Source organism: Mycobacterium heidelbergense, from assembly GCF_050205645.1.
GTDB lineage: Bacteria > Actinomycetota > Actinomycetes > Mycobacteriales > Mycobacteriaceae > Mycobacterium > Mycobacterium heidelbergense_A.
In genome coordinates, this window is record NZ_JBNMQT010000031.1 from 1 (window position 1) to 51,850 (window position 51,850).

30 protein-coding genes and 3 pseudogenes are annotated in these 51,850 nt (G+C 62.7%); 20 read left to right on the top strand and 13 right to left on the bottom strand.

Going from position 1 to position 51,850, the window contains the following annotated elements:
• On the top strand, positions 1-1,807 hold a 1,807-nt coding region (locus ACQI5H_RS22865; RefSeq protein WP_427081574.1), incomplete at its 5' end, for a LuxR C-terminal-related transcriptional regulator.
• A gap of 97 nt (positions 1,808-1,904) precedes the next feature.
• Here ACQI5H_RS22865 and ACQI5H_RS22870 read toward each other — a convergent pair.
• On the bottom strand, positions 1,905-2,402 hold the full coding sequence (locus ACQI5H_RS22870; protein ID WP_427081575.1) for a hypothetical protein: 498 nt from the start codon (positions 2,400-2,402) through the stop codon (positions 1,905-1,907).
• A 1,039-nt stretch (positions 2,403-3,441) separates the two neighbouring features.
• Between ACQI5H_RS22870 and ACQI5H_RS22875 the strand changes: the two are divergent.
• Positions 3,442-4,869 (top strand): annotated as a pseudogene (locus ACQI5H_RS22875) (MinD/ParA family ATP-binding protein); the annotation flags it as partial.
• A gap of 25 nt (positions 4,870-4,894) precedes the next feature.
• Here ACQI5H_RS22875 and ACQI5H_RS22880 read toward each other — a convergent pair.
• The 4 genes from ACQI5H_RS22880 to ACQI5H_RS22895 all read right to left on the bottom strand — a co-directional run bounded on the left by ACQI5H_RS22880 (position 4,895) and on the right by ACQI5H_RS22895 (position 9,103).
• Positions 4,895-6,400, bottom strand: a complete 1,506-nt coding sequence (locus ACQI5H_RS22880; RefSeq protein ID WP_427081576.1) for a hypothetical protein — start codon at positions 6,398-6,400, stop codon at positions 4,895-4,897.
• Between the two features lie 80 nt (positions 6,401-6,480).
• Entirely contained in the window at positions 6,481-7,128 is a 648-nt protein-coding gene (locus tag ACQI5H_RS22885) for a TetR/AcrR family transcriptional regulator (protein ID WP_427081577.1), read from the bottom strand.
• Between the two features lie 304 nt (positions 7,129-7,432).
• Positions 7,433-7,822 carry a hypothetical protein gene (locus ACQI5H_RS22890; RefSeq protein ID WP_427081578.1) on the bottom strand — a complete coding sequence of 130 codons (390 nt, stop codon included), beginning with the start codon at positions 7,820-7,822 and terminating at the stop codon, positions 7,433-7,435.
• Positions 7,823-8,449: 627 nt separating this feature from the next.
• On the bottom strand, positions 8,450-9,103 hold the full coding sequence (locus tag ACQI5H_RS22895) for a TetR/AcrR family transcriptional regulator (protein ID WP_427081579.1): 654 nt from the start codon (positions 9,101-9,103) through the stop codon (positions 8,450-8,452).
• A gap of 565 nt (positions 9,104-9,668) precedes the next feature.
• Here ACQI5H_RS22895 and ACQI5H_RS22900 point away from each other — a divergent pair.
• From ACQI5H_RS22900 to ACQI5H_RS22935, 8 genes and pseudogenes are all read left to right on the top strand, one after another.
• On the top strand, positions 9,669-10,652 hold the full coding sequence (locus tag ACQI5H_RS22900; RefSeq protein ID WP_427081580.1) for a hypothetical protein: 984 nt from the start codon (positions 9,669-9,671) through the stop codon (positions 10,650-10,652).
• Complete coding sequence (locus ACQI5H_RS22905) at positions 10,649-18,202, top strand: SDR family NAD(P)-dependent oxidoreductase (RefSeq protein ID WP_427081581.1); 7,554 nt, start codon at positions 10,649-10,651, stop codon at positions 18,200-18,202. Before ACQI5H_RS22900 ends, ACQI5H_RS22905 begins: the two co-directional genes overlap by 4 nt.
• 9 nt (positions 18,203-18,211) lie before the next feature.
• On the top strand, positions 18,212-19,048 hold the full coding sequence (locus tag ACQI5H_RS22910; RefSeq protein WP_427081582.1) for an alpha/beta fold hydrolase: 837 nt from the start codon (positions 18,212-18,214) through the stop codon (positions 19,046-19,048).
• A 346-nt stretch (positions 19,049-19,394) separates the two neighbouring features.
• Positions 19,395-20,516: an amidohydrolase family protein gene (locus ACQI5H_RS22915; RefSeq protein ID WP_427081583.1), complete on the top strand. Its 1,122-nt coding sequence runs from the start codon at positions 19,395-19,397 to the stop codon at positions 20,514-20,516.
• Between the two features lie 77 nt (positions 20,517-20,593).
• Complete coding sequence (locus ACQI5H_RS22920) at positions 20,594-21,361, top strand: class II aldolase/adducin family protein (RefSeq protein WP_427081584.1); 768 nt, start codon at positions 20,594-20,596, stop codon at positions 21,359-21,361.
• Positions 21,362-21,564: 203 nt separating this feature from the next.
• Positions 21,565-22,569: a geranylgeranyl diphosphate synthase IdsB gene (gene idsB, locus ACQI5H_RS22925; protein WP_427081603.1), complete on the top strand. Its 1,005-nt coding sequence runs from the start codon at positions 21,565-21,567 to the stop codon at positions 22,567-22,569.
• Between the two features lie 33 nt (positions 22,570-22,602).
• Positions 22,603-23,577: pseudogene (gene ispH, locus ACQI5H_RS22930) on the top strand (4-hydroxy-3-methylbut-2-enyl diphosphate reductase); the annotation flags it as partial.
• A 427-nt stretch (positions 23,578-24,004) separates the two neighbouring features.
• Positions 24,005-25,459, top strand: a complete 1,455-nt coding sequence (locus tag ACQI5H_RS22935; RefSeq protein ID WP_427081585.1) for an aminotransferase class V-fold PLP-dependent enzyme — start codon at positions 24,005-24,007, stop codon at positions 25,457-25,459.
• Here the strand turns inward: ACQI5H_RS22935 and ACQI5H_RS22940 are convergent.
• The gene (locus tag ACQI5H_RS22940; protein ID WP_427081586.1) at positions 25,439-27,022 is read right to left on the bottom strand and encodes an ATP-binding cassette domain-containing protein; all 1,584 of its coding nucleotides are present in this window, start codon (positions 27,020-27,022) and stop codon (positions 25,439-25,441) included. The two genes, ACQI5H_RS22935 and ACQI5H_RS22940, sit on opposite strands and share 21 nt — an antisense overlap.
• Positions 27,023-27,766: 744 nt before the next feature.
• Between ACQI5H_RS22940 and ACQI5H_RS22945 the strand changes: the two genes are divergently transcribed.
• From ACQI5H_RS22945 to ACQI5H_RS22955, 3 genes and pseudogenes are all read left to right on the top strand, one after another.
• Positions 27,767-30,406: a helix-turn-helix transcriptional regulator gene (locus ACQI5H_RS22945; RefSeq protein ID WP_427081587.1), complete on the top strand. Its 2,640-nt coding sequence runs from the start codon at positions 27,767-27,769 to the stop codon at positions 30,404-30,406.
• Between the two features lie 300 nt (positions 30,407-30,706).
• A complete protein-coding gene (locus tag ACQI5H_RS22950; RefSeq protein WP_427081588.1) occupies positions 30,707-30,832 on the top strand; it encodes a hypothetical protein in 126 nt (41 codons plus the stop codon).
• 240 nt (positions 30,833-31,072) lie between these two features.
• Positions 31,073-31,240, top strand: a pseudogene (locus ACQI5H_RS22955) (ATP-binding protein); the annotation flags it as partial.
• Between the two features lie 55 nt (positions 31,241-31,295).
• Here ACQI5H_RS22955 and ACQI5H_RS22960 read toward each other — a convergent pair.
• Positions 31,296-32,189 carry an alpha/beta fold hydrolase gene (locus ACQI5H_RS22960; protein WP_427081589.1) on the bottom strand — a complete coding sequence of 298 codons (894 nt, stop codon included), beginning with the start codon at positions 32,187-32,189 and terminating at the stop codon, positions 31,296-31,298.
• Positions 32,190-32,921: 732 nt separating this feature from the next.
• Between ACQI5H_RS22960 and ACQI5H_RS22965 the strand changes: the two genes are divergently transcribed.
• The 3 genes from ACQI5H_RS22965 to ACQI5H_RS22975 all read left to right on the top strand — a co-directional run bounded on the left by ACQI5H_RS22965 (position 32,922) and on the right by ACQI5H_RS22975 (position 36,725).
• Positions 32,922-33,974 carry a terpene synthase family protein gene (locus ACQI5H_RS22965; protein WP_427081590.1) on the top strand — a complete coding sequence of 351 codons (1,053 nt, stop codon included), beginning with the start codon at positions 32,922-32,924 and terminating at the stop codon, positions 33,972-33,974.
• Positions 33,975-33,984: 10 nt separating this feature from the next.
• Positions 33,985-35,361, top strand: a complete 1,377-nt coding sequence (locus tag ACQI5H_RS22970; protein ID WP_427081591.1) for a cytochrome P450 — start codon at positions 33,985-33,987, stop codon at positions 35,359-35,361.
• A 71-nt stretch (positions 35,362-35,432) separates the two neighbouring features.
• A complete protein-coding gene (locus tag ACQI5H_RS22975) occupies positions 35,433-36,725 on the top strand; it encodes a phthiocerol/phthiodiolone dimycocerosyl transferase family protein (RefSeq protein WP_427081592.1) in 1,293 nt (430 codons plus the stop codon).
• A gap of 170 nt (positions 36,726-36,895) precedes the next feature.
• Here the strand turns inward: ACQI5H_RS22975 and ACQI5H_RS22980 are convergent, their stop codons facing one another.
• Together ACQI5H_RS22980 and ACQI5H_RS22985 are read right to left on the bottom strand one after the other, a co-directional pair.
• Entirely contained in the window at positions 36,896-37,747 is an 852-nt protein-coding gene (locus tag ACQI5H_RS22980) for a bifunctional 5,10-methylenetetrahydrofolate dehydrogenase/5,10-methenyltetrahydrofolate cyclohydrolase (protein ID WP_427081593.1), read from the bottom strand.
• A gap of 278 nt (positions 37,748-38,025) precedes the next feature.
• A complete protein-coding gene (locus ACQI5H_RS22985) occupies positions 38,026-39,087 on the bottom strand; it encodes a type III polyketide synthase (protein ID WP_427081594.1) in 1,062 nt (353 codons plus the stop codon).
• 828 nt (positions 39,088-39,915) lie between these two features.
• Between ACQI5H_RS22985 and ACQI5H_RS22990 the strand changes: the two genes are divergently transcribed.
• The 3 genes from ACQI5H_RS22990 to ACQI5H_RS23000 are packed head-to-tail and all read left to right on the top strand — an operon-like array spanning position 39,916 to position 43,428.
• Positions 39,916-41,169, top strand: a complete 1,254-nt coding sequence (locus tag ACQI5H_RS22990) for a YcaO-like family protein (protein WP_427081595.1) — start codon at positions 39,916-39,918, stop codon at positions 41,167-41,169.
• Positions 41,166-42,557, top strand: a complete 1,392-nt coding sequence (locus ACQI5H_RS22995; protein WP_427081596.1) for a TfuA-like protein — start codon at positions 41,166-41,168, stop codon at positions 42,555-42,557. The genes ACQI5H_RS22990 and ACQI5H_RS22995 overlap by 4 nt, the downstream gene beginning before the upstream one ends.
• Positions 42,558-42,573: 16 nt before the next feature.
• Positions 42,574-43,428 (top strand): glutaminyl-peptide cyclotransferase, encoded by an 855-nt coding sequence (locus tag ACQI5H_RS23000; protein ID WP_427081597.1) that lies wholly within the window; start codon positions 42,574-42,576, stop codon positions 43,426-43,428.
• An 81-nt stretch (positions 43,429-43,509) separates the two neighbouring features.
• Here ACQI5H_RS23000 and ACQI5H_RS23005 read toward each other — a convergent pair whose 3' ends face one another.
• Positions 43,510-43,758, bottom strand: a complete 249-nt coding sequence (locus ACQI5H_RS23005; protein ID WP_427081598.1) for a VOC family protein — start codon at positions 43,756-43,758, stop codon at positions 43,510-43,512.
• Between the two features lie 50 nt (positions 43,759-43,808).
• The gene (locus tag ACQI5H_RS23010) at positions 43,809-44,315 is read right to left on the bottom strand and encodes a MerR family transcriptional regulator (protein WP_427081599.1); all 507 of its coding nucleotides are present in this window, start codon (positions 44,313-44,315) and stop codon (positions 43,809-43,811) included.
• Between the two features lie 366 nt (positions 44,316-44,681).
• Between ACQI5H_RS23010 and ACQI5H_RS23015 the strand changes: the two genes are divergently transcribed.
• The gene (locus ACQI5H_RS23015) at positions 44,682-46,157 is read left to right on the top strand and encodes a WS/DGAT/MGAT family O-acyltransferase (protein WP_427081600.1); all 1,476 of its coding nucleotides are present in this window, start codon (positions 44,682-44,684) and stop codon (positions 46,155-46,157) included.
• 124 nt (positions 46,158-46,281) lie between these two features.
• Here the strand turns inward: ACQI5H_RS23015 and ACQI5H_RS23020 are convergent, their stop codons facing one another.
• On the bottom strand, positions 46,282-48,903 hold the full coding sequence (locus ACQI5H_RS23020; protein ID WP_427081601.1) for a helix-turn-helix transcriptional regulator: 2,622 nt from the start codon (positions 48,901-48,903) through the stop codon (positions 46,282-46,284).
• A gap of 1,164 nt (positions 48,904-50,067) precedes the next feature.
• A partial coding sequence (locus ACQI5H_RS23025; protein ID WP_427081602.1) for a LuxR C-terminal-related transcriptional regulator occupies positions 50,068-51,850 on the bottom strand: 1,783 nt, incomplete at its 5' end.

The window sequence follows — 51,850 nt, forward strand, 5'->3', positions numbered from 1 at the left end:
CCGGTTGTCGGCGTTTGCCCCCGGCTATGACGTCAACCCCGAGGACCTCGGCACCACGACAGTCGATGTGGGCGCGGAGTTGGAGGCCATCAAGATGGTCTGCGCCGACGACATGCCGATCCAAGGTTGCGACGATACGCCCAGCATTGCAGGTGCCGATCACGGTCGCGAAGCGGTTCATCTTGCCCGCACAGAAATCGGTGAGCTGCTCGCCCGATTGGTCGAACAGTCGCTGGTATCGGTCCATATCAGCGCTGACGGGGCGCGCTACTCGTTGCTGGAAAGCCTTCGTCTGTTCGCTGAGGATCGACTGGCCAAGCGGTCCACCGCAGACGTTGATGAGCCGGCTCGGCTGGCGCGGCGGCACCGCCACTACTACCGCGACAAGGTCCTGCGCGCGCAACTCGAATGGTTTAGTCCCGCTGAACAGGATCTGTTGACCTGGGCGATAGGAGCGTGGTCAAACATCCGGCGCGCGATCGACACCAGCATGCCAGCCAGTGATCCAATCGTGGGCCTGCAGATCTGTGTCGGCATGCTTGCGCTTCGCGCACCGTTCTACATCGGTTCGCTGACGGAGATCCGAAACCGCATCGAGCAGACCCTGGCGGCCAGCCTTGCATCGGGGACCCAGCAGACCGAGCTGCAGCGTGCCGCGCTTGCCCTGACCGCTTGGTTGGCCCTGATTCAGGGGTGTCCTCAAGACGGCGAAGAGCTTTTGGAACGCTGTGTTGTTGAGTGCAATGCAGGTGCAGCCCGCGGCGGGCGCTGGCATGACCAGCCAGAAACCGATGTCGGGTTGCCCGCTGTGGTCGACTACGCCTGGGGTGCTGAGCTGTTGCTGGCGCGCCGGGATCCGCGGGCAATCGCTGTGTTTGCTCGTGCCCGCGAGAAGTTTCATGCCGCCGCAGACCGTGGGGGCGAAGCGATGAGCGAGATGTTCGAGGCCATGGCAGCCGGTTTCTACGGATCGGCTCAACAGGCGATGAGCATCGGTCACCGTCACCTCGAGCGGACCACCGGCGCCGGTGCAAAGTGGGCGAGGGCTTGGGCCCAGATGATGTTGGCAATCGCGCTGACCAAACATGGCGATGCCGAAGAGGCATTGAAGCTGGGTCGCGCCGCGCTTACCTACCAGGTACCCCTAGGAGATCAGCGGGGCACGACTTGGGCGGTCCACATTCGCGTATGGTCATTGGCACGACTGATCACCGATCGGCCTGCGGGCGCAGACGCCAAGCGCAGCACCTCGGTGAAGCTGGCGAGTGAGATCGCTTACCTTGCCGGAGGCCTGAAGACACAGCGAGCCCGCCTGGGCATGGGAATTGAGAACATGGGCCCATTCGCCGATGAAATGAGCGCTGCTGAAAACGTCGCGCGCGAGGTACTTGGACCAGACGCCTACGCCGACCTCGAAACACGGGGATCGCGGTTGTCCCCTGAGCATTTCGAGTTGCAGCGAGTCGCGCTGGGCGCTTTGCCGATAGACGTTCTGTCTCGCAACAATCCCGCCACAAAGGTCGCCTCGAATTGGCATGACTTGTCGAAGGCCGAGCAGGAAGTGGCGATCCTCGCCGCAGCGGGCTGGCCCAATAGCGCCATCGGAGTGCGCCGAGGGACCTCGACCAAGACCACCGATGCGCACATGTCGTCGATACTTCAGAAGCTAGTGATCAAGTCACGCGAGGATATAGTTCGTTTCGTTCCACAGGATCTCCGCCACCGCATTTCGCAGGAACGCTCCCACATTCTGCGGAACAGCCCAGAGAAACCACGATCTTCCGTCCAACGCCGGCCCCGTGGCTGAACGGGGCCGGCGTTCATTGCAAAGCAATCGGGCGCCGGCCCCGTCCAGGTACCCCAGTAGCCCAAAATAGGCGTCCACGGTTAAAACAATGGCCCGGCTAGAAACAATCTCTTCCGCAATGAATGTGTTGGAAAACCCACCTGCCACAGAGGAGCCGTAGGGTGGATGAAACGAGTATTTGTTGTGTGTATGTCGTCCGATCAGGATAGGTGAAGGTGAAATCGCCTTCGGCCACGACCACAACGGTGGTGTCTAGATGCGCGACGCACGACAGCTCTAAATCCATGGTAACGATCGCTTTGCTATTGCGGACATAGTCGGCGCGCGCTTCCGATGTCTCAGCCAGCACAGATCGTCCGCCGAGCATGCCTCCCGAAACGATGGTGATATCGGGAGCCATAAAGTGCCCAACATCGCTCTCGAAATCGAATGTGTGAGCGTTCCACGCGTCTTCATAGATACGCATGACGTCTTTGTGCATCGCAATAGCGGCATCAACACCACGGTCGGTTAGGAGCCCTACTCTACGTCGCATCGTGTCATGCTCCGACGAATCAAACTGCCGAGACAATGTAGTTGGGTTGATAATCGTCATGAGTCACTGATCCTTGTGCCTTGGACTGCGTCAAGTTTGAGCAGAAAATCGAATGTTGGTTCCGGGAGCAATCTGCTGCCGCAGCCGAATTGACTCCCAGCATCGCCGGAGGACAGACACCGCACGTGGATCGCGGTCTCGGCCGGTTTCGCCTCCCGCGGGCGCGGGGCAACCGAACCATCTCGGTCACGCCTGAGCGCCATGCCGCTTGCGGACCGCACGCCGGTCCGGGTTCGGCAGCTCATCTACTAAGGTCATGTGGACTCCCCTCATCCTCACCCCACCACCTTCGGCCAATCGGCCGTAAGCTGCGCCATCGCGCGTTTCATCGACGGCGCGCCGTGTGCAGCTGGCGCCGCCCAACCCGAGGTGAACTCCTTGGATAAACACAAGGCCATTGTCGGTCCAATGAGATACCGGCGACATCGGTAGGCGATAAGTGTCATACCTACCTACCCCGCAAAATCGTGCGGCGAGGTCCATTGCGTGCGTCGCTGACCGTCGCTGAAGGTACGGCGTTGTCTCGTTGTACTTTGGAATCAACCTGCTGGTCAGGTAAGGTGATGGCGATCATCGCCGGTTGGTGCGCACCTCCCTAAGGAACGATGGCGCAGCAACGAGGGCTTCATTTCACATATCGTGCGCTTACCATGGTCGAGGGTTGACCAATTCGGCTGTACTGGGAGTCCAATTGCCAAGACACGAGCCACCTGACGACGATCGTCGGGGACTGCAGCGCCCGCCTTGGCTCTCAGCCCAGGACGCGTATCGCGGTGAGGAGGTATGGCCGCCGCAACGTCACGGCGACAGCTTGGACGATCACGGTTCTTCCTGGGACGGCACGCCCCTGGATGGCGAGGCGGCACTGGCCGACAAGATGATCGGGGATCCGTTCGTCCCCGAGCCACCCGACCCGTGGGAGCAGCGATCTAGCGGGCACGCAGCTTCGGATGAGAATGAGCATCCGGTGCAGGGCTCCGAACCTGGTTATGGCGACGGCAATTTCACGCGTCAAAGCCTGGCGACAGGCGATCTGGGCGCGCACGATGTCGGCCGAGCAGATGGTGGTTACCGCGCCGAAGAAAGCAACTCGGCTCCCGAACAGCTTCACACGCAGCCTGTTTCAGGTGGCAATGACAGATCCCTCGAGCAGTCTGCCCACCCAATGTCGCTGCCCCCAAGGGAAGTTCATGCATCCATGATTCCTGAGAACCAGGATCACATGGCCTTCGATGTAGATGAACCGGGCATGGGACGCCCTGTCAAAGAACCCCCTTCGGCCGCGACGCAAGAGCCGCAACCAGGTCTGCAAGGATCGGGCTTCCCGCCACCGGGAGCGCCGCTACCGCCGCCCCCTCCAGGCTGGCCGCCCGGTGCCCCGGCGCCGCCCTCCTGGTGGGTTCCACCCGGGACTCCGGCGTGGCCGCCATTTCAACCTGGCGCACTGCCGCCGCCGGCCTGGGAACAACGCGTGCAAGCCCCGCCCGCCCAGTCACCTGCGGCCAGATCACCAGAAGCTCGCCCGGTACAGACGTTTCGGATGCCGCCGTCGCTCGACGAGGCGAAGGTCGTCAACCCCCGCAAGTTCGCGCCGCGATCAGGTTGGCGTCGCGCGGTTCACCGAGCCACGCGGGGACACATCAATCCTGGTGATTCGCGCAAAGACCGGGCGCAGGATGATCTGCTCTCCCAGATCCGCCAGCCCATCGCCGGCGACTTCAGGATCGCGGTGCTCTCAATCAAGGGTGGAGTCGGAAAGACCACGACGACATTGGGTTTGGGTTCAGCACTGGCGATGGCCCGCCACGACCGTGTTATCGCGCTGGATGCCAATCCGGACCGTGGAACGCTGGGCGAGCGTGTCCGCGATGTTTCCACCGATTCGACGGTGCGCGATCTGCTGATGGACCCAAATATCAAGCGCTACGCCGATGTTCGGGCCCACACGCGGATGGCCGTCAGCCGGCTAGAGGTTTTGGCAAGCGAGCAGGATCCCGCCGCGGCTGACGTTTTTGACGAGGCGGATTATCGGCGCGTGGTCGGCATTCTCGGCCACTACTACAACGTGATCCTGACAGATTGCGGCACTGGCATCATGCATTCGGCAATGGGCGGTGTCCTCGACTTGGCGCATGCGATCGTACTAGTCAGCCAACCGGCGATGGACGCGGTCCGAAGCGCATCGGCGACGCTGGATTGGCTTATGCAGCATGGGCATTCGAGGCTGGTGCGGCAAGGCCATGTGGTGCTCAGTGCGGCACGACCGGGTTCGGCCGCGCTGAAACTGGACAAAGTCCGCGAATTTTTCGAGGCACGTTGCCGGTCGATCCATGTCATCCCGTTCGATCCACACCTGGCGGAGGGCGCCGACGTCGACTTCGGAATGTTGAAACCAGCGACTCGACAGGCCTACCTCGAGTTGGCAGGCGCCGTTGCGGAGAACTTCCCCCTGCTACAGGCCCGCTAGCCTGGCCACGGCCGCCGGGGCTGGCTCATGGCGCCAGTAGTCCCGCCAGACTGAGCTGGTTGACCGCGGCGTCGACGTCGGCGCCGGGATGGTTGGTGAATATCGCGGCGACGTCGTCGTTGGTTGCGGCGTGACCGCTGGCCGCGGTGAGCAGGCTGTGACACTGGTCCTCGGTGTTGGGACCTGTTTGGCTCATCATCGCTTGGAGGGTTTTCTCGGCGGACCAGACCGGTGGGAGGGGCTCGTCGAGTTCCCCGGCGGTGCCGGTGGCCCCGCGATACCAGTGACAGTCGTCCCACCAGAAGCAGAAGCTGAGCAGACCGTTGCGGTAGCGGGTGTTAAGCACTGTGTTGTTGACCCACACGGGCGCCCCGGTGTAGAGGTCGGGGAGGGGTTGGCCGCCGTTATAGGCGGCTTCGAGTAGCGGAGAGTTCCATTTCCCGCCGGAGAGGATGGCGCGCCGTCCAGGCAGCAGGTAGAGGGTCGATCCGCTGCGGTGGTCGCTTTCATACCAGGCGTAGCCGGGGAAAATCCGTGGCCCCCAATGAGATTCGGCGCCGACGTAGGTTGCCGAGAGCACCGCCCAGCGTGCCAATAGGTCGGGCAGTGCCGGAAAATCTGGGGCGGGGGTGGCGGCGGTTCCGGCGGCGCGGTCGGCGGCTACCTCGATGGCGGCCCGCTTGGGTTCGCGACCCTGTACGGGTCCCGCGACATAGCCGGCCAGCCATATCGGTACGCGAGGACGGCGATAGGCGTCGAGATCGTTGCGATAGTGCTCGGCGGTCAGCAACTGGTCGTCAGGAAATGGTTCGTCGCCGTAGTCATAGTCGACGGTCATCGCGCCGCAGTTAGTGACCGTCAACAGCAGCCGCCACCACGGTCCCGCCGGCATGGCCGCGGTGACTTCTCGTTGCTGCCGAACCAGCTGCGCGATCGACTCCGGGACTGGCACCAGTCCCGGCTGGTCATCGGGCCAGAACCGTAGCTGTGCAACTTCGGCGGAGACCGTAAACGCGAACACCGCCGAAAACCGCTCCCAGCCCCGCGGGCCACGTTGCGCTAGCTGTTGGACGATGGGGTCGAGCAACCGCGACGCTTCGGCGGCGATCCGTGCCTGTACCCCGGCATCTTCCTCGGGCCGGGCGTCGACGCTCAAATCGCTGACCCTCGACGGGCCGTCGGCGCTGAGCCGGCTGGGCTGCCGCGTGACCCCGGCCATGAATTCTGAGTCATCCGACGCGCTTTGGGCGCGCTCGACGGCAACTTCCTGCGCTGTGAAGCGTTCGTGAGCTTGACGAGGCGGAATCGACGTCGACGTTTGGTGCACGCGCCCGGAGTCGCCAACCAAGAACACCGCTTGGTCCACAGGCATGTCCAGAAATGCAATGGGATCGCTTTTGTCGATACCTACCGGTGCATATACCCGCCAGCCCGCCTCGAAGCGAACCGCCTCCAACCCCTCGCTGGGATAATCCAAGCCGTTAGCCCGGACGAAATCCGACACCAGTGAAATCGCCTGTGCGGCCTCCACGCGCGACTCCTTCCCCAGTGTCGGGTTTCACTTTAGGCGACCATTCGTATTTCCCCGCGGTTCAGGGCTCTCGGCGCTAGCTAGCGGGCCGCTGGAGACCGCGTTAGCGACGAGGCGGGGTCGACATGTACGCCGATTTTGCGCAAGTGGTGGTCGAGAATCAGCCAAGCCTGGATGGTAAGTCGGTCAACGAGTTGGTCACGGGTGCCAACCCGGCGGCTAAGCCACCGAAGGACGGATGCGTCGAAAAGTCCGATCAGCCCGACGAGCGTGGCCTCGACAGCGTCGGGGTCGTCGCTGAGGCGCGGGAAGTAGCGAGCTGCGGCAGCGGTGATTTCGGTGGCGAGGTAGCTTCGCTCGACCGTTCGTGGCTGGGACTTGCGATGATATCCGCGGCTCACCAGGAATCGGTACAGGTTTGGATGCCTGTCTGCCCAGCTGACCTGGGCAGCGGTTAGTTCCCGGATCACATCAAGGGGGGTACCAGGCAAGTCCAAGCATGCCTGGATTTCGGAGCGCAGCTCGTGATAAACGCTGCGGGCCAGCGCTCGGTCGAGGTCGTCCTTGCTGGCAAAGTGGCGGTAGACGTTGGGCCGGGCGAGTCTGGCGCGTTGAGCGATCTGGCCGGTCAACGCATCGGGACCATACTCTTCGATCGCGGTGCGTGCGGCTTCGAGAATTTGCTCGTAGCGCACGAGCGGGGAGGAGTCGGTCGACGTCGCTTTCACTTCACCTCGTCGGGGCCGGTGTTGCTAACGGTTGATACAAAGTGTATCGCACAATGGGGCCGCGTGCTTACCAGGTCGTGGCCGACGCTAGATCCACCAGTGTCGAGTTCGCCGGCGCAGTGCTCGGTGCGAGGGCGACGGTCCCAGCCGCGCTCATCGCGGCCGCACTCGCCGAAGACACACAGATGCTGCGCGACCACATGGATACGATTGCCGTCCGATCGTTTCGGCAACGCTCACACCGGTGACCTCGGTCGTCCTCAAGGCCGGTGTCGAAGCGCGACTCGTGCGGAAGCGCATCACGTCAGTTGTATTGCGTCATATGGTCATTCACCACGCCGGCGGTCTGATCGCTGTTCCAACGCTCGGATCGGCGGGGTAACGCTATAGAAGAGAGCACCCCAGCGACCGCCTGGCGTTCAGCTGCGGTTGGTGGGCGCAGACAGGCATCGTTGGAGTAGCCGAGGTACCAGTCCAAGGTGGCGTAATGCGCTTTGGCGCAGGGCCCGTCGGTGAGGTTGGCGGCCGCGTCGCGCTTCGTGCGGTGCGCGCTGACAAAAGTGCCGTCGGCGGCGGTGACACACCACCCTGAGGGGTGACGTGCAAGGCACCATGTCGCGGGCGGGTTGGCGAAGTACCATTGTGCGACTCGGGCAAATGCATCCAGTTTCCGGTTCTGGTCGGGATCGCTCATGTGATCTTCTCTCTAGCCAACCGGGTCAGCGGGCCAGGCGGCTGGGCTCAGACCCGTGGAGCTGGCGGGCAAACAGCTCAGGCACAATCCGTGCGGGAAACGCCGCGCCAAATACGTCTGCCCACAGCGGTCGCAGACGCCGCCAAACACCTGCGTGGTCAGGGCAGCGCCAGCTCCGTGATCAGCGATGACTGGATGTGCTCCCGGGCGGATACACCAGGCAGTCGGGTGGCCCGGCTCCAGCCCAGCGCGGACGACGACCTCACTCGAGGATCCCTCATCATGACGAACGACGATCGAGCCAAGGTGGTGTTGCGCAACTGTGCGGCTATACATGTCGCAGCTCCCGGATGCCGCATGACTCAGGGGTCTGTCGAACTGTCGCCCGTCGCAAAACCGCCGGCTCGGCGCCCCTGTGGGCGTCGAAGAGCCCGGCGTACAGCGGCTGCCGTAACTCGCCCGCAACTGGTCGGGGCGCTTTGCATGTAGTTGAGAAGGTGAAGAACTGGGCTGCCATGGTGGCGATGACTTCGGACCTTTCGCTACCGCAGGACGCGTATCTGATACACGCTGTATCGACAGACGATACATCTTGTATCGATCCGGGGCAAGGGCCAGCCGCCTAAGCTACAGCCTGTCAACCTGTTGGCCCCGCGCCAGGGGCGAAAGAGGATCCGGGCTGACGCCGAATCCGCGGAGGTGGTGGTCGACTATCAGCCACGCGTGTGCGGTGAGGTCGTCGATGAGTCGCTCCGGCGTCTCGACGGGCCGACCCAGCCATCGGAGGACGCACGCATCGACCAGCCCGATTAGTGCGACGACGATACCCTCGGCGGCGTCGGGATCGTCGGCTATGTGCGGAAAGTAGCGTGCACCCGCCGCGGCAAGTTCGGCAGCGAAGTCGCTGCGCTTGGGCGTGCGCTGCGCGCTGCACAAGTGGCCGCGGCTGACCAAGAATCGATACAGGTTCTGGTGTCCCTGCGCCCAGGTGACCTGTGTCGCAATCGGCGCACGGATCACGTCAAGTGGGGTATCGCAGTGGTCTAACCGCGTCCGAATTTCGGCTCGCAACTCCTCATAGGCGCTGACGGCCACCGCGAGGTCTAGGTCGTCCTTGCTGGCAAAGTGCCGGTAGACATTCGGGCGGGCCAACCCAGCGCGCTTAGCGATCTGACTGGTCAGCGCATCGGGGCCGTGCTCCTCGATTACTGCCCGGGCGGCGTCGCGGATCCGGTCGCGCTGGACGATCACGGCGGAATCCGTGTCCGGCCTAGACGTCATAGTCAACCAGTCACCTTAGGAAGCCTGATGCTGCTACTGACTGAATCGGAGTGTACCGGTGTATCAGGGCGATACAGTATGTATCACGGATTGTGTTGAACTTATCCGAACTTAACGTACCAGGCCAAGGATTTCAGACGCCTGATCATCGGTCCCGGCCGATTGGCGAACTCCATGCGTCGCCGAGCCTGCATGCGCCTTTTACGAAAAGGAGGTGCGGCACAACACCGACAAGTTCGCGAGCAGCACCACGTCGTCGACCGGGAGTGTGGAACCGGGCAGGCCGAGCCGGGCCTGCTGTGTTTGTCGATCCCCGAGGAATGCGGCCGCGGGCCGTTCTCCGACCAGGTCGTCATGATGGAGGGGCCGTATCGGTTATTTGCAGTGAGGTGTCGCGCCGCATAGCCCTGATGCATCACGTAGGGGAGTTCAAACCGCACCTTCAGGATTCGCGATCGGGCCATCTCGCGGGCGGTAGTCGTGGGTGTCGTCGCCCCCTTGCAGCAATCGCCCAGGTATGTATCCTAGCACCTGAACGATACACTGCGTATCATAAGGATCCGGGATGCTCGCATCGGTTCTTGAACCTCACCACATACCGCTGAGCCAGGTCATCGGAGAAGCCATCGAGTACTTCCGACGCTGCCAACAGCCGGACGGTTCCATCTCCGACCATCCCTCCGCGGCGCTGTTCCGGGAATGGGACTCGGTCAACGCATTGAAGGCCATCGCGTTGTGGCAGAAAGATATTCCTTTCGATCTAACCGGCCTCATCGACCCAATGCTGGGATTTTTTGCTGCACAGGAGAAACCGACCGGCATGCTCAGCTGGGGTGGGGCGGAAATCGCGGCGGACGAGTATTGCACGGAGACCAGCAGCGAATACATCACGGCGCTGACGCTGCTCGGGCGCACCGAACAAGCATGCGTCAAAGCGAATTTTTTGCGCGACAGACAACTGGCCGATGGGCCGTGGGAAGAAGTGCACCCCCACGTCCCGAAGGCATTCCAGCTGGCGCCCTCGGTGACGGGGTTCGCGTTATTGGCGCTCGACGGTCTAGGTATTGAGCCGACGTACCTCGACGAAGCGCTTATGTTTCTGGCCGGCAAACAGCACAGCGATGGCCATTTCGGTATCAACTGGTATTATTACGCGTCCTATTACTACCTGATGCGCTCAACGGTGGCGGCATTAGCGAATTTCGGCAGCTACCGCGCAGTCGCGGCGGCCCGCGATTTTGTGCTGGCCCAGCAGCGGCCCGACGGTAGCTGGTTCAGCCGGGTCGAGGGCACCGGCACCGCGGCCGCACCCGAGTTGCACACGGCGTTCGCTGTGGCGACCCTTGCCCATGCAGGTATGTCCGCCGACGAGCGCCCGGTGCGCAGCGCGATCGGGTGGCTGCTCGATCGTCGCAGGCCGGATGGCTCGTGGTTCGGTGGCAATTATCCGTATCCGGCGATCGAGGGGTATGCCGATTTCTACGCGCCCAAAGATGCATTCACGACGGCGCAAGTGCTCTGCGCGCTCAAACAGTTGGAGACGACGTGAAGGAATACGGTCACGACGAGCCCATTGCGATTATCGGTATCGGCTGCAGGCTACCCGGGGGGATTACCGACAGCCACTCGTTGTGGCAGGCGCTCGAGGGCGGGGTTGACGCGATCGGCCCGGTCCCGGCAGACCGATGGGACGTTGAGCGTTATTACTCTCCGAGACCGCAGCAGCCCGGTCGGATGAGTACTCGCCACGGTGGCTTCCTCGATGAGGTCGACTCTTTCGACGCGGCATTCTTTGGCATATCAGGCCGTATCGCCGAGCAGATGGATCCCCAACAGCGGCTGTTGCTTGAGGTGTGCTGGGAGTCGCTTGAGGATGCGGGCATCGTGCCCGGTGATCTGGCAGGCGGGCGAACCGGTGTCTTCGTGGGCGCCTGCAGCCACGATTACGGAGGTCTGCAATCAACACCTGGCGAATTGGAGGGGCTCGGACCCCATTCGGCCACTGGCACTTTCATGAGCATTGTTTCCAATCGACTCTCCTACACCCTGGACCTGCGCGCTCCCAGCATGACCATCGACACCGCGTGCTCCTCGTCGCTCGTGGCCGTGCACGCCGCGGTACAGAGTCTGCGACGACGAGAAAGCGAACTGGCTTTGGTGGGCGGAGTCAACCTGATGCTGACTCCGCAGTTCGGCATCGCGCTGAGCCAGGCCGCGATGCTGTCACCGGATGGCCGGTCGCGCGCGTTCGATTCGTCGGCCAACGGCTATGTGCGAGGTGAGGGCGCGGCCATCGTGGTGCTCAAACCGCTTGCGCAGGCGCGGCGGGACCTCGATCGCGTGTACGCCGTGATTCGGGGCACCGCAGTCAACCAGGATGGGCGCACCCAGGGAATCACCGTACCGAATGGGCAAGCGCAAGAGGCCAACTTCTGCGCCGCGCTGGCCGCCGCCGGGATCGCACCCGCCCAGGTGGGCTACGTCGAGGCGCACGGCACCGGAACGCCGGTCGGCGACCCGATCGAAGCCAATGCTCTTGGGCGGGTAATCGCGCTCGGCCGTCCTGCTGGGCAGACGGCATTCTTGGGTTCGATCAAAACGAACATCGGTCATTTGGAGGCGGGCGCCGGCATCGCTGGTCTGATCAAGGCCGCGCTGTGCGTGCACCACCGGCGAATTCCGCCGAGTCTGCACTTCCGAAATCCCAACCCCGACATCGACTTCCCCGGCCTGCCGATCGCTGTTGCCACGGCCTCCCAACCCTGGCCAGACCAGTACATTCGTGCCGTCGCGAGTGTCAACTCGTTTGGGTTCGGTGGCACCAATGCAAACGTGGTAATCACCGAACCCGAGCCGGGCTGCCTCGGGCAGGCCGCTGACACCTTTTCTGCTGCATACCCTGAGCTCATTGCAGTCGCCACGGCATCTCAAATCGGTTGTGCCGACGGCGCCGTCGACGAAGCCCCGGGCGGCTCAACCATCACGGAACCCGACCCGCTACCGCTCAGCGCGCCGTCGCATCCGGCGGTGTTGACGTTCAGCGCGCGCAGCGAACAAGCCCTCGAGGGCCTCACTGCAAAGTACGCCCAGCTCCTTCGGCGCGAGGCCCACGACTTGGACGCGCTGGGCGCGGCCCTAGCGCTGCGGCGCACCCACCATGAGCACCGGCTGGTCGTGGTGGCGTCGAACGCGGCCGAGGCGGCCGCGAAACTCCAAGCAGCAGACGTGGTTAGAGGGCATGTGCCGCACGCCGCCACCAGGAAGATCGCGTTTCTGTTCAACGGCCAAGGCCCGCAGTGGTATGCGATGGGACGGACACTCCTGGAAACGTCGCCGGTGTATCGCGCAAAAATCCTGGAATGCGACGGGCTCGCAAGGCAGTTTCTCGACTGGTCGATCTATGAGGCATTGACGGCAGACGAAGCCTCCTCCCGGGTGGGGGAGACCCAGTGCCTGCAGCCAACGATGTTTGCGTTGCAGGTGGCTCTGGTCGAAGTGTGGAAATCCTGGGGCGTGCAACCGGATGCGGTGCTAGGGCACAGCATGGGTGAGATTGCGGCCGCCCACGTTTGTGGTGCGCTGAGCCTGTCCGACGCGCTCAAGGTGATCTGCAACAGGGCCCGCATCCAGCACAAGGCCGATCCCTCCGGCGGCATGATGTATATCGCGCTTCCCGCCGCTGAAGCAGCTGAACTCTGTGCAGCAGAACCCGACCTGCTGTGCGTATCGGCGGTCAATAGTCCGCGCGCCTGCACCGTGTCCGCCCGCCGAGCAGCGTTGCAGACATTGGCAACCCAACTCGATGAGCGCGGCATCTTCAACAGGTTGCTGCAGGTGAACTGCGCCTGCCACAGCCCCGACATGGATCCCTTGCGTGACGAGTTACTCGACGCACTGGACGGAATCGTGGGCAGAAATACCACCATCCCGATGTACTCGACGGCCACCGGCGCTCGAATTGACGGGCCCGAGATGGGCACCGACTACTGGTGGCACAACTTTCGCAATCCGGTGTTGTTCGAACCGGCGATTCGCTCCTTGCTCGTCGACGGCTACGACACCTTCGTCGAACTGAGCCCACATCCCGTGCTGGTCAACTCGCTCAACGAAATCACCACGGAGGCAGTGGTGGTGTCGTCGCTGGTTCGCAAGAAGGACGACTGGGCCAGTTTCCTCGACGGGTTCGCCCGGCTCTACAGCAGCGGCTGCCCGATAGCCTGGCGGCAGCGCTACCCTGCGGGCGCTCCAATCCTCGACCTGCCCACCACGGTCTGGAACCGTCAGAAGTTCTGGAACGAAAGCACGATCTCTCGCCGCGACCGGACCCTGCGGCAGGAACATCCGATGCTCAAACGGGTCGACGGCGCGCGCCCGGCCTGGGAAATCAATTGGGACGATCACCGACTGTCCTGGGTGCGTGATCATGATGTGTTCGGCTCGGTCATTGTGCCAGGCGCCTGCTACGTCGAAGCCGCGTTGTACGCCGCGCGGGAATTGACCGCTAGCCCATGCGCATTGGAGTTTGTCGAGTTCGAACGTGCCTGTGTGCTGTCCGACGAACCACAACTGAGCAGACTCGAACTCGACCCCGAACAAGGCACTTTCGAATTTCACCAGCGTGCGGTGCGTGGTGACACCTGGCTGCGCAATGTCCGCGGCCGATTCCATCCAGCGGCGACACAACCCAACGAGTCGTATGACATCGACGCGATCCGCTCCCGTTGCACTAACACCCACAAGGCGGTCGACATCTATGGTCGCCTGGCCGACAAAGGATATGTCTATGGGCCCGCGTTCTGTGGGATCGAGCGGCTGCATGTAGGCGCCGGTGAGGCCCTCGCCCGTATCTGCTCGCCTCGGATCCTTCGTAACCGCCTGTCGGGATACCTTTTTCATCCCGCCGTGCTCGATGCTTGCTTCCAGAGCGCGATTTTGCAGCCTTGCGGTGAGCGCCCCGATGAACTGCTACCGACCAGGTACTTGCCGACCGGAATGGAGCGGGTTCGGCTCTATCGGGACAGCGGCTTGCCCGCCTGGACCTACACTCGGGTCCGTAAGCATGACGACAGCTTGGTCGTTGACATCCATCTGCTCGACGAGCATGGAAAGTTGATCGCTGAGTTTACTCCGTTGACCGGCAAGGCCATCCCGCAGTCGGCAACCGTCGACGGCATCGAAAACCACTTCTACCAGCTCAGCTGGCAGCCGTCACAACGCGTAGCCCGACGGCAATGCGGTGCATTGGCCTCGGAGCCAACCGATTTGGCGCAAGAGCTCGCGCAGACCGCTCAGATGTTCGCTGAGCGACTGGATCGACATGTCTATGCCAGCACATATCAGCATGACGTTCGCAGGCTCTGCACCGCGTATGTGGCCGCCTGTCTCGATCAGTTCCAGCCAGATTCCGAATTTGCCGTGGCCGAGCTCTCCCGATTGCTGCCGAGGTATTACCGCGCGTTTCGCGGCATGGTGCGACTGCTGATCGAGGACGGCTCACTAAGTGAGCACGCGGATCGCTTGCGCCGAGAGCGTGCTGTCGAGTACGGAGCGGCAACACGGGAAGCCTCGGAAAAGCTATGGGCCGAGGTCTTTTCCAGATATCCCGAGTGCGCGTGGGAGCTGCTGCTGTTGCGCCGGACCGGAAGCCGGCTACACGACGTGTTGACCGGTGTCGTGGACCCGTTGGAGTTGCTGTTCCCGACGGGTTCGCTGGCCGAAATCGAGGCCATCTATCACACTTCGCCGATAGCGCGAATCTACAATCTGCTGGCCGGGCGCATCGCACGGTGCCTCGCTGAGCGCGCCGATCGGCGGCGCACGTTGCGCATACTCGAGGTCGGCGCGGGCACCGGCGGATTGACCGCAAGCCTGCTGCCGGTGCTGCCGGCGCAGCGATGCCAATATGTATTCACCGATGTGTCGGCGGCATTCCTGGCGACCGCGCAGGAACGGTTCCGCGACTACGACTTTGTCGAGTACCGGGTGCTGGACCTCGAACACGAGTTACCGGTAGAGGAATTCGGTTGGGGTTGCTTCGACTTGGTGGTGGCCGCCGATGTCGTGCATGCCACCGCCGACGTCAAGAGGAGCCTGTTAAGGCTCCACGACGTGCTCGCTCCCGGTGGAGCACTGCTACTACTGGAAGCTGCCCCCGACAGTCCTTGGCTTGACCTCACCTTCGGTCTCACGGCCGGCTGGTGGGCCGCGCGCGACGTGCGGCTGCGTCCGGACGGCCCCCTGCTGTGCGCGCAGGCATGGCAGGACTTGTTGTACTCGGTCGGTTTCGACAGCGTCGCCACGTTCAGCGATCCCGACCACTGCGGTGCGGGCTCCCAAGCGTTGTTGTTGGCGCGAACCCTTCCGGAGGCGGTTGGCGACGAGGAGTCGCGATGGCCGGCCGGCGAGTCATCGGCGGCAAATGGGCAAGACCGAAATGACCCCACGCCACAAGGGAACTGGTTGATCTTGACCGGTACCGACTCACTCGGCAAGGATCTGGCCACCCGAATCGACCAGCACGGTGGCCGAGCCGTCCTGGCTGAGGGCGTCGCCGAGCAGGATTTAAAAGCGCTGCAACCGGACGGCATCATCGACCTGCGTGCCGCTACCGGGCTGGCGCTGGACCAGGCGATGACGGAATCGTCGGTGCAGATTCTCGATCTGCTCACGACGATCTGTCGCACCGATGCGCCACGGTGGCCGCGAGTGTATGTGCTGACCCGCGGGGCTCATGGCTTCCGCAACGACGAGGTGAACTTGGCCGCCTCGCCCGCCTGGGGCCTTGAGCCGGTGGTGCGGCTTGAACTGCCGTCGCTGAACTACACCGTCATCGATCTCGACCCGACTCCCTCACCTGAAGAGTTGGATGCGGTGTGGGCGGAGCTGCGAAGCCGCGACAACGAACGCGAAATCGTGCTGCGCGGCGGGGAGCGGTTCGTACGCAGACTCATGCGGGTAGCGCAGCAGCCCGAGAGCGGTCCTGCGGCCGACTTGCCATCCGACGCCGGATTCGCCCTGGGTGCAGCCGCGGCTGGATCGCTGGACGAATTGCGCTATCACACCGAGAAGCGTCGCGCCCCGGATGCCGGGCAGGTCGAGATCGAGGTGATGGCAACGGGACTGAATTTTCTGGACGTCATGACCGCGCTCGGGCAGGTGCCGCCACTGGAATCTGCCGAGGGCTACCGCTTCGGGGCCGAATGCGCCGGCATTGTCACCCGGGTCGGCATCGGCGTTACCGACATCAACGTCGGCGATGAGGTTGTGGCGGTGAACGCCACGCAGGGAGCGGCGGCAAGCTATCTCACACTGCCGGCGACCGGTGTCGTTGCCAAGCCGGCGAGTCTGAGTTTCGAGGCGGCGTGCGCGCTGCCGATCGTGTTCCTGACGGCGTGGTATGCCTTGCACAAACTCGCTCGGCTCAATGCCGGCGAAAGGGTCTTGATCCATTGCGCCGCGGGCGGGACTGGGATGGCGGCCATCCAGATCGCACGCCATCTAGGTGCTGAGGTGTTCGCTACTGCGGGCAGCCCGGCAAAACGAGAACTACTGCGCACCCTCGGCGTCAAACATGTATTCGACTCGCGCTCGCTGGATTTCGCCGACGAGATCCGCATCGCCACCGACGGCGCTGGGGTCAACGTCGTGCTGAACTCGATTGCCGGTGAGTCCGTGTCGCGCAGCATCGCTTGTCTGGCGCCCTATGGGCGTTTCGTCGAACTCGGTAAGCGAGATCTGCTGCAGGACAGCCGGCTTGGCCTGCGCCACTTTCTGCGTAACCTCGCCTACTACAGCTTCGATTTGCGCCAACTCCTACTTGATCGCCCCGACGAAGTGCATACCGAGTTGACAGTATTGATGGGGCGTTTCGCCGCGCGCGAGCTACACCCCCTGCCTTATCGCGTCTTTCACCCTTCCCAGACCAAGGCGGCCTTTCGGCACATGGCCGCCGCTCGACACGTCGGCAAACTGGTACTGGCGATCGCCGAGCGCGAATTCTCGGTGGTGCGTGCCCCCGAGCCGCCATCGGTGCAGGGGACTTGGCTGATCACCGGTGGCCTCGGCGGTTTGGGCCTGGCCATGGCCGAGCACTTGGTCGATGCCGGCGTGCGCCACCTCGTGCTGGTCGGACGTTCTGGGGTGGCCGATGAGCAGGTCGCTGCCAAGCTCGCAGATCTTCGACAGCGCGGTGCGCACATCGATGTCGAGGCCGCAGACATCAGCGCGCGCGCCGCGGTGGCCGCGCTGCTCCATCGCATCGAGCTTGAGTTGCCGCCGCTTCGGGGTGTAATTCATTGCGCAATGGTTCTCGACGACGCGCCGCTCACCGAGCTGGACCGAACCCGTCTGATAAAAGTGTTGGCGCCCAAGGCGTTCGGCGCCTGGCATCTGCACGAGCTGACCGCGCACCTGCCGCTCGAGGCGTTTGTAATGTTCTCCTCGGCCACCTCGATGGTCGGCAATCGCGGTCAGGCGAACTACGCGATCGCCAACGCCTTCCTCGACCATCTTGCCCAGGCGAGGGCGGCTCGCAGGCAACGGGTGCTCACCGTGAACTGGGGCGCCGTGTCCGACGTGGGCTATGTGGCACGACACGACGACGTTGGCCGGATCGTGGCCATGACAGGAATGGGTGCGTTTAGTTCGACTCAGGCATTTGACGCCATGACGGCTTTGTGGGGCACTGGGCTGCCGCAGGTCGGCGTGTTGCCGATGGACTGGCCACAGTTCTTCCGTCACCATGGCCTCGAACCGCACGCTCAACCCCGCTACGAGCACATTTTCGCGCATGGTCTGGAACCCGTAGATGCCGTCGACACCGGAAGCCCCCTGCGGCAGCAGTTGCACACGCAGCCGCCCCAGGCGCGACGCGAGTTGGTGACCACCGCGCTCAAGACGCGTCTAGCCACCGTGCTGGGCATTCCGCTGGAGACCCTGGATGTGGAAATGCCGTTGATGGACTATCTGGATTCGCTGCTGGCTGTCGAAATCGGCTCGTGGCTGGAACGGGAATTGGGGGCCAAGGTCACCATCATGGAACTGATGAAGGGTCCGAGCACCGAACAGCTGTCCGCGCAGGTATTAGCCCAGTTGGACTAGCAAATAGTCATGGACGATGTTGCGTTCTGGCTGCCGAAGGCCGGAATTACTGTGCGCGGCAAGAGAACCCGAGGCGGTGGCGGCCCCCCGACGCTGTGCCTGCATGGAGTGCTGGACAATTGCGCTAGCTTCGATGCGCTGTCGCACTTTCTTGGCGACCTCGACCTGATCGCCATCGATCTGCCTGGACACGGCCTCTCCGACCCCCTCCCGTCGACCATGTGCGACTATCTCGATTACGCGTCGTGCGTATTGGAGCTAGCCCACACCCAGCGCTGGCAACGCTTCCGGCTGATCGGCCACTCGCTTGGCGGTGCCGTGTCCTCGCTTGTCGCCGGTATCCACCCCGACAAGATCGAACGGCTCGTTCTCATCGATGCCATCGGCCCGCAATCCGCCGAGCCCCCGCAGACCGTGTCGGCTATCGCACGTTATTTCCGCACCTATCTGGAAGGCGACCGGCACCCGGTCTACCGCAATCGAATCCAGGCGATAAAAGCCCGCGTGCAATTGGCCGACATCCTGCTGGAGACGGCGGAAGTCCTGGTTCAACGCGACCTGAAAGAAGTGACTGGGGGGTACTCCTGGCGTCACGACGTGCGACTCAATCGCGGACTGACCACCACCCTGTGCGAGGAACAAGTGCTGGGCTTCCTAAGCAATATCTCCGCGCCCACGCTGTTGGTGATGGCCGAACGGACCGCGTTGCGTGAGGGCTACTATCCACGACGGATAAGCAGCGTGTCGAAGTTGCAGAAGCTGGCCTGCCCGGGGGGCCATCACCTGCACATGGAAAATCCCGAACCGGTGGCCGCGGCAACCCGGGCCTTTCTGGCGACCGGATGATCCGGCCGTCCGCCACTGACGTTGATCCAAAGTTTCCCTTCTTTGGCGCAACTGCGTATCGGAGGCGTTGGCCTCGGCGCATCTCGCCGTCACGTGGCTGCCACAACCCAGCCGCCAAGGGGCCGGATATCGGTGCTTTCAGACTGTTCACTGCAAGACCGAAGCGATACACTCTGTATCGCAGAGCAATATCGCGGCAGTTCTAAGGATTACCACTAGTCGTCCGTCCGGAGGTCGCTCAATGTCGTCGCTGCCCAAGATCATCTCCGTCGACGACCACGTCGTGGAGCCGCCGGATCTGTGGACCGCGCGTATGGCGAGTCGGCACCGCGAATTCTTACCCCACGTGGTCCGCAAGAAGGGCGTGATCGACTTCGACGCGACCGGAAGGCTCGGTCTCATCGAGACAGACACGCCAGATGCGCGCTGGGGCGACATCTGGATCTACGACGATATGGCGTGGCCGTTCACGGTTGGTTACGCCAACGTCGGACGCTCGCGCGACCAAGGTCGCGCGCTCACTGAGCTGACCAATTATGACGAGATCCTTCCCGGCTGTTACGACCAGGCCGCGCGACTCGCCGACATGGACCTGAACCACACCGAGGCGTCGATGTGTTTCCCGACGATGCCTCGATTCTGTGGCCAAGCCTTCCTGGAGCGCAAGGACAAGGCTCTCGCGCTCGAGTGTGTCAAGGTCTACAACGACTGGATCATCGATGAGTGGTGCGGTGGGCACGCGCTTGGTCGACTCATTCCCAACGCCGTGATCCCGCTGTGGGATGCCGAGCTTGCCGCCGAAGAGGTGCGCCGCTGTGCGAACAAGGGTTCGCACGCCGTGGCGTTCTCCGAGGCGCCCTACGCGCTGGGCCTGCCGAGCATTCACTCCGGGGCATGGGAGCCCTTTTTCCGGGCCTGTGACGAGACCGAAACGGTGATCAACATCCACATCGGCTCGTCGTCGAAACTGCCAACCACTTCACCCGATGCGCCGTTTGGCGTCACCGCCGCGGTGCTGTGGACCAATTCGATGCTGTCGGTTACCGACTGGCTGTTCTCGGGCATCCTCGCACGTCACCCGAGGCTGAAGGTTGCTATGAGCGAGGGGCAGGTCGGCTGGATGCCGTTCGCGCTGCAGCGCATCGACGACGTGTGGGAGCGCGGTGAGATGTACGAATCGAACCTGCACGACCGTGTGCCCGCACCGCCTAGCTCCTACATCGAGGGGCGGCTCTACGGTTGCATCTTTGATGACGTGACCGGGTTGAGAGCTCGCGACGTGGTGGGGATGGGCCAGATCATGTTTGAGACCGACTACCCTCACGGCGACTCGACCTTTCCGAACTCGGCCGCCGTCGCCGGGAAGCTGGCAGCAGCCGCCGAACTGACTGAGCGCGAGACCTGGCAGTTTGTGCGCGGCAACGCCATTGAGTGTTACGGCCTGTCTCGCTACGGCATCATCGAATGAACCCGATTGCTGCCCGCGAATGCGCATGCACGGTCAAGGCCTGGGATTCCGGGCGCACGCAATCGAGGGAGGATCAAATGACCGCAACTTTGCGCACGCCGTCAAAATTGGTGCTGCGGACCCCGGCACAGCCCGTCGCCCCGGCATTGAAGCTGACGCCAGAGCAAGAACTCGCGCTGCTTGCCCGGGTGCTGTTCCGCGAAGGATACGACGACCATCTGGCCGGCCACATTACTTACAAGCAGGAGGATGGAACGTTCCTGGTGAACCCGTTCGGGCTGCCGTGGGATGAGGTGCGTGCCAGTGACGTGATGCGCATGGACGCCGAGGGGAACCGCCTCGACGGGCCGTGGACGATCACGCAGGCCATCACACTGCATGTTGAGTTGCATCGGGCTCGGTGCGACGTGACCGTCGCGGTCCATAACCACCCGCAGTGGTCTACCGTGTGGGCTGGCATGGCGCGCGTGCCAAAGATCTATGACCAGACGAGCGCCTTCTATACCGGAGAGGTGGCTGTACTGAAGGAATACAGGGGCGCGGTGGATGACGCCGATAATGCTCGCGATGTTGTCGCTGCCATGGGCTCGGCCGGTGTGGCGCTGCTGGCCAACCACGGCATCCTGATTGCGGCCAAGGACATCGACCAGGCCTACCTGCGTGGGATGTCTTTCGAGTGGAGGGCGCGCCAGGCCTGGCGCATCGAAGCTCTAGGCGGAGGCCAAGCGGTTCGCCCCGACGTGGTCCACGCCCTCGGAGACTCGTTCAACACCAACACATTTCCGGGTTTGTTCCCGGCCATGGCGCGGCGGGAGATACGCCGCGACCCATCCGTGCTGAGCTAAGGATGGTAGGGCGCCGGCAATATTGTTCACATTTGTGCCTGGCCGAATCGACTTAGCCTTGCCGCGAGAGCCAGTCGATCACCGCCGCCACGGCCTTCGCGTTGGCTGCCAGCCGCATAAGTAACACTACCTACCACCTACGGATGCAGGCTCAGATATACGACGGCAAAGTAGCCACTGTGACCGGCTCCCGGTTAGCGGCAATGCCGAGGCCACACGTGGCCTCGGATGCGCGGTGGGATTTGTTGAGGCGCGCTCAATGCGAGTGCGCTCCGGTGCTACGCACAGCGGTGGATTGGTTGGGGGAGCCATTCGAGACGATGGCCGCGTATCACCTGGGTTGGGATGTAGGTGGGTCGTCGGGCAAGTCGATTCGGGCCGCTTTGGTGTTGGGGGCCGCCGCGGCATGTGGTGATACAAGCGCTGCCGCGCCAGCGGCCGCCGCGGTGGAGTTGATACACAATTTCTCGCTACTTCATGACGACGTCATGGACCAGGATGCGACCCGTCGAGGCAGGCCTACGGTGTGGGCCGTGTGGGGCCAGACCAACGCGATCTTGTTGGGAGATGCGCTGCACGCCTTGGCTAGCCGTGTGTTGGCTGACATGCTGCGGCCGGCGGTTGCGGTGCGCGCGGTCTTGCGGTTGCAGTCGGCGTGTGTGGCACTGTGCGTCGGCCAGTTCCATGATTGCGCTTTCGAGACGCGCCCGGCGATAACGGTGGACGAGTATCTACGAATGGCGGCCGGTAAAACCGCAGAGTTAATGGGATGTGCGTGCGCATTGGGGGCGTTGAGCGCCCGTGCGGATACCGAAACCACATCGGCGCTAGAGCAGTTCGGCTATCAGCTAGGCCTGGCATTCCAGATCGTCGACGATGTAATGGGCATCTGGGGTGACCCTAAAGTGACCGGAAAACCGGTCGGCAATGATCTCTTTCGCCGTAAGGCAACCCTGCCGGTGGTGGCCGCGCTGAACTCAGACTCCGAAGCCGGCTTTGAGCTGGCCCAGCTGTATCAGTCCACAGCGCCGATGACCGTAGACGATGTTGCGCGTGCGACCGAGCTGGTGGAGGCCGCCGGGGGCCGCCAGGCCGCCCACCGGCACATCGATGAACGGAGCCGCGCTGCGATCGCGGCGCTGCCCGATCGGGTGCGATCAGAGGACCTGATCGCGTTGGCGCAATTGGTGGTCGATCGAGACAGGTGACATTGCGGTGCTACCTGAAAGGTGTTGCCTGATATGAGTGAGTCCTCTGCCGTTCGCTATGCAGTTGAGGGCGAACGGGCGACGACGGTGTTGGTGGCTTCGCCGCGCTCATTTTGCGCCGGGGTGGAGCGCGCAATCGAGACTGTCGAGCGTGTGCTCGAACGAGCCAGCGGCCCGGTGTATGTGCGCAAGCAGATCGTGCACAACGCAGTTGTCGTTGCTGAGCTGCGGGACCGCGGGGCGATTTTCGTCGGCGAACTTGACGACATCCCTGATCCGGCGCCGCCGGGTGCGGTGGTGGTGTTCTCGGCTCACGGGGTTTCCCCGGCGGTACGTGCTGCCGCTGATCGACGTGGGCTGCAGGTTGTCGATGCAACCTGCCCATTGGTGACCAAAGTCCATTCTGAGGCCGCGCGTTTCGCCGCCCGCGGTGACACGGTGGTGTTGATCGGACACCGCGGCCACGAGGAATCCGAAGGCACCCTCGGAGTGGCGCCACAGTCAATGGTGTTGGTACAGACCGTAGCCGACGTGGCAGCGTTGAACATACCGACGGACGCGCAGGTGTCGTATCTGACGCAAACCACCATGGCGCTAGATGAAGCGGCAGAAGTCATCGAGGCGCTGCGGATGCGATGGCCCACGCTTCGTGATCCGCCCTCGGATGATATCTGTTATGCGACCACAAACCGACAGCGCGCGCTCAAATCCATTGTGGGTGATTGCGATCTCGTGCTGGTCGTCGGATCGCAAAACTCGTCGAACTCCCAACGCCTTGTTGAGATCGCCGAACGGCACCGCGTCTTGGCCCATCTCATCGACGGGCCCGGCGACATCGACGAGAACTGGTTGACCGACGCCACCACGATTGGCGTGACCGCCGGCGCCTCCGCCCCACCCCATCTCGTAGCCCAGGTCATCGACGCCCTGCGTGCGCGCGGTCCCATCAGAGTCAAGGAATGTAGCGTGGCCACGGAAACAGCGCGATTCGTTCTGCCCAAACAAGTTTCGCAGGCCGCGACCCTCGCCACGAAAAGCCGGCACCCCACAGCCCTCGTCCATCTCCGGGAGCCCGCCGACGCGTGTGCTCTGCCAGACGATCAACCGCCCCCGCGCGCCGACGAGATGCGCCAGCGCCTCATCAACACGCTCACCGCGATCGGAGGGCATCTGGGACAGGCATCTTCGCGCGGTCGTCGGGCCCGACGCGTCGGAGCGCTACCATGACGACTCCGGACGATCCGCGGACCCTCACCACACGCCGGGCCTTGCCCGTCTTCGCGTGTATTGCAACATATTTGGAGCTATCCGCCTTGGCGGAGAACGTGGGTTTGTGCGACGCCTTGTCGGCGGCCCAGCATGCAGTTGCCTGTTGCACCGCGCCGCTAGGTGTTTCGCGGGGGTCCGCCGCGTCCGTAACGAGGTACGCGTGTCGATGAGGGTTCCCAATCGATCGGGCTTGGGCAGCTTCCTTGCGGGTGCGGGCAGCGAGATGGCACTGCGTCGTATCGAGGAACTACGCACGACCGAATACGCCTACCTCGACGACGGAGATCACGTGTATCTCGATTACACCGGCGCCGGGTTGCCTGCTACTCGACAGCTCTACGCCCACGTAAAACGCGTGGCATCAGGTTGCTTCGGCAACCCCCATTCCGACAATCCAACCTCGATGGCCTCTACTGTGCTCGTCGAGCAGGCACGGCAGGCTGTGCTTCGCTGGTTCAACACGTCTGCGGATGAGTATGCGGTGGTCTTCACTCCGAACGCGACCGGCGCCTGCCGCCTTGTCGGAGAAGCGTATCCGTTCGGTCCGCACCGGCGCCTCGTGCTCACAGCGGACAATCACAACTCGGTCAACGGGCTACGGCGGTTCGCCCGCTCTCGTGGTGGCGCTGTCTGCTACATACCTCTGTCGACACCCGAACTGCGGGTGGCCGAAGAGAACCTGGCAAGCACCCTCGGCGGGCCTCGGAAGGGACTGTTCGCCTATCCCGCGCAAAGCAACTTCACCGGCGTCCGGCATCCGCTGAGCTGGGTGGCCCGCGCACAGGAAGCCGGTTACGACGTACTGCTTGATGCCGCCGCCTTTGTGCCATCGTGCAGGCTGCACCTGGGCGTCATCAAACCTGAATTCGTTGCGATGAGTTGGTACAAGGTGTTCGGCTACCCGACAGGTGTGGGATGCCTGCTCGCTCGCCGCGATGCTTTCGCCAGGCTGCGGCGGCGGCGGCCATGGTTCTCGGGTGGCACGATCATGGCAGTCAGCGTTCAAGGCAACTGGCACAAGTTGGCCGAAGACGAGGCCGCGTTTGAAGACGGCACACTGAACTTTCTCGCCATCCCCGACGTGACCGAGGGGCTGGCCTGGATGGACAGCATCGGCATGGACGCCGTCAGCGAGCACGTCGAGCGCCTGACGGGCCGACTCTTGCACGGACTCATAGACCTCAAGCACACCAATGGGTCTCCCATGGCCAGGATCTACGGCCCGCGCGACACTATCGGCCGCGGCGGAACCGTCGCGTTGAACTTCCTAGACCCCAGTGGTGCCTTGGTGGACGAGCGTGCGGTCGCACGCGACAGCTCAGCGGCCGGCATCTCGGTCCGGACCGGATGCTTCTGCAATCCCGGAGCCGGTGAATGGGCGTTCGGCCTGAGCCGCCGAAATGTGCGTGGCGGCTGGTGGCGCGGGTTCGCCCGTCAGGGCTCACGCACGGTGGACGACTATCTACGAATGATCGGGCTGCCCGTCGGCGGTGCCGTCCGCGTCTCGGTGGGGCTTCCCTCGAACATGGCAGACATTGAGCGATTCCTCGACTTCGCCGAGAGGACCTATCGCGATCGGCCAGTCAGCCGGGCCGGCCTGTCACCCAGGCTGCACTGCTAGGGGCTTCGGCCGCGCAGGGGCGCGGCGGGCGACGATGACGGCAGTGGCGGCAAGGAAAGACACGCTGAATCCTGCCAGGATGAGCCAGTCGGCCGCGACGGGACGAGAGAACGTCTCGCCATAGGAGGCGAGGAGCGGCGGGCCAAGGGGCGACGCTCCTGAGGCCCAGAGCGAGGTCACGCCAAGGCTATGCCCGAGCGCCTCGAAGGCCCAACGATTGGTCATCGCATAACTGATCCATCGGCCGACCTCAGCCATCGCCGGTACCGGAAGGATGGCGCCAACAAAGAGCACCTGCGGAAAACAGACCATCGGGAGCGCGATCGTCGCCTGGGCGGGCGCGGCAACAGCCACAGAGATCATTAGGCCGAATCCCAGCGCCGCCGCGGACGAGAGCAACAATGTCACGAACACGGAACCATAGTCCCCGGACGCGGGCAGCCGCCCCAACGCCCGCAGAACCACTAGAAACACAAAGTCGACCCCCGCGAGCACCGGAAGCAAAATGGTGACCTTTGCTAGCACGTACGGCGCCGCTTTCAGCCCGGTAAATCGTTCTCGGCGCAGCACGCCAATCTCCGTGCAGATCTGCAACAGCCCGTAGGTAAGCCCGAAAAAGAACCCGCCGAACGCCAGCCAGAAGACGATCATCACCATCGCCTCAGGGTTTGGTTGGGCAGGATCGAACGCGTTCGGCTCGAATAGCACAAGGAACATCGCGAGCACCATCAGCGGCGAGCCAACGAGAATCGCGAGCGTTAGGCGGTCTCGGCGGAGGATGTCGGCATCGCGCCGGGCGAGCAGCAGCCACTGACGGAACCCACCTGGCGGCACTACGTCACGTGAGTTGACGCTGGCGCGGGGAGAAAAAGCGGGCCGGGGTGCCTCCGTGAGGAGCTCGTACACGTCCGCCAGCGTGGCGACTCCGAAATGCGCACGCGCCTGCTCCGGCGTACCGAAGAAGGCCAGCCGACCTCCTTCTGCGAGCACCGCGACCTTGTCGCATCGCTCGGCATCGTGCGGGTTGTGTGTGGTCAGCACGATCGTTGCGCCGCCACCAGCCAGGCCGCGCAGCGAACGCATCAACTCCGCCCCGCGCGCGGGATCCAGCCCGGACGTCGGCTCGTCCAGGAAGAACGCGTCCGGCCCGGCTAGCAGTTCGGCCGCGATCGAGGCGCGCTTACGTTGTCCTCCGGACAATCTGCCGATCGGTACCGCCGCGCGATCCTCCAATTCCAGGACGCTGATGGCTGATTCGACTGAATCACCATTGACCCCGCGAAGGGCGGCGGTGTATTGAAGCGATCGTTCGAGCGGAAGCGTGAGGTGCACGATATCGTCCTGGGGGACGTATCCCACAGTGCCGCAAACGCTGCGGACTTGACCCGCAGTCGGCACGCGCATGCCACTCATGGTGTTCAGCAACGTGGTCTTGCCTGTACCGCTTGCCCCGACAATTGCCACCAATTCGCCGCTCTCCACGGCCAGAGTGATGTCGCGCAGCGCGACGATTTCGTCCGCGACACGGACGGATACCCCGAGCAGTTCTATCGCCGTCCCCACGATGATCAATCCTTCCTCGACATCGCCCCGGTGTCGGCGCTGACTTAGTGGCGATCACCTACCGGCATGGGACGGGTCGCGGTGATGAGCGGCCCCGTAGCTTGAATGAAGTGCCGGTTGCACGCAAAGCTTCCGGCAACTGTGATGCATGTTGCTCGGGGTGCTGCACACTCCGCATCGGTATGTGGTAGGGAGCCCGTAAGCAATTCGGTGCTCGCCGGCCCGCTCCGTAGGTAGCAACAGGTACGAATTGCCGATGTGCTGTCCAGGCTGGTTCAACGACCACACGACTTTCGCGGTACCCGGCACCTTCGGCGGCCCCCGGGATCATTCCGGCTATTCCCCGGACGATCGTGCAGATACAGTTCGGCCTCATCGTGAGCGGCGGCGATCGCGGCGACTACCGGCTCGAACTCGGGTTCCGCTCCTCCTGTTCAGCGAAGACACCGCTCGCGGCCTCCTCGACGACTTCCTGGCCCGATTGCACGCATTGCTCGAGGTGGGGTATCCGTTCAGTTCCAGCGGCACTGGGTCCATTGCCGCCCAAAAGCACTTGCTGATCTAGCTCGGTGGCCGCTGACCATTGCACTCGGAAACTGCTCGGAGTCATCGGGGTAGTCACAGACAGCCAGACCACCTTGTCGTTGCGTTCTCGTCGTATTCCTGGGCATCGCGGCGCGCTCCGAAACAACGAGTGTGCGCGCAAAACGCGGGACGGTTCACTTGGGAGTATCGTTTTGAGACGTGCGCACGGGGGACCCAGGGGATCCGGCCGCTTTGCCGCCTGTTCGGGGCGGGTTTGTTGGTCGTCAGCGGGAGTTGGATCGCATCGGTGCCCTGGTGATGGGGCCGGCCCGGTTGGTGACGTTGATTGGGCCGGGGGGGATCGGTAAGACTCGGCTGGCTGAGGAGGCTGCGCGTCGGTTGCACCGGGCGCGGCACACGCCGGTGTTTGCGGTTCGGTTGGCGCGGCTGGCTAGGGGCTCGGATGTGGCGGCGGTGCGCGAGGCGGTCGCCGCGGCGGTGCTGATGGACGGGTTCGCCGGCGCTTCGGCGTGGGATGGTGCGGTGCAGACGCTGTCGCCAGTAGATGGTGCTGGCCGGGTTGTGCCGACGATGCTGTTGCTGGATAACTGTGAACATGTGCTTGCCGGTGTCGGGCAGGTAATTGTCGATTTGCTCGATGCGGTGCCGGGGTTGACGATTTTAGCGACCAGCCGCGAGCCGGTCGGCTGGGTCGATGAGCAGTTGGTCACGGTGCCGCCGTTGTCGGGGACGCAGTCATTGGAGTTGTTTCGGCAGCGCGCTGAGTTGGCTGGTTATTCGATCAGCGCGCCGGACGAGGTGGAGTTGGCGCAGCAGATCTGCGGGCACATGCATGGGCATCCGTTGTATGTGCGGTTGGCGGCCGCGCGGATGTTCTATGAGCCGTTGCCGCTGATTCTTAAGCAGCTGAGTGGCGAGTCCGATGACATGCGGATGCGGTGGCGCCATGGGCCGCGGGCGGGGTTGGAGGGTCGTCACCGCAGCGTCACTGATGTGATCGCGTGGTCGTATGAGCTGTGCACCGATAAGCAGCGGTTGTTGTTTGACCGGTTGTCGGTGTTCGCGCCGGGGTATGACACCAGCGCCGAAGACGCCGATACCGGGGTTGCCGATGTGGGGGCGGAGTTGGAGGCCATCGAGGCCGTGTGCGCCGACGATGTGGCGATCGAGGGCTGCGACGGCACGCCGAGCAGCGAGCTCGCCGATCAGCCTGCGGTGGGCCTGGCCCGCGAGGAAATTTGTGAGCTGCTGGAGCGATTGGTGGAACAGTCGTTGGTCTCGATCCACATCAGCGCTACCGCGGTGCGCTACTCGTTGTTGGAGAGCCTTCGCCTGTTTGCTTCCGAGCGGCTTGCCGAGCGCTCAACTGCAGACAGTGATGAGCCGGCCCGGCTGGCGCGGCGACATTACTACTATTACCGCGACAAGGTCGCCCACGCGCAACTCGAATGGTTCGGTCCCGGCGAACAGGACCTACTGACCTGGGCGATAGGGGCGTGGTCGAACATCCGGCGCGCCATCGACACCAGCATGACAGCCGGGCAGCCAGTCGTGGGCCTGCAAATCTGTGTCGGCATGCTTGCGATTCCCGCACCGTTCTACATGGGTTCGTTGCCGGAGATCCGAAACCGCATCGAACAGACTCTGGCGGCCACGCTAGCGTCGCAAGACCAGGCGGACGAGCTACAACTCGCGGCACTCGCCCAGACGGCTTGGTTGGCCCTGATTCAGGGGCGTCCTCAGGACGCCGAAGACCTTTTGGACCGCTGTGTTGCGTGGTGGAATGCCAAGCCCCCCCTCCCAAAGCACTGGCGCGACCGGCCAGAAACCGATATCGGGTTGCCAGCCGTGGTCGATTACGCCTGGGGCGCCGAGCTGTTGCTGGCCCGCCGGGATCCGCGGGCAATCGCGGTGTTTGCGCGTGCCCGCAAGAAATTTCACGGCATCGCAGACCGTGGGGGCGAAGCGATGAGCGGGATGTTCGAGGCCATGGCAGCCGGATTCCTCGGGCCAGCGGACGAGGCGATGAACATCGGTCACCGTCACCTCGAGCGGACCACCGCAGCCGGTGCCGGGACGGCGAGGGCTTGGGCCCAGATGATGTTGGCGATCGCGCTGACCAAACATGGCGATGTGGAAAAGGCATTGGAGCTGGGCCGCGCCGCGCTGACTTGCCAGGTGCCCCTGGGAGACCAATGGGGCCCGACCTGGGCGGTGCACATTCGCATGTTCTCGTTGGCACGACTAATCACTGATCGGCGTGCGGGCGGAGACGCCAAGCGCAGCGCCCTGATCAAGCTGGCGAGCGAGATCGCTTACCTTGCCGGAGGCCTGAAGACTCAGCGAGCAAGGCTGGGTGTACTGATCGAGAACCTGGGTGGGTTCGCCGAGGAAACTGCCATTGCCGAGAAGGTCGCCCGCGAGATGCTCGGGCACGACGCCTACGCCGAGGCCGCGAAACGCGGGTCGCAGTTGTTCGCCGTGCGTTCCGAGTTGCAGCGCATCGCGCTGGGCACGTTTTCGGTAAACACTGCGTCGCCCGCTCCAGCGGGCACGTCCGCGAGCTGGCAGATTTTGACCGCAGCCGAGCAGGAAGTGGCCATCCTGGCTGCGGCTGGCTGGCCCAACAGCGCCATCGGAGTGCGCCGGGGAACCTCGACCAAAACGACTGACTCGCAAATATCGTCGATATTTCAGAAACTGGTGATCGACTCACGCAAGGAGATCGTTTCTTTCGTCCCGCAGGAGTTCCATAGCCGGGTTTCGGCGGAACGCTACCGTGGTGCACATCAGGGCCGAGACAAACCGCGACGCATTCATCCCCAGCCGCAGGGCTGAAGCCCGATGTTAGGTGAGTCGACGGCGCCAAAATTTAAATCGCCGGGCGGCGCAACTCTGAATCAACGCCGCTAGGTGGCCGGAATACTGCCTCTTGAAGTGTAGACGCGTGGCCCGGCGCACAGACCACTTTCGACCACCCCGGGTGGTCTGGAATGTATACGGGCACAAGTCAATCTGGCGATCATGGCCCGCCAGGGGCCGGAAAGTCACACATTGTCAGCGCTCATGAACACGCCGCTGAGGACCATGTGCGCATTGATGTAACTGCCGATGGGATGAATATTGTTAGTCACCGCGATGGAACGCGGCATCCGTCCCGACCGTCAACATGTCAATGTCGTCCACGACGATCAGATCTCACGAACAGGTTCGGGCGGCGGCGCGAGCGGCGCACCGACCATCTTTGCGTTTGCCGATTTGTGATCCCAGGCGATTCATCCGCCGGCGACGATTTCGGGATGACGCATCGGCAGTCATGCGATCCGATCAACCGTTACCGTTTTTGGGTTGTTGGCCCGCAAATACGTTGGCGCACCACCGATCCGGCACAGTGTTCACATCCATCCCAACGCCAGCGACCCCGAAGTCCGGCCCTGTCCGCGGCCATGAAATTCTCCCCATGGGGGGCCATTTAGCGCCCCGCTGGCGGCCAGTGAGTTCCCCGTAGGCTCCAACCTCCATCCATCCGGCTTCGACGAAATCATGCCAAAAACATTGGCGACGGCCACCGTCGACCGGCTGCTGCATCATGCGCATGTCGTTGTCACCCAAGGCGACAGCTACCGGCTGGCCCAAGCCACCGCAGGCCAAGGAGTCAAACCACTGCGCTGACCTAACAGTGTGACCCCAAGGGTTGGCCAGTGAGGCACGGGCTTCGGTGACGTGGTCAGCGCGACAATGTGTCCCGGATCGCCTGGACCACGGCGTCGGGCCGCACCCAGATGATGCCCGAGTGCCCGGCATCATCGAGGCGGCGGATCTGGGCCTGGGTGAACTTCGCGGCCACGTCGGTGTAGAGCTGGTGCTTAGCCTGGTTAGACTCGGCTCGCGATTCACGGGCGTCGGGCGGCAGCAGCTCCTGGGCAAAGCTGTCGACACCCATGGCGGACAACAAAATCAGCGGCAGGTCGGGATCGGGGCCAGCGTCGCGGACCTCGCCGAACAGCAGCGGTAGGTTCATCGGTTCGCGCACCGACTGCCGATAGCCGCGGCTGCTGAACCCTCGATCCAGCAGCGGTTCGCGGATCTCGGCGGGCCAGTCGGCCAGCGCCCGGCCAAACACGCTCCGATACCTGGCCCGCATTGCGTCCATCTGCTCGGGTCGGAACAGATCGTCGATATTGTCGTTCTTCAGCGCCTGCGCGTCCTTCTCCGGCAGGTAGTCGACAATGTCCTCGTGAGTTGGGTCGAGCAGAACCAAACCGGCAACCTCGTCTGAGAAACGCTTTGCGTACAGTCGCGCGTACAGACCACCGAGTGAATGTCCGACCAGCACGTACGGGCCGGGCACCGCTGCGGCACACAACAACTCATGCAGATCATCCGTGACCTGCGTGCCGCTGCGCGGAAGGTCCACAACGTCGCTCCAGCCCATGCCGAGTCGGTCATAGATCACGCTGGTGGTGAACTCCGCGACAAGGTTGTGCACGTTCCAGTAGTACAGGCCGAACATCCCCCCACCGGCCAAAAACACCACAGGCGGACCCCCAACACCGGAACGATGCAGAAGCATCGTTCCACCTGCGACCTCGTAGCCCACCCCCAACGGGGCCTCGGCCACGCCCGCACTGTCTTTCACCACACCCGGACACTCCCTCCGTCGTAAACATAACCAGCCCACCGGCCGCCGCCCGCCCAGACACCACCTAACAGCGGGGAATCAACTGGCCGCGGTTGGGGAGTGTCACTGGCCGCCACCGGGAACACAAATGGCCGCCACCGGGGAGGAAAGACTGACCGTTGACACGGCCCCAAGCCGGGATCATCACCCGGAACCGTGATCACGCCAACGAGGCGCAAACAACTGCGTCCTCCGTCCTGCGACTCGCAGGCTATGGGCCGACGAAACCGACGCGTGGCGCTGGTACGGAGGATGACACCAAATCCCCGCTGTCGCCCCTGGCGAACGTACTACCGATCTGGCAAAATGAGATACAGGATACACTGTGTATCGCACGTAAGTGAGCACGGCGCGACAGGTGACAGGTTGGGCAATGACGCAGACCGTCAACCAGTTACGGACGTCCTGGCGGCGGTCAGGGGATGCTGATCGTATTGCCACGATTGGCGGCCGATCGAGGCAAGTGACGTCCTGGCGCATCGGAAAGCGGTGCTACGGGAAATGGGTGACCTCTGGCCCTCCGCAGTGCAGCCGAGGGAGAGCCGGTGACGAAGGTTCGCCTTTTTACCCATGCGCGGCACGTAATCGAAACTGTTGAAGCAGAAATGCGGAAATGAGCTGTCGATGAGGGCATGGCCTCAGCGTTGGCCGGGAAACGGTCGCGCTACGGAAGTGGGTCACGTGCGGTGCCCCGATTATTTCGCGCTGCTTAAAGATATGCCCTTGCCTGTCTATCCGTTTCCAGATCATCCCAGCCCGTTCGAGGAACGGATAACAGAGGATCTGAACAAATGGTTGGATAATGACTACAGGTTTCTGACTGAAGAGGCTCGAAACCAATATAAGCGCCATGATTTCGGATTTGCGACCGCGCGATCGTTTCCATATTTGACCAGTTATCAGTACCTCCTGCCCATAACCAGGTACACGGCATGGGGCACGATCTTCGACGATCATTTCGAATACCTTTCCTTTGATGAAAAGGACAACTTGCGCGAACAAGTTGTCAGCGCGCTCCGAAGCGGCCGCATACCCGAGGGTCCGGAGGCGAACTACCTCATCCCGCTGATCGGGATGCGAGACGAATTGTTGGCATTCGAATTACCGTCCTGGTGGTTCGATCGGTTCGTTGACAGCCTGAACTGGTTCATAAGAGGCATCCAAGATGAGGATTGTTATAAAACGAATAATCGGATTCCTCCGGTCGAGCATCTGAAATTGATTCGAGAATATTCCATAGGAATGTATCCGTGGATCGAGCTGATAGCTCTAGAGCAGGGTTGTGTGCTGCCGAGCAGAATACTAGAGCATCCTGTAATCCGGCACCTGAAGAAGCTGGTTGCCAATATGGTTGCCTATCAAAACGATTTCGTGTCTTTGCCTAAAGAGCTGACACGTGGAGACGGTGAAGTCATGAATTTGGTACTGGCGGTACAACAAGACCGAATCATAGGGTTGGAGGAAGCGTATATGGCCGCCCTAGATATCCACAACGCAGATCTCAACGCTTTTCTGACATTGCAATCCAATCTGCCAGATTTTGGCGAGCATCAACGCGATGCCGAAGTATATGCGCGGTATCTCGCTCAATTGGTCAAAGGATGCGCCGACTGGGAAGGCAAGACCGCGTTCCGCTATTCCCAGGGAGGTTATGTCGAACCGCCGCGCGCAGAAAAGATTGAAAACGTCTACTCGTCTGACCCAGCCGCTCGACCCAAGACCTAGGGACCCTCACATGACATCGCCGAATTCCATTCCCATCGCGCCGGGGGCACTTCCGCTGCTGGGCCATCTGGTTCCGTTGATTCGTGACCCGTATGAGTTCCTTACCTCGCTGCCTGCCCACGGAGACGTCGTGCGTGTGCGATTAGGTCCGGCAACGATGGTGGTGGTGGTGTGTGATCCGGGACTTACCGATCGCGTCCTTCGCGACGACCGGACGTTCGACAAGGGCGGCCCCATCTACGACCGCGCCCGGGAAGTACTTGGCGATAGCCTGTCAACGTGCCCGCATAGCCTGCACCGACGGCAACGACGCCTAGCCCAACCCGCATTCCACTCCGCGCGAATGCCCGGCTACGCGCAGATCATGACTGACCATATACGCACCGTCACCGGCTCATGGCACGACAGGCAGATGCTCGACGTGCTCAGCGAAATGTTCACGATAACCAGCAGAATCACGACCGCCACCATGTTCTCGGATACGGTGCCGCCAGCGACGCAACGCCAGGTAATCGACGACTTCGCTCACGTGATCGCAGGTGTCTACACCAGGGCGCTCATACCTGCTCCGCTGGATCGCCTACCCACCCCCGGCAACCGGCGCTATCACCGAGCCCGCGCACGCCTACAGCACACGGTCGGCAACCTCATTTCCGACCGCCGAGCAACCGGCACTGACCACGGCGACCTGCTCTCGGCTCTCCTGAGCGCCCACGACGACCTCGACACACATGACGGGAATCTGTCCGACACCGAGATCACCAACCAAGTCCTCGCGTTTTATCTCGCTGGAACCGAGACCACAGCCACCGTGCTGGCCTGGGCACTGCATGAGGTGGCACACCACCCCCGGATCGAGCAAGCATTACGCACGGAAGTCGACGCAGTCCTGGGCGGGCGGCCGGCCACCCACGCCGATCTGCCCAGGTTGGAACTGACCGGCCGGATCATCACGGAGACTATGCGCCTTTGGCCACCGGGCTGGTGGCTCACTCGGGCTACCACCGCCGACACCCAACTTGGCGAACATCTCGTTGCGAAGGGCACCGTAGTTGTCTGCAGCCCCTACCTCATCCATCGCCGTCCAGACCTATACCCCGAGCCCGATCGTTTCGTGCCCGACCGATGGATTCCCGACGCGCGGCCCCAGCGCGATGCGTACATTCCCTTCGTCAGCGGCGCCCGCAAGTGCATTGGCGAACGGTTCGGCTACACCGAAGCAGTGCTGGCTTTGGCGACCATTGCCGCGCGCTGGCAGCTGGTGCCTCAGCTCAAACCACCGGTGCGCCCCACCCGGATGGGGGTTGTGATACGTCCACGGGGACTGCGCATGCGTACGGCCGCACGCATCCCAACCTCATCGCGGCAGCCCAGCATCACGAGATGACTGGGTAGCCGAATCGCCGGCAGGCCTTACGAATTCGACATCTCCGAAACCAAACTGACCGAGAGGGTTCGGTGACCGGAAACCACACTTCAGTAGCGGTCGACGATGGTGGCGCAGGGATGCAAACCCCGGTTCGCTGGCTGGCCCCGAGCGAGGAAATGTTCGTTTCGATGGGAGCATATGTTGGCTACTCGGTGCACATCCGGGGGAGGCTAGAGCTATCTGCATTGTCGGATGCATTCGCGGTTCTGCGGCGCACATACCCTGTGTTAGCTACTCGTCTCGTGGCGATGGACGGCGGCCATCTGATCGTTGCGTATTCAGATACTGAATCCGGCGTCGGCGTGTGTGATGACGGCGTCGATGAGCCGATGGCCGGTGCGGATCTGTACCCGGACAAAAAGGTAACCGCAGTCCACGTGGCACGCGGTGGCGATGGTGATCGGGCGGTTGTGACATTGTTGATCCATCACAGCATCGCCGATGGTCATCATGGGCTGGCACTGCTCGCCGATCTGTGGTCCTTATACACCGACATCACGAGTGGGAGCGTTCCGGCGGCCGTGCGCCATGATTATCCGGAATCGGTAGAGAAATTGTTCGCCGACCGTCGAATCGCTGATTTTAGCTATGCAGAGTTGCCGCCGTGCGCCGCGGTTCGGCGATTCGGGACCGCGACCAACCTACAGTTGCCTGGCTTCGTGAGCACATTCGTTCGCTGCCGGCTCAGCGTGGCGGAAACGGCTGCTCTCCTTGAGTTGAGTCACCGTTGCAAAGTCACGATGAATTCTGTGGTTTCGGCGGCGATCATCCTTACTGAATCAGATGTTCGAAGGGTTCGCCTCTGTGAAATCCCCTACTTCATAACGGTGGATCTGCGGAATAGGGTTACGCCTCCCGTGGAACCGACGGCCGGGACCAATATACTAGGCTTCGCTGGTTTTTCAGCTTCGATCGACACCACGGACGACCTAGTTGTAGTGGCACGCGCTGTTGCCGGCCAGTTATCCACCGAGCTCGCGGACGGCACGGTTGTCAAAACCGCCCTGCGGCCCCGACAGTTCCTCACAGACCTCATGTCGCCGGCAGCGCCGGAAAGTGTGATTACTACAAATTGGGGCAGAATACCCGCGCTACGTTCACCTACCGGGATCGAGTTCACGGACTTCCGCGCCGTATTCTATAACAAACCGCAGGAACCCCATACGTTGGTGCCAACACAGGCGACAGGATTTCACTCGTATGTCATCAGCTCATTTGATGAGCGATTGAGCGTCGAACTCCTCGTCCCGAATGCTACGCAGCTCGAATCGGCACGAGCGAGGGTCGCTAGCCTTGAAGCTCGTCTTCATTCCATCGGCTGAGGCTTGCTGCTCGGTCATATCCAGCATCGGCCTGGCCGGACCCTTTGCGGAACTTCAAGGGCACGTAAGTTGGACCGCAGTTTCATAAGCCATGACTGCAAACAAAGTTGCTTCAGGTTTTCGTGCTTCTGGGGGCCGGCATAGTTCGAGCCGGCCGCACTGTCCCTGGTTCAATGAGGGCGGATGTCCGATTGCTGCGCTGCTATGACGGTTTGCTGCAGCAGGACGGCGATGGTCGTTGGTCCGACTCCGCCGGGCACCGGTGTGATGAGGCTGGCTCTGTCGGCTGCGGGGACGTATTCGACGTCGCCAATGTTGCCGGGATTGTAGCCGGCGTCGATGACTATGGCTCCGCTTTTGATCCAAGCGCCCTTGATCAGTTCAGGTCGACCGACGGCTGCGATGACGATGTCGGCTTGAGCGACAATCCGAGGTAAGTCGGAGGTTCGCGAGTGGCAGTAGGTGACGGTCGCGTTTCGGCGCAGCAGCAGCATTCCGATGGGCTTGCCCAAGATGGGGCTGCGGCCGATGACGACGGCATGCAGGCCGGTGGGGGCGACCTCGTAAGCGTCCAGGAGATGCATGATTCCGGCTGGGGTGCAGGAGTGAAATCCTGGTTCCCCCAAAGCCATCGCGGCGAATGACGCCATGGTCACTCCATCAACGTCCTTGCGTGGGGTGATGGTCTCGAAGACTGCGCGTTCGTGGATCTGCGCTGGCATGGGGTGCTGCACCAAAATGCCATCAACGCTGTCGTCGTCAGAGAGTTCGTTCACCAGGGCGACGACCTCGTTGGTGGTCGCGGTTGCAGCCATGTGGTGGCTGCGCGAGTCCAATCCCGTGGTGCGGCATCGGTTAGTCTTCATCCGCACATAGGTGTGGGAGGCGGGGTCATCACCGACCAGAACTGTTGCCAGACAGGCCTTTCGCCCCATGTTCTTTTTGAACTCGGCCGCCTGTTGCCGGGTATCGGTCAGTATGGTGTTGGCGACATGCACGCCGTCGATGATTGTCGCGGGCAAGATCGTGCTCCTCACTAGTATTGTGGCTCCTCACTAGCGATGAGCCACCCACGCGGTCGGTGCGTCCAAGTCTTGCTTCCTGGTGGTTCCAGCTGCGCCAGTGGTCGATCCTGTTCACTTTCAAATTGGCCGCGTCAGGGGTCGGGTCGGTCATACGTGGTCGAGGTTGTCGAGCTCGTTGCGTGACGGCGTGCTGCGGTCATGTGATGATACACCATGTATCGTGCGGCTTGGCCATGGCGAGGTCGACGCGGGAGGATGAGTTTGTCAGATGCGAATCAGTGCCAGCGCAGCAATACGAGTTCGGAACACAAGCCCGGACCCATTGCGATCATGAGGCCCGCGCTTTGGGTGGGTGGCGGTTTGGCCAGGGTGTCGCGCAGCACATGTAGCACCGACGCCGACGATAGGTTGCCCACCTCGCCGAGCGATCGCCACGTCGGTGCTAGTGCCTCCGGTGGTAGGTCGAGGGCGTTGTTGATCGCTTCGATGATCCTGGGACCGCCGGGATGGACCACCCAGGCGCCGATGTCGGTGGTGGTGAGGCCGTGCGCTGCCAGAAACGTGGTCACGTCTTCGCCAATGTATTGCCGCAGTGCGGTCGCGACGTCCTTGGACAACACGAGTTCAAACCCTGTCCTGCCCACTTTGTAGCCCATGGCGTCTAGCGAGTCGGGATAGAGAAAACTGCGCGAATCGAGGATATCCGGGCCGCTCGCGCCGATCTTTTCGGCGCGACGCTCGCCGACGGCAATCACCGCCGCAGCTCCGTCGGCAAACAACGCGCTGCCCACCGAACCGGCCAGCGTCGGTTTGTATCCCGGAAAGGTGAGTGAGCAGAGCTCGACTGAGATCAGCGCCGCGACGCCGTCGGGCGTGCCGCGCAGGAAGTCATGCAGGAGAGCAACCCCGGCCGCACCGGCCACGCAGCCCAGGCCGAACAGCGGTACCCGCCGCACATCATCGCGCAGGCCCAGCCGCCCGGCGATCCGCGCATCCAACGAGGGCACCGCCAGCCCTGTGACCGTCGTGGTGATGAGCAGGTCGAGGTCTTGCGGCTGCAGGCCCGCCACGTCCAACGCTTCCGCCAGCGCCTCGCGACCGAGGTCCACCGCCTTTTCGATGAAAATGTGGTTTGCCTCACCGAAGTCGGCCAGTGCTGGATACCTTTCCTTCGGCAACACGAGGTGGCGACTATTGACCTTGGCGCTTGCATGCAGCTGTCGAACGATATCTTCGTAACCCTCGAACTCGGGGATGCTGAGGAAAAGGTCGGTGAGCTCTGGCTGGGTATAGCGATATGGTGGCAACGCACCACACACGCCCGCAATCACACTCATTGGTCTCCCACCCCTTGGTCCGACCCTGCGACGGTAATCTCCGAACGGTTTAATCGGATCGCTTAAACCACAAGCTTAGTCCGCTAGCGGTGCGGTGCGCACGCAAGTGAGGCGCCAGCGGTGTGTCGAACACGGTGAGCTGCTCGCGACAGCCATCTGAATGTCACGTACTGCGAGGCGCCTAGCACCCGCCGAAAGGCACTGTCGCATCAGTAGTTTGGGCTTTTGCTGGGCGCGCTATGCGGCCAACGCGTAACTTCAAGCACATCCTCGCGGAACTGTTCGACCGTGCGCAGCGTCCACGTGTACACCCGGGCGCCCGATGGCCAGGGTTCTCAAGTCGGGTGACGTTGCGGGCGACAGGATCGCGATTCACCGCGGTGGTGGGTGTCCGTGACAGAGCCGGTCGGCATGGCGCACGCTACCGGTCCGGTTGCTCACGCCGCCAGATGGTTTCGGACTCGCGGGTCGAGTCGGCAGTGCAGTGATGTATCGCGCACGCCGCACGCCACCCGACGACATCCGACGGTCGAGTGCTTTGATGTCGACCTCGCCGCGGCGGAGGGAAAACCTTTGACGGTAACATGATACAGGGCGTATCATTCCGCTACGATACAACCCGTATCGTAGCGAGTTATTACAGAAGGGACAAGACCATGGGCGTTGCGTTGGATGCAGTGCATGAGCTAGAACGACAGGACTTCACCGCAGCTAGTGCGAGGTCGCTTGTCTCGCCGCAAAGCCAGCAAATGTCGGGCTTCTGCGCAGTTATCCAAGTGATCGAATTTCCCTGAGACGGTTGAACGCCTCGGGCAGTAAAGACCGCGGGTGAGAGGTAACAATCACGGCGGGGACCCTGATGAGTCCCGGGCCGGGTCGGCTCCCAAAAGGCACCGGCTCGGGACTCATCGGACATGCTCGCCAGTCGAGACGGTGGCCGCAGTCAGGCCACGGATGGCTGAACTCGGGATTACCCGGATAGCCGACGTCACCGGCCTCGATCGCATTGGGTTGCCGGTTTTCATGGCGGTCCGTCCTAATTCACGCGCCATCTCCGTAGCGCAGGGCAAGGGCGTAACACGTGACGCCGCAGTGGCATCGGCTCTCATGGAGGCCGTCGAGGGCTGGCATTGCGAGCGCGTCGATGTCGCGTTGGCGTACGACTCGTATGCGGCGTTGCGCAGGCGCGCGCGGACCGTTGATCCGATGCGCTTACCCGTGCGCAGGGGTGCTGTGTTTCAGCCAAGCTACCCGCTGTTGTGGGCCGAGGCCGCTGAACTGATAACGGGTGAGCCCATCTGGATACCGTTCGAATGCGTCTCAACGAACTTTGTCGAGCCGAATCGAGCCGGCGAGACTTTCATTGCGAGTACCAACGGGCTCGCGTCGGGAAACCATCGGTTGGAGGCGATCGTCCATGGTCTGTGCGAGCTGATCGAGCGAGATTCGTATGCGTTGTGGCTCGCGCGCGGCGGCAGCGATCAAGCGGGCACACGGGTCGACTTGACGACTGTGCACGACGGCGCGGTGCAGGGGTTGCTCTCGCAGCTATCGGACGCCGGAGTTTTGCTTGCCGTGTGGGAGCTCACCGCGGATACGGGCGTACCGGCTTTCTACTGTCAGCTCGTGGATCATCCAAATACGCCCCGGTGGGCGCATCTAGGCGTGTCCGCCGGTATGGGCTGCCACCTCGACGCTGTTGTCGCACTGTTGCGCGCCGTGACCGAAGCGGTGCAGTCCAGATTGACGAGCATCTCGGGGTCTCGTGATGACATGTTCCACTACGACACCCAGGCCAATCTCGACGACGTGCGTGCAACTGCAGAGCTTTTCCAGCGACCCGCGGACCGGGCGTTCACCCGAGTCGATCTCAGCACGGAGACGTTCAAGGACGACGTCGCCTGGCTTGGCGCGGCGCTTGCCCAGATTGGTCTCGACAGTGTTGCAGTCGTCGATCTGACGCGGCCCGATATCGGCATACCGGTCGTCAAGGTGGTCGTCGCAGGTCTAGAAACCAATCCGGAGGATGATCACTACGCTCCAGGTGAGCGCGCAATAGCGGCCGCAGGGAGCCCGACGTGAGCGGCGTTGTCGTGTTCATCGGACCGACCCTGCCCCTGGCCGAGGCGCAACGGGTGTTGCCGGGCGCTGAGTTTGTGGGACCGGCGCAACGAGGCGACATCGCCCGGGCGGTGCTCGATCGCCAGCCAGCCGCCATCGTGCTGATCGACGGGCTGTTCAACACTGTCCCCGCCGTCGTGCACAAGGAAATCCTGTTCGCGCTATCCAGCGGCGTGCGCGTGGTCGGTGCAGCGAGCATGGGAGCGCTGCGTGCCGCCGAGTTGTGGACGTACGGGATGGAAGGAATCGGCGAGATCTTCCGACGATTCCAGAGCGGTGCCTGGGAGTCAGACGATGAGGTAGCCGTGATCCACGGTCCGGCCGAGAGCGGGTTTCGGTCGGCTTCGGTCGCGCTGGCCAACATCCGGCTGGGGCTCGAGCAAGCATGCGAGCGCAAGCTTCTGGCGCCAGACCAAGCCGCGGGAATCGTCGAGAAGCTGCGCGCAGCCTTCTACCCTGAGCGTTCTTGGCAGGCTGCGTTCGCGATAGCACGCAACCTCGGCATGAGCGAGCAGGAGATTGGCGGCTTGAAGGCGTTCGTTGCTGCCGAGGCACCAGATGCCAAACGCGACGACGCCCTCGAAGCACTGAGCTCGGTCGGGGCGTGGCGCGAGTCGGACGCCAACGGCATGGCGGAGTCAGCGGCGGTCACATTCGACTTCGAGCCGACAATCTATTGGCGCAAGCTCTTAGGCGAGATCCACACTGCAGCACCTTTGGCTTGTGATCGAGGCAACGGAGACACACGTGTCGACTATCCGGCGCTGGTGCGTGATATCCGCGTGCAACCAGACGCCCGGGAGTTTCACCGCGGCGCTGCGCTGCTGCACCTCCTGCTGGCTCATGCGCGAGAGAACATGCCGCCGCTCACACCTGAGCAGTTGCAGCTCGCCGTCGATCGTTTTCGGCGGCGACGCGGCCTGCGCACCGCTGATCAGGCATTGAAGTTCTATCGCGAGCAACAACTCACCGGCAGCGAAATCGAAGTGCTTGCGCGGACAGAAGTCGCGCTCGACACACTGCTCGCGCAGCGCACTGGTAACCTCGCCGGGCTGCTCGCACTTGAACTCAAGCAGCGAGGCGAGTTCGCGGCCACGTTCGAGCGTGTATCGACCAAGCATCGCCTCCTCCAGGAACGAGCCGTGCACAGCCTGGCCTTGGAAGACCTCGGAGTGACGCTGGGTGAGCTGCTCGACTGGTACCAAGATCGGTTCGAGACGATCGAGGGATCCCTCGACTCGCATGCTGAGGCGCTTGGCTACCAATCGGCGCGAGAGTTCATCAGCGAGGTCATGCTCGAATATCACCTCCGGACCCAGGCCGCACCCACGCCTCAATCCGGTCGGTAGATGAGGAAGTGATCGTGTGACAGAAGGTGTGGAGCAGTGCGGGCGTAGCTGCGGGCTGGATCGCGGCAGTTTTGTTGCAGCGCACGGTGTCTCGGGATGTGTCGGCCATGCAGATCGAATCGCCCGACGTCCCCAGCGTCGGGTCGGTGCTTACGCCGATCCGGGCGTGACAGCGGCCGATACTCAGCTACTTCCCACCGTCTTGGCCCAGATTCCGCATGACCCATCAGCTTTCACCGAGGGCATTGAAATCGGCGGGGCGAACCTTTATGAGAGCACTGGACTGTGGGGGCACTCGCAGCTGCGTGAGCTCGACCCAGCGACAGGCGCGCTGCGCCGTTCGGTTTCGCTTCCGCCCGACTACTTCGGCGAGGGCATTGCAATCGTCGGCGACCGGATCTGGCAATTGACATATCGCAACGGCATTGCGATCGAATGGGACAAGGATACATTGACTGTCATCCGCGAAGTGCCGATGAGTGGCGAAGGTTGGGGCTTGTGTTCGGACGGGCGCCGGCTGGTCCAAAGCGATGGTACCTGCCGGTTGCGCTTCCGTAACGCCGCCGACTTCGTTGAAACAGGTTCAGTCACCGTGATCACCCGGACGGGAGAGCAACTGAACGGGCTCAACGGGTTGGCCTGCGTCGACGGGCAAGTATGGGCCAACATCTTTCCGACGGACCAGATCGTGCGCATTGACCTGGCCACCGGCCTGGTCACCGCGGTCGTCGACGCTAGCGGCCTTCTACCCGGCCCTCGGACACAAGGCCAGGTGCTCAATGGCATCGCCCACGTGGACGGCCAGATATTCCTATTGGCGGCCAAGTGGTGGCCGTTCATGTTCCGCGTACGATTCGACCCAGCTCCGTAACCTGAGCTAGCTCCAAAATGGATAACCGGCTGGCAGTTGGCACTGTGCAGGCACGGAAGTCAAATCCGTACGTGGGCGCAATCAGGTCAGCGGCGCGTGAAAGAACCACAGCTGACCTTCCAAATCACGCGCACCCCACTCCCGCACGCCATAGCCTTGATCAACAGGCTCTTCGATTACCTGAGCGCCCGCAGCAGTGCACCGCTGATAGTGAACATCGGCGTCGTCGACGTTGATGACCGTCATTCCCGTTGCAGCGCCGACACTTTCGGGGGACTTGTAGTCATCGGCCGAGGGGTGCAGCCATATCACATGGTCCCCGGCGAACACCTCACCATGGACATACCGGCCCTGACCATCCTGATGCAGCGGCCCGGGGCTCAGCCCGAATACTCGTACGAGATATCGTGGGCGGCTGCGATGTCGTCATACACCAGCGACGCTGTCGTGCTGCGTACGTTCGAATCAAGCATCGTCATCTCCTCGATAGTGGCGAACAACTCTTCAGTGGACGGATCGCTAAAACGCGCAAGTGACGACGCCATTTTCGACAGCCGCGACTGCAGGCTGGTTGCGAGCGCAACACGCCGGCGTGTGTCATCGAGATGACACGTCACCGCATCGCGTAACTGCCACTGCGGATCATCGAGCACCTCTTCGATGCGAGGAAGCGAGAACCCCAGACGCCGGAGTAAGCAGATCCGGTAGAGGCGCGCCACATCCTCGCCGGTGTAGAGCCGATGACCGGTCGGCGTACGGTGAGACGCCTTTAGTAAGCCGATGCGGTCGTAGTGATGCAGCGCCCTCACCGTCAGCCCGGTCAACTCAGCCAGCGCACCCACCTTCCACACCCGCGGCTGGTTCGTCGGCTGCTCCACATCAGACATCTCGATAACGCTACGACCTCACGCCGCGTCAGGAGCAAGGTCGGTTTCCAGCCCTCTAAAAATCTCTAGTCGGTAAGAGGACTTTGCCGTAGGGGCCAATTCGAGATGGCATAGCGGCCGTTGACTCTTGGTGCAGGTGCTTAACACCGACGGTAAGCAGTTTAATATCGAAACATTGCGATATCACTATGCACAAGAGATAGTCCTTGAGTTGTTGTGGCGCCGAGCGATTAAGCACTATGGTTAATAAGGCGCCTGCCTAATTCTCGGCGGGTTGGCCGTCCGGAAGTGGGGCAATCAATACCGACATGTTCTCCTGGGGGGAACGGCCAGGGACGCTTCGGTCTATCGAAAGGCTGTGCGCCTATGGTTTTTCCGATGTCGCCCATGGATGCATTTTTCCTTTGGGCCGAGACGCCGAGGCGACCGATGCACGTGGGCGCGCTTGCGGTACTGAGCCCACCGGAGGGCGCTGGCGCACGCGATCTGCGCGACATGTTCGCGGCTGCGCTGGCACGGGATCACGTTCCGCCGCTGTGGCGGCGGCGCCCTCGTCGCTCGCTTAGCTCCTTTGGACAGTGGTATTGGCATACCGAGCTCGAGGTCGACCTTGACTACCACCTGCAGATTGGCGCGTTGCCAAGGCAGGCCAGCGAGGCTGGGCTATGGGAATTCGTCTCGGAGCTGCATACAGGGATGCTGGACCGCTCCCGCCCGCTGTGGCGGATGTATCTGATCGAGGGGCTCCCCGGACGGCGGTACGCCCTCTACATCAAGACCCACAGCGCGCTAGCCGATGGTGTCTCGGCGATGCGGCTATTGCAGCGGACCACCAGCTCCGACCCCGACCAGCGCGCGATGCCCGCTCTGTGGGAAGTGACCGGGCAGGCGCCCGGAGGCAACGTCGCGGCGTCTGCGAGCGCGGTCGATCCGCTAGCGGTCGTGCGCACCGTACTCAGCGCCGTTGGAGATCTCGCGGGTGTTGTGCCTGCACTGGCCGACGCGGCTTGGCGAGCGGTGCGGCGACGCGGCGGTCCGCTGACCCTGGCCGCACCGCACACCCCGCTCAATGTCCCGATCGGTTCCGCCAGATCGTTCGCCGGTCGCACTTTCCCAATCGATCGGCTGCGGTTAGTCGCCAAGCGCACCAACGCCACTCTCAACGACATTGTGCTCGCCATGTGCGCAGGGGCGGTGCGCCGTTATCTTCTCGACCGCGAGGCGCTGCCGGGCGCGCCGCTGATGGCAACCGTGCCCGTTTCTCTGCGTGGTGACGAACCCGCCGGCGCGCCAGATCAGGTTCCGGGCAACAAGATCGGGGCGTTGACGTGCTCACTGGCCACACACCTGGCCGACCCGGCGGAGCGGCTGGCGGCGGTACAGGCGAGCATGCGCGACGGCAAGGCCGCGCTGGCCGACCGCAGCCAGCTGCAAGTGCTGACCATGAGTGCGCTTGGCGCAGTCCCGCTCGCATTTGCTATGACGCTTGGCCGTACGCCAGGGCGGTTGCGCCCAACGAACGTGGTGATTTCCAACATTGTCGGCCCACAGGGCCCGGTCTACTGGAACGGCGCCCGCGTCGAAACGATTCATCCGTTGTCGGTCCTGTTTGATGGCCAGGCGCTCAATATCACGTGCACCAGCATTGACGATCAGATCGCCTTCGGCCTGACCGGATGCCGTTGCGCCGTTCCGCGGATCGATACTCTCGCCGATTCCCTCGACCGCGAACTCGATGTGCTGGAAGCCTTTCATCGCATTCCCGACGCGGACTGCCGTGATCGACGTCGCGGTCTGGGGTCACGCCGTGTCCGGCCTCCCCGGCGACCAAACCAAATCTAACGAGCAAACGCTGCCAGGGACAGGACTTGAGTGATCTATTCGGTCTTACACGACCGCACGCGCGAAGATAGTCCTGATCGGGGATGCGTATCAGCTGGCTCCGGCGCGGACACCGGGGCCTCAGTTATGAAAAGGGTCGTGGTTTGCTTCGGCTTTGGCGTGGAATGTGGGAGCGTTCCGCCGAAACCCGATTCCGGATCTCCTGGGGGACGAAACGACCGATCTCCTTGCGTGAGTCGATCGCCAGTTTCTGAAATATTGACGATATTTGGGCGTCGATGGTCTTGGTCGAGGTTCCTCGGCGCACTCCGATGGCACTGTTGGGCCAGCCGGCCGCGGCCAGGATGGCGACCTCTTGTTCTGCCTCCGACAAGGTCTCCCAGTTCGATGCGCCGTTTGCGGCGAAACGGTCGCGCGTCGAGGTGCCGATCGACCATGTGCCCAACGCGATTTGCTGCAACTCAGAGCGATCAACAAATAATCGCGAGCCGCGTTTCGCGACGTCGGCGTAGGTTTCTTGGCCCAGTACATCCCGCGCGACCTGTTCGGCCCTGCTCGTCTCGTCACAGATCGGACCCATGTTCTCGATCAGCACACCCAGCCGCGCGCGCTGTGCCTTCACACCTCCGGCAAGATAAGCGATCTCGCTGGCCAGCTTGACCAGGTTGCTACGAGGGGCGTTTCCGGCCGCAATCTGGTCGGTGATCAATCGCGCCAATGACCACATGCGAACGTGAATCACCCACGTGGGGCTCCATTGGTCCCCAAGAGGCACCTGGCAGGCGAGCGCAGCGCGCCCCAACCCCAACGCCTGTTCCGCATCTCCGTGCTTGGTCAGCGCGATCGCCAATAGCAGCTGCGCCCACGACTGTGCCATCCTGGCACCGGCCGCGGTGGTGCGCTCCAGGTGCCGCTGACAGACGCTGATCGCCTGCTCAGCCGGCCCGAACAACCCGGCGGCCATGGCCTCGAACATCTCACTCATCGTCTCGCCGCCATGATCTGCCACGCTGCGAAATTTCTCTCGGGCACGAGCAAACACCGTGATCGCTCGCGGGTCGCGGGCCCATATCAACTCGGCTCCCCAGGCATAGTCGACCACCGCTGGGAACCCGGTGTAGGTGTCTGGCCGGTCACGCCAGCGCCCTTCGCGGCCCGCAGCTTCATCGCACTGAGTAACACAGCGTTCCAAGAGATCCTCAGCGTCTTGAGAAAAGCCCTGTTGTGTGAGTAACCACGTGATCACTGCCGTTGCGACAAGCTGGACCTCTGCTGGCTGGGGTCCTGACGCTTGGGCAGTCGCAAGCGTCCGCTCGATGTAGCTGCGAATCTCCGGCAACGAACCGAGCAGGAATGGAGCTCGAAGCGATAGCATGCCAAGGGCAATCTGCAACCCCACGACTGGCTCTCCCGCCGCCAGGCTGGTATCGATGGCCCGCCGGATGTTCGACCACGCCCCCATTGCCCAGGTCAGCAACTCCTGGTCAGCCGGACTAAACCATTCGGCTTGCGCGCGCAGGACCTTGTCGCGGTAGTAGTAGCGGTGCCGCCGCGCCAGCCGAGCCAGCTCATTAACGTCTGCACTGGACCGCTTGGCCAGCCGATCCTCAGCGAACAAACGAAGGCTTTCCAGCAGAAAATAGCGCACCTTGTCGGTTGTCATATGGACCGATACCAGCGATTGCTCCACCAAGCGGTCGAGCAGTTCATGAATTTCCGTGCGGCTCAGACAAACCGCGACCCGGTCTGCACCCGCAGTGCTCTGCGCGCCGTTGCAATCCTGGATCGGCACATCGTCGGCGCAGACGACCTCGATGGCCTCCAACTCCGCGCCCACATCGACCGTAGTGTTGCCCTCCGCGCTGACGTCGTATCCGGGGGCAAAGGCCGACAACCGGTCAAACAGTAATCGCTGCTTGTCGGTGCACAGCTCATAGGACCACGCGATCACATCGGTGATGCTGCGGTGCCGGCCCTCCGACCCCACCCGCGGCCCACGGCGCCACCGCATCCGCATGTCGTCGGATTCACCGCTGAGCTGCTTAAGGATTAACGGCAACGGCTCGTAAAAGACCCGCGCGGCCGCAAGCCGGATACATAACGGATTCCCGTGCATGTGCATGCACACTTGCTCAGCCAACTTGACCTGGCCGGGCTCGCTGATCGGACGTTCAGCCAGCCCGGCGCGATGTTGGAACAACTCCAGCGACTGGGTGGCTGACAACGGGGGGACGGCATCGAGCTGCTCATCGACCCAGCCGACCGGCTCGCGGCTGGTCGCTAAGATCGTCAACCCCGGCACCGCATCGAGCAAATCGGCGATTACCTGTCCGGCACCGGCGAGCACATGCTCGCAGTTATCTACAAGCAACACCGTGTCGATGACCCGGCCGGCCGCATCCAGCGGCGAGAGTTGGTGCACCGCACCGTCCCACGCCGAGGCGCCGACGAATCCGTCTACCAGCACAGCGGCCGTCACCGCCTCCCGCACCGCTGCGGCATCGGCGCCTTTGGGCAAGCGCGCCAGGCGCACCGCGAAGACAGGTGTGTGCCGCGCCCGGTGCACCCGACGCAGGGCTTCTTCGGCCAGTCTGGTCTTGCCGATACCGCCCGGCCCGATCAACGTCACCAACCGGGCCGACCCCATCAACAAGGCGCCAATGCGATCCAGCTCCCGCTCACGACCGACAAACCCCGCGCCACCAGGCGGCAAAGCCGTTAGATTCCCCGGACCCCCGGAACGCATACCAACACGATAGTGGCCCACTGATACACGACCAACGGCTAACCAAGCGGGTGCAACAACGACCACACTTTCCGATAGCCGGGGCAGTGATCCGTCATCGCTCACAGGGCGGGATACGAGCTTGCACCGCTCAGCGCCGCCATGCCCAGCTGCCCGCCGGCACCTCTGCGCTTTGTCGGCCCGCAACAGCGCCGGGATCGCCAATCAGCGCATTGGGCGCCGGCAATCGTTATCCTCTGCCTCCAGATCGGTAGCGGATCTCAGCGACGAACCGACGACCTTGGCCGTCTAGAACGTCCCAGGAGTAGGGAGCGCGCCACTGCGTAATCCCCAGCTTGTGGACTATGCGGCGGGCATCCATTTCCGACCGTATGTCGGCCATGCGCCGACCGTCACTCGTTATCAGTATCCACATGGTTACGCCTACGGACGAATGTGCCTGGCAACTTCGTCGTTACACATAAAAGCGGCGGATGCGCCATCATCTCTCCTCGACTGAAATCTTGGTCTGGATCTTGTAACCGCCTGCCGCCCTTGGCATTACCGCCGGTTGCGGACGACCTGGCTCACGCGTTGGGGTGCAGCTATCCGTAGGGTTCGCTCGCATGCCATCCTCCCCGGGAACGCACAGTCGACATGTGCGGCGGAGCCACGTCTTGCCACGGTGGTAGAAACTAGCCGCCCGAAGGCCCGTATCGCCTTGATAGATAGGCGCTTTAGTGCGTCTAGGACGTGCGCTTTAGGTGAAATCCGTACAGGAACACCACCGTCCGGTGCGCTGCTTGCCAGCCGCAGTCGTGCATGGCCGACGGCGGCCCGCAAATCATCACCTCGCGACTTGGCACGTCGACGATTATCTTGACACCTCCTTGAACACGGATTTAACGGCGACCGAGATCTCAAATGCCAGCACCAAACTGGCGACATCCCGGATTGCGCCGATGCTCTCGCAGCTCACTCACCGAGCCATCCGAAAGTTATTGTGGTTCAGGCCGGGCACCGCTACATCGGTAAGCGGTAAGTGTCATACCTATTGCGCACCAGATGGTTCGGCGGCGACCGTAGCGCAAGGGCGCAAATGGCTCCCCAATCCGTGCAGCGCCAGCTGGTCTGCCACCGACCACTCGCTACCAGCTGGCTCCGGCGTGCACATTGGGGCCTAAGTTACGAACTGGATCGTGGTCTGCTTCGGCTTTGGCGTGGAATGTGGGAGCGTTCCGCCGAAACCCGATTCCGGATCTCCTGGGGGACGAAACGACCGATCTCCTTGCGTGAGTCGATCGCCAGTTTCTGAAATATTGACGATATTTGGGCGTCGATGGTCTTGGTCGAGGTTCCTCGGCGCACTCCGATGGCACTGTTGGGCCAGCCGGCCGCGGCCAGGATGGCGACCTCTTGTTCTGCCTCCGACAAGGTCTCCCAGTTCGATGCGCCGTTTGCGGCGAGACGGTCGCGCGTCGAGGTGCCGATCGACCATGTGCCCAACGCGATTTGCTGCAACTCAGAGCGATCAACAAATAATCGCGAGCCGCGTTTCGCGACGTCGGCGTAGGTTTCTTGGCCCAGTACATCCCGCGCGACCTGTTCGGCCCTGCTCGTCTCGTCACAGATCGGACCCATGTTTTCGATCAGCACACCCAGCCGCGCGCGGTGTGTCGTGACGCCTCCGGAAAGGTAGGCGATCTCGCTGGCCAGCTTGACCAGGTTGCTACGAGGGGCGTTTCCGGCCGCGATCTGGTCGGTGATCAATCGCGCCAATGACCACATGCGAACGTGAATCACCCAGGTGGGGGCCCATTTATCTCCGAGAGCTACCTGGTAGGCCAGCGCGGCACGACCCAGCTGCAGCGCCTGTTCTGCGTCGCCGTATTTGGTCAGCGCGATCGCCAATAGCACCTGGGCCCACGACTGTGCCATCTCGGCACCGGCCGCGGTGGTGCGCTCCAGGTGCCGCTGACAGATGCTGATTGCCTGCTCGGCCGGCCCGAGGAATGCGGCGGCCATGGCCTCGAACATCTCACTCAGCGCCTTGCCGCCGCGATTCGCGGTGCCATGAAACTTCTCGCGGGCGCGAGCAAGTACAGCGATTGAGCGCGGATCGCGGCGGGCAAACATCAGCTCGAAACCCCACGCGTAATCGACCACAGCGGGCAACCCGATATCGATTTCTGGGTGGTCACGCCAGTGCCCTTCGGGCGCCGCGTCTGGGGCATATGCATCGACACTGCGCTCCAAAAACTCCTCGGCCTCCTGCAAATGCCCGTGATTGAGGAGCAAGCAAGTAATGAGCGCCGGCGTGACACGTTCGAGCTCGCTCACCTGGTGTTGCGAGGCTTGGACGGCCGCCAACGTCTGCTCGATACGGCTGCGGATCTCCTGCAACGAACCGAGCAGAAATGGAGCCCGAAGCGATAGCATGCCGGTGGCAATCTGCAACCCCACGATTGGATCCCTGGCTGGCATGCTGGTGTCGATCGCGCGGCGAATGTTTGACCACGCGCCCATTGCCCAAATCAGCAACCCATGTTCGGCCGGACTAAACCATTCGAGTTGCGCGCGCAGGACCTTGTCGCGGTAGTAGTGGCGGTGCCGCCGCGCCAGCCGCGCCGGCTCATTAACGTCTGCGGTGGACCGCTTGGCCAGTCGATCCTCAGCGAACAGACGAAGGCTTTCCAGCAGAAAATAGCGCACCTTGTTGGGTGTCATATGGACCGATACCAGCGATTGTTCGACCAAGCGGTCGAGCAGTTCACGAATTTCCGTGCGGCTCAGACGAACCGCGAGCTGATCTGCACCACCAGTTTTCTGCGCGCCGTCGCAACCTTGGATCGGCACATCGTCGGCGCAGACCATCTTGATGGCCTCCAACTCCGCGCCCACATCGACTGTCGTGGTGCCGAGGTCCTCGGGGTTGACGTCATAGCCGGGGGCAAACGCCGACAACCGG

What these genes read in the sequence shown, in the direction of transcription:
- ACQI5H_RS22870 (WP_427081575.1), bottom strand. Translation starts at nt 2,402, where the DNA reads ATGACGATTATCAACCCAACTACATTGTCTCGGCAGTTTGATTCGTCG.
- ACQI5H_RS22890 (WP_427081578.1), bottom strand. Translation starts at nt 7,822, where the DNA reads ATGAGCGATCCCGACCAGAACCGGAAACTGGATGCATTTGCCCGAGTC.
- ACQI5H_RS22895 (WP_427081579.1), bottom strand. Translation starts at nt 9,103, where the DNA reads ATGACGTCTAGGCCGGACACGGATTCCGCCGTGATCGTCCAGCGCGAC.
- ACQI5H_RS22900 (WP_427081580.1), top strand. Translation starts at nt 9,669, where the DNA reads ATGCTCGCATCGGTTCTTGAACCTCACCACATACCGCTGAGCCAGGTC.
- ACQI5H_RS22910 (WP_427081582.1), top strand. Translation starts at nt 18,212, where the DNA reads ATGGACGATGTTGCGTTCTGGCTGCCGAAGGCCGGAATTACTGTGCGC.
- ACQI5H_RS22920 (WP_427081584.1), top strand. Translation starts at nt 20,594, where the DNA reads ATGACCGCAACTTTGCGCACGCCGTCAAAATTGGTGCTGCGGACCCCG.
- idsB (WP_427081603.1), top strand. Translation starts at nt 21,565, where the DNA reads ATGCCGAGGCCACACGTGGCCTCGGATGCGCGGTGGGATTTGTTGAGG.
- ACQI5H_RS22935 (WP_427081585.1), top strand. Translation starts at nt 24,005, where the DNA reads ATGAGGGTTCCCAATCGATCGGGCTTGGGCAGCTTCCTTGCGGGTGCG.
- ACQI5H_RS22950 (WP_427081588.1), top strand. Translation starts at nt 30,707, where the DNA reads ATGGAACGCGGCATCCGTCCCGACCGTCAACATGTCAATGTCGTCCAC.
- ACQI5H_RS22970 (WP_427081591.1), top strand. Translation starts at nt 33,985, where the DNA reads ATGACATCGCCGAATTCCATTCCCATCGCGCCGGGGGCACTTCCGCTG.
- ACQI5H_RS22985 (WP_427081594.1), bottom strand. Translation starts at nt 39,087, where the DNA reads ATGAGTGTGATTGCGGGCGTGTGTGGTGCGTTGCCACCATATCGCTAT.
- ACQI5H_RS23010 (WP_427081599.1), bottom strand. Translation starts at nt 44,315, where the DNA reads ATGTCTGATGTGGAGCAGCCGACGAACCAGCCGCGGGTGTGGAAGGTG.
- ACQI5H_RS23015 (WP_427081600.1), top strand. Translation starts at nt 44,682, where the DNA reads ATGGTTTTTCCGATGTCGCCCATGGATGCATTTTTCCTTTGGGCCGAG.
- ACQI5H_RS23020 (WP_427081601.1), bottom strand. Translation starts at nt 48,903, where the DNA reads ATGCGTTCCGGGGGTCCGGGGAATCTAACGGCTTTGCCGCCTGGTGGC.